A 55,223-nucleotide genomic window follows, 5' to 3' on the forward strand; every position below is an offset into this window, starting at 1 on the left:
CGCAGGCGATCCTGCCCACCACCAACTGGATGTACCCCGCCGTCATGCCCGAAGAGGGGCTGCCCGCGGCCTTCGACCAGGTGGTCGATCCCGAACACGCCCTGCTGATGACCCCGGAAGCTGCCGACAGCGCCCGCCCCGGCGCGCTGGAGGAATGGCGCAACGCACTGGCACGCTGACATGGGTCGGGCCATTGGCGGCGTCGCCTCCGCGGCGCTCCTGACATTGCTGATGGCCCCGCTCGCCGCGATCTTCCTGCGGGCCGGGGGTGCAAGCCTGCCCGGTCCGGCGGACTGGGCCGCGCTGCGCTTCACGCTGCTGCAGGCGGCGCTTTCGGCGCTGTTTTCCGTCCTGCTGGCCCTGCCGGCGGCCCGCGCCCTGGCGCGCCGCCGCTTCCGGGGCCGCGCCGCGCTTGTCGCGCTGACCGGCGCGCCCTTCATCCTGCCGGTGGTGGTCGCCGTCGTCGGCCTGCTGGCGGTCTTCGGCACCCAGGGCCTGCTGAACCGCGCCGCCGCGCCGCTGGGCCTGGGTCCCTTCCGCATCTACGGGCTGCACGGCGTGGTCATCGCCCATGTCTTCTTCAACATGCCGCTGGCCACCCGGATGATCCTGCAGGGCTGGCAGGCCATCCCGGCCGAGCGCTTCCGCCTGGCCGCCCAGCTGGACCTGCCGCCGCAGATGACCTTCCGCCTGCTGGAATGGCCCATGCTGCGCCAGGTGATCCCCGGCACGCTGGCGGCGATCTTCGCCATTTGCCTGGCCAGTTTCGCCGTGGCGCTGATCCTGGGCGGCGGGCCGAAGGCCACCACGGTGGAGCTTGCCATCTACCAGGCCTTCCTGTTCGATTTCGACCTTGGCCGCGCGGCCATGCTGGCGCTGATGCAGACCACGCTGGTCGCCGGGGCGGCGGTGCTGGCGCTGGCGGTCACGCGGATGGACGGCAGCGGCGCCGGGCTGGACCGCGCCCTGCCGCGCTGGGACGCGCCGGGGGGCTGGCGCCGGGCCTGCGACGCGCTGGTCCTGGCGGCCACGGCGCTCTTCCTGCTGGCCCCGGTCGTCAGCGTGGCCCTGGCCGGGCTGACCGGGCTCAAGGACCTGCCTGCCACGATCTGGCCCGCCATGGGCAATTCGATCCTGGTCTCCCTTGCCTCTGCGCTGACCACCACGGCGCTGGCGCTGGGCCTTGCCGCGGGGATGAGCCGGGTGATCCAGGCCATCGGCCTGTTGCCGCTGGCGCTCTCGCCGCTGGTGCTGGGCACCGGCTACTTCCTGATCGTGAACCCCTTCCTCGTCCCCGGCACCCTGGCCATGCCGGTCACCGTGCTGGTCAACACGCTGATGGCGCTACCCTTCTGCCTGCGCATGCTCGCCCCCGCCTACGAGCGGGTGGAAAGCGACTACGGCCGGCTTGCCGATCAGCTGGGCCTGGCCGGGCTGGCCCGCCTGCGCTGGCTGACCCTGCCGCGCATGAAGGCGCCGCTCGGCTTCTGCGCCGGGCTGGCCGGGGCGCTCTCCATGGGGGACCTTGGCGTGATCACCCTGTTCGGCGCCCCGGGGCGCGAAACCCTGCCGCTGCTCATGTACCGTCTCATGGGCTCCTACCGGACCGAGGCCGCCTCTGCCGCCGGTCTGATCCTGCTTCTGCTCAGTTTCGGCATTTTCTGGGCCTTCGACCGTGGGGGACACCATGCTTGAGCTGACCGATGTGCTGATCGAACAGGGCGACTTCCGCCTTTCCGCCAACTGGCGCCTGCCCGCAGGCCGCCGCGCCGCGGTCATCGGCCCGTCCGGTGCGGGGAAATCCACGCTGCTCTCAGCCATCGCGGGCTTCTTCCCGCAGGCCTCCGGACAGGTGCTCTGGGATGGCCGCCCGCTGGATGGGCTGCGGCCCGGCAAGCGGCCTGTGGCCATGCTGTTCCAGGATGGCAACCTGCTGCCGCACCTCGATATCTTCCGCAACGTGGCGCTTGGCATCTCTCCGGCGCTGCGGCTTGGCGCAGAGGACCGCGCCCGCGTGGAGGCCGCGCTGGCGCGTGTCGGCCTTGGCGGGCTGGACCGCCGCCGCCCGGCAGAGCTTTCGGGCGGGCAGCAAAGCCGCGCCGCCCTGGCGCGGGTGCTGCTGCAGGATCGCCCGCTGCTGCTGCTGGATGAACCCTTTGCCGCCCTCGGCCCGGCCCTGCGCTTTGAAATGCTGGACCTGGTGCAGGCCCTGACCGAAGAGACCGGCGCGACGCTGCTGATGGTCAGCCATGACCCCGCCGATGCCCGCCGCATCGCCCAGGACCTGGTGCTGGTGGATGCCGGCACGGCCCATGCGCCGCAACCCGCGCGGGCCATGCTGGACAACCCGCCAGAGGCCCTGCGCCGCTACCTGGGCTAGGGCAGGGCCGCATCCCCCACGGATTAGGGCCAATCCAGGCCCTCGGCCCGCCTGTTTGCCCGACCAGACGCGCGCCCTTGTTGACCGCGACCTGCCGCTTGTCCTACTCAGGTGCCATGGACTGGCTGGGTTTGGAAATCGAAGGCGAGCGTTGCTGGGATGCCGATGGCCCCTGCGAGATGCGCACACTCCCCACGGACCGGCGTTTCGTCGTGGGGCACGAAGGCGTGCCGCCCGAACCGCTGCCCGGGCGGCTTCTGCCCGAACAGCTTCAGCGCAGCCGCACCGGGCTGCACCTGCCGGGGCTGGGCGGCGTGCCCTCTGGCGCGCGTCTGCGCCTGCTGGGCTTCCAGACGCTGAACCCCAACTGGGATGGGCTGGCCCTTGTGGTCTGCGATCAAACCACGCTTTGGGTGACCCTTTCCGCAGGAGAGGCCATTCACCTGCAAACCAGCCTGACCGGGCGCATCGCCGGGGCGCTTGGCTGCCTTGAGGCCGCGCCGGAAGGCACGGATGAATCCATGTCCAGCGCCGAACGCCTGCCCTTCCTTCTGGGAGAGGCCGAAACCCCCGGGCAGATGCTGGGCGCCATGCTGGGCGGAGAGATGGCCGCGGCCAAGAACCTCTGGCTGGGGCAACAGGCGGTGCTGCTGGGGCAGGGACACCTGGCGCAGGCCTACCTGAAGGCGCTTCAGGGGCTCTACGTGCCGGTCACGGAAACCCGCGATGACCTGCTGGCCCGCGAAGGCTTCAAGGCGCTGGCGAAAAGCTTCCTCGTCTCCGGCTGAGCGGAGGTCCGGCGCGGACCTGGGTCCTCGTTCTGTCTCTATGCCGGGCAGGGGGCATACGGCCCAAGGCCCTGCCGCAGCACCACTATTCACAAAGCCCGCCGGACTGACGCAACGGCCCCGCTTCCTGCCGCCGCTTGCGCGAGGGGGCCTGTCGTGGGAATGTCCGCGCAAGATGCCGTTGAGACAGGAGGCAGCCATGTTGCAAGACAAGACGACCGGGAGCGCCACGGAACTGGCCACCCTGCCGCCGGCAGAGCCGCGCAATCCGGGCATGGCGCTGGACCTGAGCTGGGTTTCGGCGGCGCGGGCCAACCGCTCTGCCATCGAACGTCGCGCGGCCACGCTGCCGGGCCGGCGCTCCGTGAAGAAGGATTTCCAGGCCGCCTGGCTGTGCCGCGCGATCTCCTGCATCGACCTGACCACGCTGGCGGGCGATGACACCGAAGGCCGTGTGCGCCGCCTTTGTGCCAAGGCGAAACAGCCCGTGCGCGCCGATATCCTGGATGCGCTGGGGATGCAGGGCCTGACCACCGGTGCGGTCTGCGTCTACCATGACATGGTGCCCGCCGCGCATGAGGCACTGGAAGGCACGGGGATCCCCGTTGCCGCGGTGTCCACCGGCTTTCCGGCGGGGCTTTCGCCCTTCCACCTGCGGCTGGCAGAGATCAGCGAAAGCGTTGAAGCCGGTGCCGAGGAGATCGACATCGTGATCTCCCGCCGCCACGTGCTGACTGGCAACTGGCAGGCGCTTTATGATGAGATGAAGGCGTTTCGCGCCGCCTGCGGCGACGCCCACGTGAAGGCGATCCTGGCCACGGGGGAGCTGGGCACGCTGCAGAACGTCGCCAAGGCCAGCCTGGTCTGCATGATGGCGGGGGCGGATTTCATCAAGACCTCCACCGGCAAGGAAAGCGTCAACGCCACGCTGCCCGTCAGCCTGGTGATGATCCGCGCGATCCGCGAATACCATGACCGCACGGGCTTCCGCGTGGGCTACAAGCCCGCCGGCGGGATCTCCAAGGCGAAGGATGCGCTGGTCTACCTGAGCCTGATCAAGGAAGAGCTGGGCGACCGCTGGCTGCGCCCCGACCTGTTCCGCTTCGGCGCCTCCTCCCTTCTGGGGGATATCGAGCGCCAGCTGGAACACCACGTGACCGGCGCCTATTCGGCAAGCTGGCGGCACGCGGCAAGCTGAGTGCTGGGATATGAAACTTTCGATCCAAACAAAGTGGAGGGTGCTATGGCGGTGAAGTCTGATCTGCAGGAATGGGTTTTTGATGCAGTGGAACAGCTCGGCGGTGAGGCATCGGTGGCTGAAGTTGCGAAAGTAATCTGGGAAAAGCATGAAGCGGATCTGAGAGGTTCTGGGGATCTTTTTTACACTTGGCAGTACGACATGCGTTGGGCGGCAGAGTGGCTGAGAAAACAAAACCGTTTGACATTGTCCGGTAGAAAATGGGCTTTGGCATGAGCATCAAGGACATTTTCGAGACCATGGACTATGGCCCCGCCCCGGAAGCGGCCGGCGAGGCGCTGGACTGGATCGCCCGTCACGAGGGCGGCTTCGGGCAGTTCATCAACGGCGATTTCACCGCGCCGGGCGCGCTGTTCGAGACGAAGAACCCCGCGACCGGCGAGGTGCTGGCCCAGGTCAGCCAGGCCTCGGACGCGGATATCGCGGCGGCGGTGAAGGCCGCGCGCACGGCGCAGGGCAAATGGGAGAAGGCGGGCGGCAAGGCGCGCGCCCGCGTACTCTATGCGCTGGCCCGCCTGGTGCAGAAACACGCGCGCCTCTTCGCGGTGCTGGAGACGCTCGATTCCGGCAAGCCGGTTCGTGAGGCGCGGGATATCGACGTGCCGCTGGTGGCGCGGCATTTCTACTATCACGCGGGCATGGCCCAGCTGATGGAGGCAGAGCTGCCCGAGCGCGCCGCGCTTGGCGTCTGCGCCCAGGTGATCCCCTGGAACTTCCCGCTGCTGATGCTGGCCTGGAAGGTCGCGCCGGCGCTGGCGATGGGCAACACGGTGGTGCTGAAACCGGCCGAGTACACGCCGCTGACCGCGCTGCTGCTTGCTGAGCTCTGCGTGCAGGCCGGCGTGCCCAAGGGCGTCCTGAACGTGCTGACCGGCGATGGCGCGGTCGGCGCGGCGCTGGTCGCGGACGAGGGTGTGGACAAGGTGGCCTTCACCGGCTCCACCGAGGTGGGGCGCCGGATCCGCGAAGCCACGGCGGGCCAGGGCAAGGCCCTGACGCTTGAGCTGGGCGGCAAGTCCCCCTTCCTGGTCTTCGAAGATGCCGATATCGACAGCGCCATCGAGGGGCTGGTGGATGCCATCTGGTTCAACGGCGGCCAGGTTTGCTGTGCCGGCTCCCGCCTGCTGGTCCAGGAAGGCATCGCCGACACCTTCCTGACCCGCCTGAAGACCCGCATGGAAAACCTGCGCATCGGGGATCCGCTGGACAAATGCATCGACATGGGCGCCATCGTCGACCCCGTCCAACTGGAGCGCATCCAGAGCCTCGTCGCCGGCACCAGCGCCGAGGTCTTCCAGCCCGGCCCCGCGCCCCAGGGCTGCTTCTATCCGCCCACGCTGATCACCGGCCTGTCCTCTTCCGATGCCTTGATGCAGGAAGAGATCTTCGGCCCGGTCCTGGTCGCCATGACCTTCCGCACCCCGGCAGAGGGCCTCGCCCTGGCCAATGACACGCGCTACGGTCTTGCCGCCTCGATCTGGTCGGAGAACATCAATACCGCGCTCGACCTCGCGCCGAAGCTGCAGGCGGGCGTGATCTGGGTCAACGGCACCAACATGTTCGACGCCGCCGCGGGCTTCGGCGGGCTGCGCGAAAGCGGCTTCGGGCGCGAAGGCGGCTGGGAAGGGCTGATGGCCTACACCCGGCCCGCCGCCACCCGGAAGGCGCTGAAACCGCAAGAGCCCTACAGCGGCAAGCCCGGCGCCGCCGATGGGCTGGACCGCACGGCGAAGCTCTATATCGGCGGCAAGCAGGCGCGCCCGGACGGCGGCTATACCCGCACGGTCTGGGGCAAGTCCGGCGCGGTGCTGGGCGAGGTGCCCGTCGCCAACCGCAAGGACCTGCGCAACGCCGTTGAAGCCGCCCATGCCGCCAAGGGCTGGAGCGCCACCACCGGCCACCTGCGCGCCCAGATCCTCTACTACCTTGCGGAAAACCTGGAAGCCCGCGCGCCCGAATTCGCGGCGAAGCTCGATGCGCTCCACGGTGACCGCCACGGCAAGACCGAGGTAGAGGCGGCCATCTCCCGCCTCTTCACCTATGCCGCCTGGGCGGACAAATACGCCGGAGACCTGCGCGCCGTCCCGATCCGGGGCATGGCCCTGGCCACCCGCCAACCCGTCGGCGTCATCGGCGCGCTCTGCCCGGACGAGGCGCCGCTGCTGGGGCTGATCTCCACCCTCGCGCCGGCCATCGCCATGGGCAACCGGGTGGTGCTGGCCGCCTCCCAGGTGGGCCCGCTGGTGGCCACCGATCTCTACCAGGTGCTCGACACCTCCGACGTGCCCAGCGGCGTGGTCAACATCCTCACCGGCAGTCACGCAGAGCTGGCCCCGGTCATGGCCGCCCACATGGATATCGATGCGGTCTGGAGCTTCTCTTCCACGGACCTCTCCGCGACCATCGAAAAGGCCAGCGCCGGCAACCTCAAGCGCACCTGGGTGAACAACGCCAAGGCGCGCGACTGGTTCGGCCCGGAAGGGGAGGGCCGCGAATTCCTCGACGCCGCGACAGAGGTCAAGACGATCTGGGTGCCCTACGGCGCCTGAGGCACCGGATCCCCTTCATCTGGCCATAAATACTCAAAGACAAAGGCGCGCCACCGGGCGCGCCTTTTCCGTTCCGGGCCCGGGCTTCGGGCATGTCGGCGGGGTCTCACATCTCGATCGGCACGATCGGGGTGACCTCGATCTCGCCCGACTCCAGCATCGGGTTGCCCTCTGCCAGCTTGCAGGCCTCTTCGATGCTTGCCGCCTCCAGGATGGAATAGCCCATCACCGGGGGCGTGTTGCCCCCAAGCTTGGCGCCATGGGCATTGACCGTCCAGCTGGTGCCGACCGGGTTGCCGGCATCGACGACATTGGGCCCGACCTTGTCCATCCAGGCGCCCCAGGCGGCCATCGCGGCCTGCTGCTCCTCCGGGGTGCTGGGGACCTGGCTCGTAGGAGCCTTGTAGATGAAAAGATACTGGGTCATGCGAATCCTCCCTTGGGTTGCCTCAGTTTGCCAGAACGCCCGGCGAGCACAGGAAATAATCCATCTTCCGGAGTGTGGAGAGCCAGCCGCGGGAGTGATCCTGCGCCGCCTCGAGGCTTGGCAGCCCGCGATGGCTCAGGCGCAGGCGCGCTCCGGTTTCGGTGGCCTCCACGGTGAAGATCACGTGGCTTTCCGGGCCGCGCTGGTCCTGCGGATCATGCCAGGCCCAGGTAAAGCCCACGTGGCCCCTCCCGTCGTCACCCTTATCGCCGTCACTCTTGCCGTGTTCTGGCGGGCTGACCGAGGTGACCACGCCGGAGAGCTTGAAGCGCTGCCCGCTTTCCTTGCCAACCATGGTACAGGACCAGGGGCCGATGGACTGGAAGGCCATGTCACAGGCCTGGATATACACCCCTTCGGGGCCGAACCATTGCACCACCTGCAGCGGCTCAGTCCCCGCGCGCCACAGGCGGTCCAGGGTGACGGGATAGTCGCGGACCAGCTCCAGGTCGTGGCTTTCACTGTCCTTCATGGATCCTCTCCTTCGGGATCAAGCGCCAGCAGGCTGTCGAGCCGCGCAAGGCTGCCCTCCCAGAAGGCGCGATGGCCCATGCACCAGCCACTGATCGCGGCCAGCGCCTCGGGGCGGGCGGTGTAATAGCGGTGCGTGCCCTCGACCCGCTGGGCGATCAGCCCGGCTTCGCGCAGAACCTTCAGGTGACGGGAGATCGCGGGCGCGGAAATTTCCGCCTCTCCGGCCAGCACCCCGGCGGGCAGTTCACCCCGGGCGATCAGCGTCTCCACCAGCGCCATGCGGGTGGGATCGGAGAGGGCGGCAAAGGCGCGGGTCAATTGGGTCATGGGAAAAGCCTGCGGCGATTCCCTGTTTCGAGCAAGCGTTAATTAACTTAGTGGTGAAATATAGAGGGTCGTGAAAGAGGAACGGGCGGAAACGGCCTTGGCCCCATCGAGGGGCCCGCGCCCGTCGTCGGCTGCGCCTCCCGTCCAGGCGGTGCCGGCAGCGGGCCTTTCGACTGCCGAAGCACGGTGCATCCACGCACATAACAGGGTCTTACCCCACCGTGCGCTGCGCACCGACGTGATACCGACGCGATACCGACATGAAACAGACGGGGCACCGACGCCGAAAAAGCGCCTGGAAGGCGCCCTGCATCACTGCACAACCAAAGGGGATCAGGGGGCGGCGAAATCGCCCTTCGCATAGCCCTGAAGATAGAGCAGCGCGGTCAGGTCGCCGAAGTTCACCCGCAGCTCGCATTCCGCCGCGACCGAGGGCTTGGCGTGCAGCGCCACCCCGGACCCGGCCCGCAGCAGCATCCCAAGGTCATTCGCCCCATCGCCCACGGCGATCACATCCCCCTCGGAAAGGGACAGCCTGGCGGTGATCTCCTCAAGCGCTGCGACCTTGGCATCGCGGCCCAGGATCGGTCGCGCGACCTTTCCGGACAGCTGCTCGCCCTCGGTCAGCAGGGTGTTGGCGCGGTTTTCATCAAAGCCCAGCTTTTCCGCTACCGCCTTGGTAAACATGGTGAAACCGCCAGAGACAAGGGCGCAATAGGCGCCATTGGCCTTCATCGTCGCCAGCAGTTCCGGCCCACCCGGCATCAGGGTGATCCGCTCTGCCAGGACCTTGTCGATGACGGAGACAGGCAGACCCTTCAGCAGGCCCACGCGCTCAGTCAGCGCGCCCTCGAAATCCAGCTCTCCGTTCATGGCGCGGGCGGTGATATCCTTGACCCGCGCGCCCACGCCGGCCTCATCGGCCAGCTCGTCGATGCATTCCTGCTGGATCATGGTCGAATCCATGTCCGCCAGCAGCATCTTCTTCTTCCGCCCGGCCACGGGCTGAATGCACAGGTCGATCCGCTGGCCCTGGAGCTGTGCCCAGACATCCCGGAAATTGTCAGGAATTTCAGGCAGTTCGAACTCTGCCGCCTCTTCGGCTGCCAGCCAGCGCGCGCTGGCCCCGCCCCAGGCATTGCTGAGCGAAGAGATCAGCGTGGCGTCCAGGATCTCTCCGGGCGCGGTGAGCAGCGTTGCGACATACATGGGCGGTCTCCTGTTGCTGGCGGCCATAAAGCACGGGCCGCCGCAAAGCTCCAGAGGGTCAGCCGATCGCCTGCAGCACCATGAAGCAGCAGGCCGACAGCACGGCGGCGGCAGGCACGGTGATGACCCAGGCGGCGACGATGGTCATGAAATGCGACCGCCGGACCAGCTTGCGCCGGGCGCGTTCCTGGCGGGGCATCGGCGCCCCTTCGGAGAAGCCGCGCCGCGACATGTACCATTCCCGGAAGAAGCCCACGCCGAAGACACCGCCCACCGCGATATGGGTCGAGCTGACCGGCAGCCCAAGCGCGGAGGCCGCGATCACGGTGACCGCCGCCGAAAGCGCCACGCAATAGGCCCGCATCGGGTTCAGCTTGGTGATCTGGTTGCCGACCATGCCGATCAGCTTGGGGCCGAACAGCATCAGCCCGACAGAGATCCCGACGGCGCCGATGACCATCACCCAGATCGGGATGGAGACCTCTCCGGCGACGCCGGCACTGTCATGGGCATAGACCACGGCCGCCAGCGGCCCCACCGCATTGGCCACGTCATTGGCCCCATGGGCAAAGGACAGCAGCGCGGCAGAGATGATAAGAGGCAGGCGGAACAGGACCTTGAGCGACCGGTTGCGGTTCTCAAGCCCCACGGACTGGCGACGGATCAGCGGCACGGAAATGAAGCCGAAGGCCACGCCTGCCACCGCGCCGATCAGCAGCGCCAGCGGCATGGTGATCTTCATGACATGCTTCAGGCCCTTGAGCGCCAGGTAGGCCCCGAAGGCCGCGCTCATCAGGCCGATCAGCACCGGCACCCACTTGCGCGCGGCGGCGATCTTGTCCTCGACGTAGATGATCTTCCACTTGATGAAGGCCAGCATGGCCGCCGCGATGATGCCCCCCAGCAACGGAGAGATCACCCAGCTGGCGGCGATGGCGCTCATGGAGCCCCAGTTGACCGCCGTCAGCCCCGCCGCGGCGATCCCCGCGCCCATGACGCCCCCGACCACCGCATGGGTGGTGGAGACCGGCGCGCCGATCCAGGTGGCCAGGTTGACCCATATGGCGGCAGACAGCAGCGCGGCCATCATTGCCCAGATGAAGACCCTGGCATCTATGAAACTTTCCGGGGCCACGATCCCCTTGGAGATGGTGGAAACCACGTCTCCGCCAGCCAGCAGTGCCCCGGCGCTTTCGCAGATCGCGGCAATGGCGATGGCCCCGACCATGGACAGCGCATTGGCCCCCACGGCGGGGCCCATGTTGTTGGCCACGTCATTGGCGCCGATGTTCAGCGCCATGTAGGCCCCGAAGGCGGCGGCGACGATCACCACCAGGCTTTGCGGCGTCCCGCCCGACAGCACGGCGGCGGCCAGGGCGGCCACGGTCACGAAGACCAGCGAAGCGCCAACGCCGATCAGCGGGCGCGACGCATACATGGAGGCCATCTCAAGGCGGGAAAGCCTGTTCAGGTCCCGGTCTAGCGTTTCCCAGGCGGGGGGCTGGTTGTTCTGGGGCAAGGTCTGTCCTTCGATCTGTCGGAGAGGGGCAGGCCTAGTGGCCCTGGCGTCCCTCGATCCTGGCCGCGATCAGCTCAGGGGCCGCGCGCAGCAGGTCCTTGAGATCCTCTTCAGCCACGAGTTTGGCGGCTTCCTCAGGCCGGACCCAGCGACGTTCGCGTTCGCCGGATTCGGGGTAATCGTCCAGCAGCCGGGCCACTTCCACGGCGTAGACATCCACGTCCGTCGGGGCGGGCAGGCCGCCGTCCAGCCGTTTGTCGTAATGGTAACGCCCGATCCAGATCGGCTTCATGGAGCGCTGCTTGATCCCTGCTTCTTCCCAGGCTTCCTCAAGCGCGGTGCCGGCGGCATCGGTGCCGGTCTTGGGCCAGCCCTTGGGCATGATCCAGCGCTTGGTCTCCCGCGAGGTGATCAGCAGGATCTCCATATCCGCGCCCCTGCCACGATAGCACAGCGCCGCCGCCTGGAACATCGGAGGACGTCCAAGAAGGGGCAGCAGGTAGCTATTCCAGAGTTTTGCGAACACGGGCGGCTCTCCAGGGTGGGCGTAAAGATCAGGCTGTGTACACCGCACAGGCGGTGCTTCTCAACCGGGACGTATTGAAAAAACGGTGACCCAGGGGCCAAAATCGGAGCATTTTCGCCCGAAACGCTGCGGAACGGGCAGGCGGCAGGGCTGCGAGAGAGCCGAAGCGGCCCGCGCAACCTTCCCGTGTGCAGGTTTCCGATAGGCTACAGGCCTCCGGGCGCGCGGTCCAAAAACGACGGGGCGGGGTCTTCCTGCGTCATCTCCTGTCTTGCGTGACCAGAGAATCGCCCCTATACGCAGCGGCGGGACACCCTTCCCCAACGAAGGGCGCTTATCTGTAAGGATACCAGAAATGGCAAACGACCATCCGGCAACGCGGCCGGCTAACCCGCGTTTTTCTTCCGGCCCCTGTGCCAAGATCCCCCATTATTCCCTCGACAAGCTTGCTGACGCCGCTCTGGGCCGCAGCCACCGTGCCGCTATCGGCAAGGACAAGCTGAAGGCCGCGATCGAAGAGACGCGCGAGATCCTGGGCGTGCCCGCCGATTACAAGATCGGCATCGTGCCCGCCTCCGACACCGGCGCTGTCGAGATGTGCCTCTGGTCCATGCTGGGCGCCCGCAAGGCAACCATGGTTGCCTGGGAAAGCTTCGGCGCCGGCTGGGTGACCGACGTGGTCAAGCAGCTGAAGATCGATGCAGAGGTCAAGACCGCCGACTACGGCCAGATCGTCGACTTTGCCGAAATCGATTTCAACACGGACGTCGTCTTCACCTGGAACGGCACCACATCTGGTGTGCGTGTGCCCAACGGTGACAAGATCCCGGCAGACCGCGAAGGTCTGACGATCTGTGACGCGACCTCTGCCGCCTTTGCCCAGGACCTGCCCTGGGACAAGCTGGATGTGACGACCTTCTCCTGGCAGAAGGTGATGGGCGGCGAAGCGGCCCACGGGATGCTGATCCTGTCCCCCCGCGCTGTCGAGCGCCTCGAAAACTACACCCCCGCCTGGCCGCTGCCGAAGATCTTCCGCCTGACCAAGGGCGGCAAGCTGATCGAGGGCATCTTCCGCGGCGAGACGATCAACACCCCCTCCATGCTGGCGGTCGAAGATTACCTGGTCGCGCTGGACTGGGGCCGTTCCGTGGGCGGGTTGAAAGGGCTGATGGCGCGGGCCGATACCAACGCCAAGGTGCTCTGGGACTTCTGCGACCGGCATGACTGGATCGCCAACCTGGCCGAAGACGACGCGACGCGCTCCAACACCTCGGTCTGCCTGAAGTTCACGGACGACCGGATCAAGGACGGTGCCGCCTTCGCCAAGGCCGTGGCCAAGAAGCTGGATACCTACAACGCCGCCTACGACATCGGTGCCTATCGCGACGCCCCCGCGGGCCTGCGCATCTGGTGCGGTGCCACCGTCGAAGCGGCCGACGTGGAAAAGCTGACGCTCTGGCTGAAGTGGGCCTTCGAAGCCTGCATCGAAGAGCAGTCCGAAGCAGCGTGATCCCGGCGGTGCGTGCAAGCACGCACCCTACCTGACGTGACCTGTAGGGTGCGTGGTCTCCACGCACCTCTTTCCCCAGACATACCCTTTGAAGGAGCGCCTGACATGGCCCCCAAAGTCCTGATTTCCGACAAGCTTTCCGCCGCCGCCGTCCAGATCTTCAAGGATCGCGGCATCGAGGTCGACTTCCAGCCCGACCTTGGCAAGGACAAGGAAAAACTGGCCGAGGTGATCGGCAACTACGATGGCCTGGCCATCCGGTCCGCCACCAAGGTGACCGACAAGATCCTGGCCAATGCGACCAACCTCAAGGTCATCGGCCGCGCTGGCATCGGCACCGACAACATCGACAAGGAAGCGGCCTCCAAGAAGGGCGTGATCGTGATGAACACGCCGTTCGGCAACATGATCACGACGGCGGAACACGCCATCGCCATGATGTTCGCCGTGGCCCGCCAGATCCCCGAGGCCTCTGCCTCCACCCATGCGGGCAAGTGGGAAAAGTCCAAGTTCATGGGTGTCGAGCTGACCGGCAAGACCCTGGGCGTCATCGGCGCGGGCAACATCGGTGGCATCGTCTGCAACCGTGCCCTGGGCCTGAAGATGAAGGTTGCCGCCTACGACCCCTTCCTGAGCCAGGAAAAGGCCGACAAGATGGGCGTCGAGAAAGTCGAGCTTGAAGACCTGCTCAAGCGCGCCGATTTCATCACCCTGCATGTGCCCTTCACCGAGCAGACCAAGAACATCCTGTCGGCGGAAAACCTGGCCAAGACCAAGAAGGGCGTGCGGATCATCAACTGCGCCCGCGGTGGCCTTGTGGACGAAGAGGCCCTGGCAGAGCTGCTGAAATCCGGCCATGTCGCCGGTGCCGCCTTCGACGTCTTCAAGGAAGAGCCGGCCAAGGAAAACCCGCTGTTCAACCTGCCCAACGTGGTCTGCACCCCGCACCTGGGCGCTGCCACCACCGAGGCACAGGAAAACGTGGCCCTGCAGGTTGCCGACCAGATGGCCAACTACCTGCTGGACGGCGCTGTCGAGAACGCGCTGAACATGCCTTCCATGACGGCCGAGGAAGCCAAGGTCATGGGGCCGTGGGTCGCGCTGGCCGGTCACCTGGGCTCCTTCATCGGGCAGCTGACGGACGAGCCGATCGAAGCGATCAACATCCTCTATGATGGTGTCGCCGCAGAGATGAACCTGCCCGCGCTGACCTGCGCCGTGACGGCGGGCATCATGAAGAAGGCCAACCCGGACGTGAACCTGGTCTCTGCCCCGGTCGTGGCCAAGGAGCGTGGCATCAAGATGTCCACCACCAGCCAGTCGAAAAGCGGCACCTTCGACGGCTACGTCAAGGTGACGATCAAGACCCCCTCGCTGGAGCGGTCCATCGCCGGCACCGTCTTCTCCGACGGAAAACCGCGCTTCATCCAGATCAAGGGCATCAACATCGACGCCGAAGTGGGCGAGCACATGCTCTACACCACCAACGAAGACGTTCCGGGCGTCATCGGCACGCTGGGCATGACGCTGGGCCAGAACGGTCAGAACATCGCGAACTTCACGCTTGGGCGGACCTCGACGGGGGCGCAGGCCATCGCGCTGCTCTACCTGGACGAAAAGGCCAAGCCGGATGCCATGAAGGCGCTGCGCGACACCGGCATGTTCCAGCAGATCCGCCCGCTGGAATTCACTGTCTGATCCCGTAGGGATTTCCAGAACAGGAAAGGGCCGCCCGGCTGGGGCGGCCCTTTTCATTTGGGCTCAAAGGCCCACTCTTGGGCAACCATCCCGCAGGCGGTGCGGTTCAGGCCCTGGCGCGGCCCCGGGTGGCCACGACGAATATGAAAATCAGCATCGACAGGATGGTCAGGACCGACCCCAGCTTCGCCGCGGTCTCTCCCCCGCCGGTCACGGCCAGGTAGATGCCCGGCAGCACCACCAGCGTGCCCAGCAGGGCAACGGCCAGGTGAATCTTGGGAAGCATACCGCTGCTGGCGCTCGGCACGATCTGGTAGAAGACCCCGAAAAGCGCCAGGGTGACCCAGCCGATCAGGTTGATATGCGCGTGGACCGGCGTCAGCGTATGGTCGTGAGAGGCAGACATCTGGATGCCCAGGGCCATGCCGAGAAAGGCGAAGATCGCCGCGAGCAGGAAGAATGCGTAGGAAATACCGTTCATGGACTTATGTCCCCCGTTGGCTCAGGTCACTCTGCGGTGCCGTGGCTTTGTGTGCGTAAAGGTATTCACGTACCGGTATACAAGCACGTTTCCCTGATTTCGCAAAGAAGTCTCAGGTACAGGGGTAGGGCGATTTCCGGCGCAGGGGGCGACGGGCGCGCCGGGTCTGGTCTTTTGCCGCGATCCATGGTCCCTTTCCGCTGCAACGCAGCGGAGCGGAAGAATGACGATCTATGCAATCGGCGATATCCACGGCCAGACGGGAATGCTGGAAGCAGCGCTGGAACGGATCGACCAGGACGGCGCGAACCTTGGGCCGGGCGGCGCGGATGAGCTGATCTTCCTTGGCGATCTCTGTGATCGGGGGCCGGACAGCCGGGGGGTGATCGAACGGATCTCTTCCGCCATGGCGCAGGGCCAGCGCTGGACCGCGATCCGGGGCAACCATGACACGATGTTCCGGCGTTTCCTGCATAATGGCGAAATCCACGACCCGGCGATCAAGAGCGGGATCCCCTGGACCCATTACCGCCTGGGCGGGCCTGAGACCCTGCGCAGCTACGGCGTGGATCCCGATGGCGACCTGCCCCGGATGATGGCAGAGGCCCAGGCGGCGGTCCCGCAAACCCACGTGGATTTCATCGATTCCATGCCGCTTTACCTCGAGCGCGGCCAATGGCTGTTCGTGCACGCGGGCATCCGGCCCGGCGTGGCGATGGCCGACCAGGCAGAGCAGGACCTGATCTGGATCCGCGACGGCTTCCTGGATCATCCCGCGCCGCTGCCCTGGACGGTGGTCCATGGTCATACGGTGATGGACCACGCCCATTGGGCCGGCAACCGGGTCTCGCTGGATACAGGCGCCGGCGCGCTGCCGCCCCGCCACCTGACCGCGGCGGCCATCGACGGGGAAGAGGTCTTCGTGCTTGCGGAAGAGGGCCGCGTGGCGCTGGCCAGGTCCGAACATCCGCAGGCCGTGACCTCGTAACGAAACGTCACCGCCCCGCTGGAGCGGCGGGTTTGCTAGAAAAGGGCGGAAAAGAGGGAGGCTTTCATGGAAGATATCGTCATTCTGGGCGGTGCACGCACGGCCATCGGCACCTTCGGGGGCAGCCTGGCAGGGGTGCCGCCGATCGACCTGGGTACGATTGTCGCAAAGGCCGCGCTTAAGCGCGCCGGGGTGGACGGCGAACAGGTAGGGCACGTGGTCTTTGGCCATGTCATCAACACCGAACCCCGGGACATGTACCTGTCCCGCGTGGCCGCCATGCAGGCGGGCATTCCCGAGACGACGCCGGCGATGAACGTGAACCGGCTCTGCGGATCAGGTGCGCAGGCGGTGGTTTCCGCGGTGCAGTCGCTTCTGCTGGGGGATGCGGATTTCGCTCTGGCGGGCGGCGCGGAAAGCATGAGCCGCGCGCCCTTCATCATCCCCGATCAGCGTTGGGGTGCGAAGATGGGGGATGTCCGGACCCAGGACATGATGCTGGGGGCGCTGAACTGTCCCTTCGGCACCGGCCACATGGGCGCGACGGCGGAAAACGTCGCCGATGAGACGAAGATCTCGCGCGAGGAGCAGGATGCCTTCGCCCTGGAAAGCCAGCAGCGTGCCGCCGCCGCCATGGAGGCGGGGTATTTCAAGGATCAGATCGTGCCGGTCGAGGTCAAGGTGAAGCGCCAGGTCGTGCCCTTCGACACTGACGAACACGTGAAGCCCGCCACCACGGCAGAGGCCCTGGCCAAGCTGCGCCCGGCCTTCCGCAGGGAGGGCAGCGTGACGGCGGGCAATGCCTCCGGCCTTAATGACGGGGCGGCGGCGCTGGTGCTGGCCCGCGCCTCGGTTGCCGAGGCCAGAGGCCTCACGCCCTTGGCGCGCGTCCTGGGCTACGCCCATGCCGGGGTGCGCCCGGATGTCATGGGATACGGCCCGATCCCCGCGGTGGAAAAGCTGCTTGAGAAAACCGGGCTGAGCGCCGCGGATTTCGACGTCATCGAATCCAACGAGGCCTTCGCGGCACAGGCCCTTGCGGTCACCAAGTCCCTCGGGCTGGACCCGGCAAAGGTGAACCCCAACGGCGGCGCCATCGCCCTTGGCCACCCGGTCGGGGCCACCGGCGCGATCCTCACGGTGAAGGCCCTTTACGAGCTCAAGCGCATCGGGGGCGGCAAGGCACTGGTGACCATGTGCATCGGTGGCGGCCAGGGCATCGCCATCGCGATCGAAAGCACCTGACCCGTTCTTCTTGCCAATAAACTCAAATGAAAAAAGGCGCGCCACCGGGTGCGCCTTTCCTGTTCCGGGCCAAAGGCCAGCCAGCCTCAGCCGACCTCTTCGGCGTGCTCTTCCGCGGTTTCCTGCGGCAGCAGCAGGTTCAGCACGATCGACAGCAGGGCCGCCGGCAGCAGGCCGGAGGTCGCCAGGATCTGCAGGGTGTGCGGCAGGTGCTGCAGCGCCGTCGGCTCAAGCTGCAGGCCGAAACCGACAGAAAGCGACACGGCCAGGATGATCATGTTGCGGCGGTTCCACTTCACGTCCGACAGCATGTTGATGCCAGAGGCCGCGACCATGCCGAACATGACGATCACGCCGCCGCCCAGCACGTTGATCGGCACCGTGTTGATCACCGCACCCACCTTGGGCACCAGCCCGCAGACGATCAGGAAGACCGCGCCGATGGTCACCACGTGGCGGCTCATCACGCCGGTCATGGCGATCAGCCCGACGTTCTGGGAGAACGAGGTATTGGGCAGCCCGCCAAAGACCCCCGCCAGCGCAGAGCCGAAGCCATCGGCAAAGGTCGCGCCCTCGATCTCCTTGTCGGTGGCTTCACGCCCCGCGCCGCCCTTGGTGATCCCGGAGGTATCGCCCACCGTTTCGATGGCAGAGATCACGGCCATGAAGCACATGCCCACGATGATCGCCGGATCGAAGCCGAAGCCCCATTTGAACGGCATGGGCAGATCGAAGAAGGACGCGCGGCCGACATTGGCAAAGCTGACCTGGCCCATGAGCGCGGCCACGATGTAGCCCGCCAGGATGCCGATCAGCACCGAGGCGACAGAGAGCAGCCCCGTGGTGGCAAAGCTCAGCGTAAGGGCGACCACGATGACCACCAGCGCGGGCAACCACATGGAAAGCGTGCCGAATTCGGGCTTGCCGACCAGGGGCACCCCGCCGGCGGCATACTGGATACCGGTCTTCAGTAGCGCCAGGCCGATCATCAGCACGATCAGGCCGGTCACCAGCGGGGGCAGGGCAAAGCGGATGCGCCCGATGAAGAAGCCGATGCAGAAGTGGAAGCAACCGCCGATCACCACGCCGGTCATCAGGCCCGGCATCCCGTCCACGCCCAGCCCGGCCACGGCCGGAATCATCACCGGCAGGAAGGCGAAGGAGGTGCCCTGCACCACCGGAAGCCGTGCTCCGACAGGCCCCAGGCCGATGGTCTGGAACAGCGTCGCGATCCCGGCAAAGAGCATCGCCATCTGGATCATGTAGGTCATGTCCGGGAAGCCGAGCGCCCCCTGGTCCGACCCGAAGCCAAAGCCCGCGGCCCCGGCGATGATGATCGACGGCGTCACGTTGGATGCAAACATCGCCAGCACGTGCTGGATCCCCAGCGGCACCGCGTCCGCCAGCGGTGGCATGTAGTTGGGATCCCGAAGCTGTTCCTTCGTCCCGAGTATTCTTCCTGCCATTTCATGTCCCCTGAAATTGCCAAATCTGTCTGGTGGCAGCGGCATCTTCCGGGGAAGGCGCTGCCTTATGACAATACCGTGAACGGCTCTTTTAGGAAGTGTTCTTCGAGGTTTGCGCTGTTTCCGATCCGATCTACCACCGCGAACAGGCCCGGTTCTGCCAAAGGCGTGAGCACTCCGTGCCAGGTGCCGCGGTGAAAGTTCACCCCCTGGCCGGGCTCGGGCAGAAAGGCCCGGGGGCCACCGGGCTGACCGTCCAGATCGGGGGCCACGATGACCATCCAGGGGGCCTCGGACATCGGCAGGAAGGCCTGGGAGCCCTCCGGATGGCGCTCTAGCAGGGCGCATTCATAGGGGAAGCTGCGCGGCACGGCCTTGAAAAGGCTGATGCCGGCCCGGCCATCCGGGCCGAAATCCAGCTGCGCGCGGTCATGGTACCGTTCGCAAAGCCCGGCATTGATCAGCTTGTCGTAATCGCCTGCAACCTCCAGCACATCGCCGAAGGGGGCAAAGGCCGCGGCCGTCAGCGGCTCTGCAGTGATCTGCAGGCTCACAGGGTCAGCTCCGCGTGGCGGTTCACGTCCTTGTAGAGCAGGTAGCGGAAGGGCTCATCGCCGATCTGTTCGCAGGCCTGCGGGCAGAAGGCGCGCAGCCACATGAAATCGCCCGGCCCGACCTCGACCCAGTCGGTGTTCAGCAGGTAGCGCGCGCGCCCCTGAAGCACGTAAAGCCCGTGTTCCATCACGTGGGTTTCCGCAAAGGGGATGCGGCCGCCGGGCTGGAAGGTGACGATGTTCACATGCATGTCGTGGCGCAGGTCCGTGGGATCCACGAAGCGGGTCGTGGCCCAGGCGCCGTTGGTGTCCGGCATGGCGATGGGCGCGAGATCGTCGTCATGGCTGAAGAACCCCTCCGGCGCGGGAATGCCGGGGGCGACTTGGTAGCGCTTGCGGACCCAATGGAAGCTGGTGGTGGCCTCTGTCCGGTTCGCCACGGACCAGGCGCTGCCCGCGGGCAGATAGGCATAGCCGCCGGGCGTCAGGGCGCGCGTCTCTCCGTCTAGCGTCACTTCGACCGTGCCATCGGTGACGAAGATCACGCCCTCCGCCTCGGCATCGGGTTCCGGCGTATCGGAGCCACCGCCGGGAGCAAGCTCCACGATCAGCTGAGAGAACGTCTCGGCAAAGCCCGACAGCGGGCGGGCGATCATCCAAGCCCGGCACCCCTCCCAGCCGGGCAGGAAAGAGGTGACGATATCGGTCATGCAGGTGGCCGGGATCACCGCGTAGGCGGTGGTGAACCGCGCCGGATCGTAGTGCTTTTCATCCTGGCCAGGCAGGCCGCCGCAGGGGGTGTAGTAGCTGCGAGAGGTCACGGCAGCAGGTCCTTCAATCTGTGGTAGGCAATGCGTTCGACCTGGCGGCAGGCTTCCGCGAACTCCGTCTCGCGGTCATGCGCGATGCGTTCGGGGAAGGCCTCCATGATCGTGGCCTTGGTATGATCTTTCACGCAGATGATGAAGGGGAAGCCGAATTTCGCGGTGTAATCCGCATTGGCCTTCTCGAAGAACGTCCGCTCTTCATCGGTCAGCGCATCCAGGCCCGCGCTGGCCTGTTCGCCACTGCTTTCCGCCGTCAGTCGCTTGGCCGCGGCCAGCTTTCCGGCCAGGTCCGGGTGGGCGGTCAGCACGCTCAGCCGTTCCTCTTCAGAGGCCGTGCGGAAGATCCGCGCCAGTGCGTTCCAAAGCCCGATGGCCCGGTCATGCACCGGCCCCAGCTCAAGCTCCCAGGCGCGCTCGGCGATCCAGGGGGAATGTTCGTAGATCGAGCCGAAGGCGGCGACGAAGGCGTCCTTTTCCATCTGCGAGGGCACCATGTCGGGGTGCACGGGCGGATGTTCCTTCGCCCAATGCTCTGCGATGTCGATGCGGCGGGGGCACCAGACGCCTTCGTGGCTCTGGATGTAGTCGATGAACTTCTTCAGCGCGGCCATGCGGCCCGGACGGCCCAGCAGGCGGCAGTGCATCCCGATGGAGAACATCTTCGGGCTGCCTGCCTCGCCCTCGGCATAGAGCACGTCGAAGGTGGCTTTGAGGTATTCGTAGAACTCCTCCTGCCCGCCGAAGGTGGCGGGGCCGGCAAAGCGCATGTCGTTGGTGTCCATCGTGTAGGGGATGACCAGGGTTTCGTGGTTATCGTAGCTTTCCCAGTGGGGCAGGTCGTCATCGATGGTGTCCGCGACCCATTTCATGCCCAGTTCAGCGGCCAGCTTCACCGTGTTCATGGAGCAACGGCCGGTGTACCAGCCCAGCGGAGGTTCCCCCACCACCTCCTTGTGCAGCGCGATGGCCTCTTCCATCACGGCGCGTTCCTCTGCCTCCGGCATGTCCTTGTGTTCGATCCACTTCTTGCCGTGGCTGGCGATTTCCCATCCGGCTTCCTGCATCGCCCAGACCTGTTCCGGGCTGCGGGCAAGCGCATCGGTCACGCCGTAGACTGTCAGCGGAATCCCCGCGTCGGTAAACAGCCGGTGCAGCCGCCAGAACCCGGCGCGCGCGCCGTATTCATAGACGGATTCCATGTTCCAGTGGCGTTTGCCTTCCCATGGCACCGCGCCGATCACCTCGGACAGGAAGGCCTCTGATGCGGGATCGCCGTGCAGGATGTTGTTCTCTCCGCCTTCCTCGTAATTCAGGACGAAAGAGATCGCGATCTTTGCACCGCCGGGCCATTTCGCATCCGGCGGGGTGGGGCCGTAACCGATCATGTTGCGCGGGTAGCGGTTCATGTGCTTGTCTCCGTCTCGAATTCGGGGGCGCCTTCTGGGCGTCGCCGCAGGCCGGAGCATTCCTTCACGGGTGCTTCGGGGTTTCAAGGGGAATTTCCGGGAAGGGGACAGGAATGGCCGACGGCTACCTGACAACGCATGTTCTTGATACGGCCAAGGGTCTTCCAGCCGCGGGGATGGAGATCGTCCTGTATCGCCTGACCGGCTGCAGCCGGGATGAGCTGGCGCGCATGGTGACGAACCAGGATGGCCGGACGGATGGTCCGATCCTGCCCGCCGCGCATTTCCTGCCCGGCAACTATGAGCTGGTGTTTCACGCCGGCGCCTACCTGGACGCCAGTGGCGTGCCGGCGGAAGAGCCGCGTTTCCTGGATGTGATCCCGATCCGCTTCGGCATTTCCGATCCGGAAAGCCACTACCACGTGCCGCTGCTGATCTCTCCCTTCGGGTATTCCACCTATCGGGGCAGCTAGGGCGCGCAGCGGTTCACAGCACCGTGCAGCGGGTCAGCTTGATCGAGGTCTGATGCTGGCCCATCTCTTCGCGCAGCTGCAGGCGGCGGGGATCGGCGCGGAAGCGTTCGAAATCCGCATCGCTGGGGAAGGTGACCAGGTGGCTTTCGCCAGAGCCGTCATGGTGCTTGAGCCGGAAAAGGTATTCCCCCCCGTACTCTGCCATGATGCTCAGGATCTGCCCTTCGATCTCTTCGAAGCGCTCGTAATCGGTGCCGTGCTGCACGAGGTGCGAAAGGAATGTGACCATGCACCCTTTTTCACCATGAGTGCATGTCAAATCAACTAAATCCGGTGGACATGGTGAACCGCAGGTTAACGCAGATTTGTCATGCCGCTGCCCTGAAAAGAAACGGCCCCGCCCGCCGGTTGGGCGGACGGGGCCTGAGCGATTGTCCCGTGCCCTATCAGGCGTTGGGCAGGATCACGATATCCACGCGGCGGTTCTGCTGACGGCCTTCGGGCGTCAGGTTGGACGCGCGCGGCTGGTCTTCGCCCCGGCCGATGGCCTGCAGACGGCCGGCAGAGACGCCGTAGCCGATCAGCGTATTGGCGACAGAGGCGGCCCGGCGCTGCGACAGGCCCAGGTTGTAGCTGGCAGAACCGGTGTTGTCCGTGTGGCCGATGACCTGCACCGTGGTGTTCGGATACTGGTTCAGCGATTGCGACAGGCTGCGCAGATCGGAGCTGAGCGTGCCGGTCAGCGTGGCGCTGTCGGTTGCGAACAGGATGTCCTGCGGCATGGTCACGATCAGGCGGTCACCGGTGTTGGTGATCTGGACGTTGTTGCCCATGGATTGCCGCAGCTCGGCTTCCTGCTTGTCCAGGTTGGACCCGATGGCCGCGCCGGCCATGCTGCCCACGATGGCGCCGATGGCTGCGCCCTTGCCCTGGTCGTCGCTGACGATCGCGCCAAGCGCGCCGCCCACCAGGGCGCCCGTGCCCGCGCCCGTGCGCGTGTTGCGGTAGCCGTCGTCGGGGTTTTCACATGCTGCCAGCAGCAGAAGGGCAGAGCCCGCCACAGCGATCGTCTTGGTTCTCAAAAGGGTCATTGCGCCTCATCCTTTCATGACCGCTCAGCGAAGCGGCCTCGTATGATCCTCAGATACCGCATCCTCCTCGCAGTCCCAAAGGGAAACGATCCGAACTTCGGCGTAATTCCGCTATCGTGTTCAATCGTGAGGTCCGGTGTCCGCGCGGGCGCTTTCCCAGGCAAGCATGGCGCGTTTCACGGGCAGGCCCCAGTGATAGCCGCCCAGGCCGCCGCTTTTGCGGATGGCGCGATGGCAGGGGATCAGGAAACTGACCGGGTTGCGGCCCACGGCGGTGCCCACGGCGCGCACCGCCCGGTCGGAGCCGATGCTGCGGGCGATGTCGGAATAGGTAGCCACATGGCCAGAGGGAATCTGCAGCAGCGCCTCCCAGACCTTGATCTGGAAAGGGGCGCCCAGCATGTGCAACCGGGTCTCACCCTTGCCGGCAAAGACCGGGCGGGCCAGGGGCAGCACGGTGTCCGGATCCTCAAGGTAGCGGGCGGCGGGCCAGCGCGATGTCATGTCCTGCCAGGCGGCCTCAAAGCCGGTTTCGGCGAGGAAGGCGATACCGCAGATCCCCTTCTCCGTCGCCATGACCAGCGCCTCGCCGAAGGGCGTCTGCAAGCGGCCCCAGCGGATATCCAGCCCCGCCCCGCCGGCGGCAAAATCACCGGGGCTCATGGCTTCCCACCGCAGGAAAAGGTCATGCAGCCGCCCGGTCCCGGACAGGCCGCTTTGCAGGGCGGTCTCCAGCGTGGTGTGGCGGTCGGCCAGCAGCCTGCGGGCGTGGTCCAGGGTCAGGTATTGCTGGTATCGCTTCGGAGAGACGCCGACCCAGGCAGAGAAGATGCGCTGGAAATGCGCCGGGCTCATGCCCATCCGCGTGGCAAGCTCATCCAGGCCCAGGGGCGCTTCCGCGGCATCGATCTCTGCGATGGCTCGGCGCATGAGCGCATAATGGTAGGCCTGTTCCGTTTGCGCCGGTTGGGCAGCAAGGGCGGTATCTTTAGCGGCGGCAGGTGTCAGGGCGGCATCAGTCATGGCGTGGGTCCCGGATGGTTCCCCGCAAGCGTATCAGGCTGGCCCGCTGTCCCGCGACCCGGATTTTGCGCAAAGGTGACTGCAGCGGTTCAGGAGGGTCTGGTTCAGGCCGTCAGCAGATCCAGAAGAGACACTTCCTGCGGACAGAGCTCCCTGAAGGCGCGGGCCTGGTCCGGGGTCAGGACGGGATAGGGGGTGTAGCCTTCTGGCGGGTGCTCGGCATCGGCGAAAAGCTTCGTTGCGCGCAGCACCGCAGGGGGCAGGTCCAGCCTGGCGGCCATCTCTGCATCCGTGCTTTCCACCCAGAGAGAGCCGGCATTGATCACCTCGTGATGCTCCATGATGATCAGGTGGTAGGTCAGGCCCCCCAGGGTGGGGTCCTTGCGGGCCCTGTTGCGGCGGGACATATCGCAGAAACGGGCAAGCGCCTGTTCCGTGCCGAACACCTCGTGCAGCTGGGGGTGGCGGATCAGCCCGCGATGGCCCGGCGCGACGCGCAGCTTCTCGGTCAACTCGCCCTGTGGACCGACCTCGCCCGGATGGAAGGTCATGGGGGCGGGGAGCGCCCCCCCTTCCGGGGTGCGGCGCAGGCGCGAGATATGCAGAATGGGCTTTGAGCCATGGTCCCGCGTGACCAGGCGGTCACCCGGCGCAAGCCATTCCACGGGCATCTCGCCTTCAAGGGTCAGGACCATCGTGCCGGGACCAAGCCCGGAGATGGGGGTTGGGGAATCGTTCATGTGCACCTCCGGAGCCAGAGTGTGACATTCCGGTTTCTGCGAAGTTAAACCGGCTTGTTGCCTTTGGAATTTCCGGGCAATGATCCGGCATGGCTCGTCAATTGCCCTACCCGACACTGAAAGAGATCTTCACCCGTTTCCAGGCCGTCAGCCCGGAGCCCGAGGGTGAGCTTGATCATACCAACGCCTATACGCTGCTGGTCGCCGTGGCCCTGTCTGCCCAGTCCACGGACGTGGGCGTCAACAGGGCGACGAAGGATCTCTTCCCGATCGCCGATACGCCGGAAAAGATGCTGGCCCTCGGAGAAGAGGGTCTCATTCAGCATATCAAAACCATTGGCCTGTATCGCAACAAGGCGAAGAACGTCATCAAGATGGCGCGCATTCTGGTCGATCAATATGGCGGAGAGGTGCCCAATTCCCGCGCCGCGCTGGAGGGGCTGCCCGGTGTCGGGCGCAAGACGGCAAACGTGGTGCTGAACATGTGGTGGCGGTTTCCGGCCCAGGCCGTGGACACACATATCTTCCGCCTTGGCAACCGCTCCGGCATCGCGCCGGGCAAGGATGTCGTCGCGGTGGAGCGCGCAATCGAAGACAATATTCCCGTGGATTTCCAGCTCCACGCCCATCACTGGATGATCCTGCATGGGCGTTACACCTGCACCGCGCGCAAGCCGAAGTGCGGAACCTGCCTGATCCGCGATCTCTGCGAATTCGAGGAAAAAGTTCTATGACCCAATATGACGTGATCGGCATCGGCAATGCCGTGATGGACGTGATCTCTCAAAGCGATGATGCCTTCCTGTCCCGGATGGGGATCGAGAAGGGGATCATGCAGCTGATCGAACAGGACCGTGCGGAGCAGCTGTACGACGGGATGGAGAACCGGCGCCAGATCCCCGGTGGATCGGTGGCCAATACCATCTCCGGCGTGGCGAATCTGGGACTGAAGACCGCCTTCGTCGGCAAGGTCCGGGATGATGCGGTGGGCGTCGAATACGCGACCGAGACCCAGGCGGCGGGGACCGATTTCCCCAATGCGCCGGTGGCCGGTGGGGATCTGCCCAGCTCGCGCTCGATGATCTTCGTTTCGCCCGATGGCGAGCGGTCGATGAACACCTTCCTCGGGATCTCCTCAGAGGTGGGGCCGGATGATGTGCCGGACGATGTCTGCGGCAATGCGCGGATCCTGTTCCTTGAGGGATATCTTTACGACAAGCCCAAGGGCAAGCAGGCCTTCGAAACCGCGGCACGGCTGACCCGTGCGGCCGGCGGCATGGCGGGTATCGCCCTGTCCGATCCCTTCTGCGTCGATCGTCACCGGGCGGATTTCCGGCGCCTCGTGACGGAGCTGGACTACGTGATCGGCAACGAGCACGAGTGGAAATCGCTCTATGAGACCGACGACCTGGGCCTGGCGCTGGAAACCGCGGCACGTGAGAGCGGGCTGATCGTCTGCACCCGCTCTTCCAGCGACGTGGTGCTGGTGCGCGGTGAGGAAGAGGCCGTGGTGCCGGTACATGCGATCACGCCGGTGGATGCGACGGGCGCCGGGGATCTTTTCGCGGCCGGTTTCCTTTACGGCCTGGCGACCGGGGCAGACCTGGTGACCTCCGGCAAGATGGGGGTCGTCGCCGCGGCGGAAGTCATCAGCCACTACGGGGCACGCCCCGAGGCGGACCTGAAGGCGCTCTTCGCGGCTGAAGGGCTGGTCTGACGGCCCCCGGACCTTCCGGAGGCGCGCCCGGCCACGGCTGTTGCGATGCCTCCGGCGGGAGTTTTTCGGCAAGAAGAAAAGGGCGCGGGAGGCGCCAAGCCGACAACGGCCGAAGGCCCCTCGATGGGGGCTTCGGGCGTCCGCTAGCCGGGCAATATGCGGTCCAGGGCGGCGGTCAGCGCCTGGTCTTCGGCGATTTCCAGGCGCACGGGCAGTGTCAGCACCTTCTGGCGATAGTCCTGTGGCAGGCGCACCGCGTCCTTTTCGGTGGTCACCAGCTGGGCGCCAAGGGCAGCGGCGTCGCGCTCCAGCCGGCTCATGAGCGCCGGGGTCAGGGGCTGGTGATCCGACAGCGCCTCTCCGTGCAGGACCTCTGCGCCCTGGGCGCGCAGGGTGGCAAAGAACTTTTCCGGGTGGCCGATGCCGGCAAAGGCCAGCACCCTGAGCCCGTTCCAGTCCATGCCCATTTTCAGCGGCGCGAGCCGTCCTGACAGGTGCGGCAGGGAAATCTGCGCGCCCCAGCGGGCCTGGAAGTCTGACTGGGCCTCGGCCGCGCCGATTGAAAGCAGCAGGTCCGCGCGGGCAAGGCCTGTCTGTACCGGTTCGCGCAGAGGGCCGGCGGGCAGGCAGCGGCCATTGCCGAAACCTTTTTCCGCGTCGACCACGATGATTGAAAGCGCCTTGCGCAGGGCGGGATCCTGGAAACCGTCGTCCATGACGATCACGTCTGCCCCGGCCTGGGCGGCTGCACGGGCGCCGGCGCTGCGATCCGTGGTGATCCAGCCGGGCGCAAAGGCAGAGAGCAGCAGGGGTTCGTCGCCGGTCTGGCTGGCGTCGTGGCGGCGGGTGTCGACCTGGACCGGGCCTTCCAGGGTGCCCCCATAGCCGCGCGACAGGAAATGCGGGGTCAATCCACGCGCGGTCAGGCGCATCAGCAGGTCGATTGCCGTGGGGGTCTTGCCGGTGCCGCCCGCGTTCAGGTTGCCGATGCAGATCACCGGTATCCCGGGATCCTCCGGCGATGCCTTGCTCAGCCGCCGTGCGGTTCCGGCGGCGTAAAACGCGCCGAGCGGCGCCAGCAGCCGGGCGGCCGTGCCCGGGCGCCTGGGGTCGCGAAACCAGAAATCGGGTGCGCGCATCTAGAACATCCCCCGTTCTTCGAATTCTCCGATCACCCAGTCCACCACCCGGTCCGTGGCTTCGGCCCCTTCGGTCGACACGGTCCAGGCGGCAGAGGCCATGCCGGCGGCCTGGTCGGGGGCCAGAAGCAGGCTGACCGCGGTTTGCAGCCCTTCGGAATCGCGCACGATGCGGGCGGCACCGGCCTGGGACAGGCGGGTGTAGGCGGGCAGGTGGCGGGCGACATAGGGGCCGTAGATGATGGCGGATCCATGGGCGGCGGGTTCGAAGGGGTCATGCCCCTTCATTCCGCGAAGAAGCGAGCCGGCCATGAAGGTCACCGGGCAGAGGCGGTACCACAGGCCCATCTCTCCGCGCGTATCGGCCAGCAGGACCTGGCAGTCTTCTCTTGGATAGTCGCCGTCGGACCAGCGCTGGTAGCGCCAGCCTTCGCGGTCCAGCTGACGGGCCATGGCATCGCTGTCCTCGGGGTTGTCCGGCACCACGACCAGCAGAAGCCGGTGGGCCATGCGGCTGGCACGGCGCTGCGCATCCAGCACATGGGCCAGTTCACCGGGATAGACCATCGCCGCCAGCCAGAGCGGGCGACCGGCCAGGTGGGCGGAAAGCTCATCCCGGTCGGCGTCATCGCAGGGCAGGGCGATCCCGCCTTCCTGCAGGGGGGCAGAGACCCGCATGCTTTCGCCGCTGGCGCCCAGTCGCTGAAGCCGCCGGGCGGCGGCCGCGGTGGCGGCGTGGATCGCGGTGAAGCCGCCCAGGGCGCGTCGGGCCTGCCCCGTGCGCAGGCTCCAGCGCGGTTCCGTGATCGCGCTTTCCTCGGCCCCGGCCAGCAGGACGGGCAGGTCCATGCGCCGCAGGGCGGAAAGCAGCATGTGCCGCAGGTGGCCGTTGAACCAGACCACGAGGTCGGGCTGCCAATGGGACAGGAAGGCGTCGATCTCCGCGTTTTCCTCGGCCGGGATGGGGGCGTATTGCAGGTTCGGGTCATCCGGCCCTGGCAGGGGGGATCCGCTGAGGCTGATCAGCACCGAAACCTCGCCGCCGTCGCCCGCGATGCGTTCGATCATCAGCTCTGCCAGCAGTTCCGCTGCCGGCTGGCGATCGGGATCGGGCACGACCAGCCAGACCAGCAGGCCCTCTGGCCTGTGGTCCGGTTTGCCACCGCCGCGGGGCTCACTGCCCCGGCGGCTCAGCGCCCTGGCAAGCCCGCCTCCTCTTGCCATGGTGTTCTTAGCTCAACTCCTCGGTCGAGGAGGCTTCGAGTTCCTCGTCCCGCAGCCGGTGGATATGGGCGATGAAGTAGCGCATGTGGGCGTTGTCCACGGTCTTCTGCGCGGCGGCTTTCCAGGCGTCATAGGCCGATGCGTAATCCGGGAACATGCCCACGACATCGATATCGTTCACATCGCGGAAGACGTTCTTGGAGGGATCGACAAGCTCTCCTCCGAAGACAAGATGCAGGCGTTGCGGCATGGAATTCTCCTTTGCGGATGCAGCGGCAGCTTGGGGCAAACTGCGCAGATTGGTGCCGGGGGTCAAGGCCGGGCTCTGGTGTGCTGCCGCCCGGGAGCGGGCGGCGGGCGGTGCCTTGCCGGTCTAGGCCGGCGCAGGTTACCGAAGTCTTTCCAACAGCCTCTGAGCCGCGATCATTCGAAGGGCGGCGGCTGGTCCGGATCGGGCCGCTCGACCGGCCGCGAAGGGCGCAGCGCGGCCAGGATACCGGCATGCAACTTGGGTCCGGCCGCTACCACGCCATTGAGCAAGGCGGTGGGGGAGTTGAAGGTCAGCCGCTCTCCATCCCGGTTCGAAATGCGCGCGCCGGCTTCCTCTGCGATCAGACTGCCGGCGGCAATGTCCCATTCCCAGCTGGGCCTCAGGGTCATCATCGCATCAAAGCGCCCCTGGGCGACAAGCGACAGGCGATAGGCCAAGGCTGGGCGGTAGTGGCGGTCGAAACCGGGAACCGGGCCGTTCCACTGGGCGGGGGCGAAATTGGGCTTGGCGGCCAGGATCGTCGCGCCCTGCGTCTCTGCCTGCGGGGTGCAGGCGATGGGCGTGCCGTTCAGCGTGGCGCCCGCGCCGCGGGCGGCGGCGAACATCTGGTCCTTCACCGGCAGGAAGACGACCGCGGCAATGACCTGTCCGCGCTCTGCCACCGCAAGGGAATGCGCCCAGGCGCTTTCGCCGTTCATGAAGCCGCGGGTGCCGTCGATCGGGTCGATGATGAAGACCCGGTCCCGGGCCAGCCGGGCGGTGTCATCCGGGCTTTCCTCGGACAGCCAGCCATAGCCCGGGCGCCCCTCGGTCAGGCAGTTGCGCAGGGCCTCGTTCACGGCCAGGTCGGCTTCGGTCACCGGGCCCTGGTCATCGGGCTTTTCCCAGATGTCCAGCGTGCCGGTGGTATAGCTCATGGCGATTTCGCCGGCCGCGCGCGCGGCGGTCTTCAGCAGGTCAAGGTCTTCGGTCGGCGTGCTCTGCCGCCCGTCACGATCCGGCAATGGTCATTCCTTCGACCAGCAGCGACGGTACGACGGATCCACGCCAGAGGCGCGCGTCATTGGCCGGGATCAGCGACAGCAGCATGTCCCGCAGGTTGCCGGCGATGGTGCATTCGTTCACCGGGCGCACGGCCTCGCCGTTCTCGACCCAGAAGCCGGCCGCGCCGCGGGAATAATCGCCCGTATTGGGGTTGATCGTCTGCCCGATGAGAGAGGTGATGAGCAGCCCCGTGCCCATTTCCTTCATAAGCTCCTCGCGCGACTTGTCGCCCTGGGTCAGTTCCAGGTTCCAGTTGCTGGGCGACGGCGGAGAGGACAGCCCCCGCACCGCGTTGCCCGTCGGGGCCATGCCCAGCTTGCGGGCATTGGCCAGGTCCAGCGTCCAGCCGGTTAGAACGCCTGCATCGACGATCTTGCGGGGCTGCACGGTCAGGCCTTCGGCATCGAAGGGGCGGCTGGCCGGGCCGCGCGGGCGCAAGGGGTCTTCCGTCAGGCTCATGCCGGCGGGCAGCACGCCCTTGCCCAGGGCCTCCGCCAGGAAGGAAGAGCCGCGCGCGACGGCGGCCCCGTTCACCGCGCCGCACAGGTGGCCGATCAGGCTGGCCGCGACACGTTCGTCGAAGAGCACCGGGTAGGCGCCGGTCTTCGGCGCGACGGCCCCTGTGCGCTCTAGCGCGCGTTCGGCGGCTTTCGCGCCGATCTCTTCGGGGCTGCGCAGGTCAGACTGGAAAACGCGGCTGTCGCCGTCGTAGTCGCGCTCCATCTCGCTGCCGGTCCCGGCAATCGCCACGCAGGAGGTCGAGCGTGAGCTGCGCCGGTAACCCCCGGCGAACCCGTTTGTGGCGGCCACGTAGACCTCGCTTGCGCCATAGCCGGCAGAGGCCGACTGCACCTGTGAGATCCCATCGTAGCCAAGCGCCGTGGCCTCGGCGCGGCGGGCGTCTTCCTGAAGTTCCTCGGGCGAAGGTTCCGGCGCGGGATCATGCAGCTCAAGACCGTCCGCGCTGCGGCGGGCGGACAGCTGATCGGGATCGGCCAGCCCGATATAGGCGTCCTCCGGGGCTTCGCGCGCCATGGCAACGGCCCGTTCGGCCATCATGGCAAAGGTCTCTGCCCGGATGTCGGAGCCGGAGACGCAGGCCTGGCGCTGGCCCATGAAGACACGCAGCCCGGCCTCGACCCCTTCGGCGCGTTCGGCATGTTCCAGCACCCCGTCGCGCACGTCGATGGAAACCGAGCTTCCCTGGCGCAGGATCACATCCGCGCCGTCGGCCCCCGCAGCGCGGGCAGCATCCAGAAGGGTTTGGCTCAGCTCGGAAAGGGAATGGGACATGGGTGCCTTCGTCTTTTGGTCCTGACCTGCCTAGCCGCTGCGGCGCAGCGGATCAAGCCAGCCTGCACAAAGGGGCCGCTGTTGCGGGCTGGCGGGCGCGGTCGGACGGGTGGGGGATCAGGGGATAAGCGTGCGCCCGTTGACCTGAAGACTCTCGTTAGCCGTCAGGCGCAGGATGGTGGTCAGGATATCCGCATTGCCCTCCTGCTCGGCGAAGATCGACAGGTAGAGCGGCGCGGCCAGCACCAGGGCAGAGGGGATCACCCCGCTGTCGCCCAGCTTCTCCAGCAGGGCGATCAGCCCGTCACCGCGCAGGTCCAGCCGGCCTTCGGCCTTGGGGAAGGGGCCGAAACGGCTTGGCTGCGAGGGGTCGAGCGTGAACGACCCCTTGCCGCCGATCCTTGCGCCCGCGCCGGTCAGCGACAGGTCGTCGACATCAAGCCGGACGACGCGCCCCGCCCCGGTCATCGGCAGATCCGCCAGGGCCACGCCTTCACCCACCTCTGCGGCCTGCTTCATTCCCGAAATGGAGGCGCTGAAGGAAAGCGGCGCGCGGGGAATGGCGCCCTTGGGGTCGATGAAGGGCCAGAACATGTCAGGCGGTGTGACATCCGTCAGCCGCAGGTCCAGCGAGAAGGGAGAGGGCGCGATATCGCTGGTCACCGGGCCCGCGGTCTTCAGGCCCAGGTCTCCGATCTTTCCGCTCAGCGGGAGGGACAACGCGTCGCCCTCAATTGCGAAGGCCATGTTGCGGTTGTGGGCAGAGACCTCCATCCGGCTGCCATCGCTCATCGCGGTCAGCGTGCCGCCCCCGCTGGCGGTGGACAGGGCGAAGGTGGTCTCTTCGTCCAGAAGCTCGGCCTGCATCTGGCCGCTCGCGTAAGTCAGGTGGCTTTCCCGCGACACGCCCGGCCCGGCAGCGGCGATGGCCGGGGGATCGGTGCGCCCCGCGGCCTCAAGCCCTTCCATCCGGCCAGAGACCCGGACCCGGTCGCGCTGATCGGCGGCGGGCAGGTCGATATCGTAAAGCACGCTGCGCATCTCTGTCCGGCGTGCCAACCCGTCGCCAATGCGGATGCTGCCCGACAGATCCTCGGCGATGACCCGGACCGCATCCTCATGGGCAACGCCGTCGGTGACCAGCTCATCCAGGCTCAGGTTCAGCGCCCCGGCGGTGAAGTCATGCACCAGCTCGTCTTCCGCTTCATGGACCCGCATGACGAACTTGTCCTGCAACAGCCGGCCCTGGCCACGCCAGACATCCGTGCCGCGCGCGGTATCGACGGAAAAGGGCAGGGCGGCGGGCAGTTCGACCTGCACCAGCCCGGCAGCCAGTTGGCGCAGCTGAAGCCCGCGCAGTTCCAGCGCGAAGCCGCGCGGCGCATCCGGTTCAGGTCCCCGGGGCAGGGTCAGCGCCAGCCGGTCCAGGATCAGCAGGTCGTCTTCATGCAAGATGCGGGCGGTGATGGTGAACCCGGCCTCTTCCAGCTGGTCCTGCCAGGCTTGCCAAAGCTCATCTGGGCTCAGCGCGGCGGCGGGGGCGACCAGCCCCAGGCTCAGCGCGCCGGCCGCGCCGAAGGCACGCAGGGCAGGCAGAAGGCGGCGGGGGTGAAACATGCTGGGTGACCTTGGGTTTTCCCTCATTGATGTGGCGCAGCCTGCCCGCCCGTCAAGCAGCGCGCGCCCCGGTCGGCTTCTCGGCGCCGCTTGACGGCAAGGGGACGCCGGGCAGGCTGTGCCTGTCCGTTGTCGCCGCATGCGCCGCTCTGGACCCGGCGCGGTGGTTTCGCTAGCTCTTGAACAGATGTTTTGACGGGAACAGACCTCCCGGAAAGGAAGATTTCATGACGGATCTGACAGGCAAGACCGTGGTCATCACCGGGGCCAGCCGGGGCATCGGCGCCGCCGCGGCCCGTACATTCGCGCAGGCGGGGGCCAATGTCGCCCTGCTGGCGCGCAGCGAAGCCCCGATCGCGGAGCTGGCAGGCGAAATCGGCCCCCAGGCCGTGGCGATCCCCTGCGACGTGTCGCGCTTCTGGGAAGTGGCCGGCGCGCTGGAAAAGGTGATGAGCGCCTTCGGCCGCATCGACGTGCTGATCAACAACGCCGGCGTGCTCAAACCCATCGCCGGCCTGGCAGAGGCCGATCCCGAGGAATGGGGCCATGTCATCGACATCAACATCAAGGGCGTCTTCAACGGGATGCGCGCGGCGATCCCGGTGATGGAGGCCGCAGGCGGCGGCACCATCCTGACCGTCAGCTCCGGGGCGGCGCATAACGCTCTGGAAGGTTGGTCGGCCTATTGCGCCTCAAAGGCCGGGGCGGCGATGCTGACGCGCTCGGCTCACCTGGAATACGCGGACAAGGGACTGCGGGTCATGGGCATGTCCCCCGGCACCGTGGCCACCCAGATGCAGCGCGACATCAAGGCCAGCGGCGTCAACGCGGTCTCCGAACTGGAATGGGAGGATCACATTCCCCCCGAGTGGCCCGCGAAGCTTCTGCTGTGGATGTGCGGCCCGCAAGCCGATGCGCACCTGGGCGAGGAACTGAGCCTGCGCAGCGAAGAGCTGCGGCGCACCATCGGCGTGATCGCATGATCGGGCGGTCTTCTCCGGTCGATGGGCTCACCGTCCTGACCCTTGAGCGGCCGGAGAAGGCCAATGCGCTGACCGGCCCCATGCTGGAAGCGCTGCGCGATGCGATCCGGGCGGAAAGCGCGGCCCGCTGCCTAGTGCTGACCGGCGCCGGGCGGGTCTTTTCGGCCGGTGCGGATCTTGAGGCGGCCCGTGCCGGGCTGGCGACCTCTCCGCTCTGGGAAGAGGTCTCTGCCGCGGTGGCGGATCATCCGGGGCTCACGATTGCCGCGCTCAACGGCACGGCGGCGGGCGGTGCGCTGGGCATGGTGCTGGCCTGCGACCTGCGGCTGGCTGTGCCGGGGGCCAAGGTCTTCTACCCCGTGGCCCGCCTGGGGTTCCTGCCGCAGCCCTCCGATCCGCAGCGGATGCGGGCCCTGATCGGTCCCGCGCGCACCCGGCTGATCCTGCTGGGCGGGGCCAGGATCACCGCGCAGGAGGCGCTTGCCTTCGGCCTGGTCGACCGGATCACAGAGGATCCCCTGGCCGCCGCGCAGGAGATCGCGGCAGATGCCCTTGCCGCGGATCCGGCCCATATGGCGGCGATCAAGGCGATGTGCGACTGACCCTACCCCCCGCGCTCTGCTCGTAGGCGCTGTCCACAGGGCACGCCACCATCGACGCGCGCGGCTACTCCTGCCAGCGGACCGGTCGGCCAGATAGCGGCTGGGATGGATATGCCCGATACGTTATGGCAGGTCTGGCCCGGCCCGGATTTTCAGGCAGGCGGAGTTTTCAGGCTGGCAGGAATTCAGGCAGGCAAGCGGAACGGCAATGGCAACGGCACTGGTCATAGGGGGCGGCCCTGCGGGTCTGATGGCGGCAGAGGCGCTCTCTGCGGCGGGGCTCTCCGTCACCCTGGCGGAAAAGATGCCCACCATGGGGCGCAAGTTCCTGATGGCCGGGAAATCCGGGCTGAACCTGACGAAGGACGAAGGCTTCGAGGCCTTCCTTGCCGCCTATGAAGAGGCGGCGCCGCTGCTGGCCCCCGCGCTGGCCGATTTCGGGCCGGAGCAGGTCCGCGCCTGGGCCGAGGGGCTGGGGCAAAGCCTCTTCACCGGCTCCACGGGGCGCGTCTTTCCGACCGGCATGAAGGCCTCTCCCCTGCTGCGGGCCTGGCTGGCGCGACTTTCGGCGCAGGGTGTCGTGCTGCGGACCCGATGGGACTGGCAGGGGTTCACGGACGGGGGCTGCCGTTTCGCAACGCCGGATGGCGAGCAGGTGGTGCAGGCCGATGTCACCGTGCTGGCCATGGGCGGGGCCAGCTGGCCACGCCTCGGCTCTGACGGAAGCTGGGCCGCGCAGCTAGCCCCGGTGATCGGCCCGGTGACTCCCTTCGCGCCCTCCAACTGCGGGTTCCGCCGCAGCTGGTCACCCCATATGCAGCCCCATTTCGGCGCCCCGCTCAAGGCCGTGGCCCTCAGCGCCGGCGGCAAGGAAACCCGCGGCGAATGGGTGCTTTCCGCCAGCGGCGTGGAGGGCGGCGCGATCTATGCCCTCTCCAGGCCCCTGCGCGACGGGGCGATGTTGCAAATCGACCTCGCACCGGACCTTACCAGGGAAGAGATCGCCGGCCGGCTGGCGCGGGGGCGGGCGTCGGAAAGCCTGTCGAACCGGCTGCGCAAGGCCCTGAAGCTCGATCCCGTGAAGCGCGCCTTGGTGAATGAACTGGCCCGCCCGCTGCCCGCCGATCCCCAGGCCCTCGCGTCGCTGGTCAAGGCCCTGCCGCTGCCGCTTGAGGGCCCGCAGGAGATCGCGCGCGCCATCTCCACCGCCGGGGGGCTGCCCTTTGACCGCCTGACGCCGGCGCTGATGCTGCGCGATCGCCCCGGCACCTTTGCCGCCGGAGAGATGCTGGACTGGGATGCGCCGACGGGCGGCTACCTGCTGACCGCCTGCCTGGCCACGGGGCTCTGGGCGGGGCGCGCGGCGGCGGCCTGGGCTCAGACCGCCTGAAGCTGCGCCTCGGCGGCCTTGTCGGCCGCGACCGCCCGCTGATAGCCCGGGCGCTGGCGCAGCATCTCGGCGTAATCGCCCAAGGCCTCCGGCAGCGGGACCTTGGCAATGACGGCCCAGTTGATGCAATGCAGCGCGATGAAATCGGGCACGGACATGGACTCTCCCATCAGGTAGGGCCCCTTCAGGCGTCGCGCCAGCATCTCGAATCGCTGTTCCAGTTCCCAGCGGGCCACCTCGCGCACCTGCGGGATGCGGCGCTCCTCGGGCAGGATGAACGCGTGCCGCGCGATCAGCCAAAGCCCGGCCTCCAGCTCATCCAGCACCTGGTGGGTGATCCCGTCCTGCGCCGCGCGGGCCAGGGTGCCGGGCAGGGCGGTGAAACGCCCGTGGCGATCGGCCAGGAAGGTCAGGATCGCCGTGCTGTCCGTCAGCGGGACATCGTCCACCAGCAGGACCGGCAACTTGCCCAGAACGGAGTGCTGCCGCACGACTGCCTCCTGCGGATGGCAGGCCGTCCGCTCATAGCGCTCACCCAGCTCCTCCAGCATCCAGATGACCCGAAAGGTCCGGTTCTGCGCACCGCCAATGACATGATACATAAGGTCTCCTCCTTCGCTGACCCTGCGTCGGGAGGTCGGCTCGATCCAGCGAAACGTGACGGCACGCAGGATCCTTCATCTGGCCGGAAATACTTCCGCCGGAGGCATGAAACCTCAGCGCGCGCGCCCCATCATGGCCAGGCGGATCAGCATCCGCTCCACCAGCGCCATGTCCGGCGCGGCCTGCCCGGCAGAGCGCAGGGACAGGTCCGTTTCGGTCACCACGCCAAGCGCCATTTCCAGCTTGGCCGCCCCCCAGCCCTGGGCCTGGCGCAGGACCTTGTCGCGGCGCGGCCCGAAGACCGGCGGGCGCAACCGCCCGATACCCGCCCCCGCGCCATCGGGATGGGCGGCCACGGCATAGAGCGTCTTGAAATGGCGCAGCGTGGCAATGCAAAGCGCCACGGGCTGCACGCCCTGCGCCTTCAGCCGCCGCATCATCGGCCCGATCTGGTCAGAGCGCGCATCGGCCACGTGATCCAGGATCTCGTCCAGCCCCGCCTCGGTCGAGGCCGGGGCGCAAAGCGCGATCTCGGCCTCTGTCAGGGGCGTGTCGTCGCCGTATTTGTACAGCGCCAGCTTCTCCACCGTCTGGCGGAAATCGCCGGGATCCAGCACCATGGCCAGCGCGGTTAGGGACCGCAGCGTATCCGGCGGCAGCTTGACCAGCCCGGCCTTGGACAGCGTCGCCTCCACCTCTTCTCGAGAGGGCGGATCGTCGTAGATCCCGCAGGCATAGGCCTTCGGATGGGCCTCGAAGGCCTTGCGGATCTTTGAGGTCGCCTTGAGCTGGCCGGCGGCCACCACCAGCTGGGCATCGCCCGGCTGCCATTCGGCCAGCGCGGGCAGGATGTAATTCACCTGCTGCTCGGTCACGCCTTCCACGAAGACGACACGGGGCCCGGGAAAGAAGCTTTGGGCCCGGATGGCCACGCTCAGCACTTCGGGGTCGCGGCGCAGGTCCGTGGCCTGGAAACGGGAGACGCGCATCTCTGCCTCGCCCTCCGGGCCGACAAGGTTCGCCACGATCTCCTGGCGGCGCAGCGCGATGCGCATCGCGTCGGGGCCGTAAAGCAGGATCCCGGCGCGGTCGGGTTCCGGCCGGGCGGCGTAGCGGCCGATTTCCTTGGTCGCAAGTTTCATTGGCCGGCAGGTCCGGAAGCAGTCCCGGAGCGCGCCAAATCCGCCGTCAGCCGGGCCACCAGCATGTCCGACAGGATCACCATTAGCCGCTCATGGGCATCGCCCTGCGAGGCCAGAGTCGCCACGGTCGACCCGGTCGCGGAATAGCCGGTAAAGGAATTCACCTTGCCGGAGCCGATGATGGTCCCGCTGGCCGTTTCCGTCAGGCTGTAATCAAGGTTGCCCACCACGTTGAACCGCGTGGTGGTGTTGTCGCTGGTCACGGCCAGGCTTTGCTCGAACACGTTGAGCTTGAGCGCCAGATCGTACTGCGGCGCGCTTACCCGGCCCAGGCGCTGCTCCAGCTCGCGCACCAGCACGTAGCTGTCGCCCGAATCCGGTGCGGGGATTCGCACCCGGTTGACCAGCGGATAGCCCCCTCCCCCCGGCCCATAGGTCGGGGTAAAGCCGCAGGCCCCAAGGGCGCCTGCGCTCAGCAAAGCAAGGAATTTGCGTCGGTCAGATGACCACATTCACGATCCGTCCGGGAACGACGATGACTTTCTTCGGCTGGGCCCCGTCCAGCGTCCGTTTCACATTCTCGACTTCAAGCGCCAGCTTTTCAACCTCTGCCTTGTCCATGTCTTTCGGGACGCTGATTTCCCCGCGCCGCTTGCCGTTCACCTGGATCGGCAGCGTGACGGTATCCTCGACCAGCAGGGCGGGATCCGCGACCGGCCAGTCGGCATGGGCGATCAGGCCCTCGCCGCCCAGCAGCGTCCAGATTTCCTCTGCCAGGTGCGGGGTCATGGGCGACATCAGCTGCGCCAGCACCTTCAGCGCCTCGGCCTTGGCGGCAGAGCCGGCCTTGGACTTGGCAATGGTATTGGTGAAGGCATAGAGCTTGGCGATGGCGGCGTTGAAGCCGAAGCTCTCGATCCCGCCGGTCACGTCATGGATGGCCTTGTGGGTCTCACGCAGCAGCGCACCGTCCTCGGCCTCGTTCGCGGGGGCATCCGCCAGTTCCGCGGCCAGGCGATAGACCCGCGCCAGGTGCTTGGAGGCCGCTTCCGCGCCCGCTGCCGTCCATTCCACGTCCCGCTCCGGCGGGCTGTCGGACAGCACGAACCAGCGCGCGGTATCGGCGCCGTACTGGTCGATGATCGCCACCGGGTCGACGACGTTGTTCTTGGACTTGGACATCTTGGCCGAAGGAACGATCTCCACCTCGCGGCCATCCTTGAGGAAGCCCTTGCCTTCGCGCAGCTCGACCTCTTCCGGGTAGTGATAGACCGGGCGGCCCCCCTTGCCCTCGGTCTGGTAGATCGCGTGGGTCACCATGCCTTGAGTGAAGAGCGCATCGAAGGGCTCGCGCGATTTTTGCGGCAGGTGGCCGGTCTCGTTCATCGCACGGGCGAAGAAGCGGGAATAAAGCAGGTGCAGGATCGCGTGCTCGATGCCGCCGATATATTGATCGACGTTCATCCAGTACTCGGCCTCGGCCATGTCGATGGGTGTCTCTGCACGCGGAGAGGTGAAGCGCGCGAAGTACCAGGAGCTGTCCACGAAGGTGTCCATCGTGTCCGTCTCGCGCTGTGCCGGGGCACCGCAGGCCGGGCAGGCGCAGTCACGCCAGGTCGGGTGCCGGTCCAGCGGGTTGCCGGGCACGGAGAAGTCGATCGGCTTGCCGCCCTCGTCATAGGGCAGCTGGACGGGCAGGTTTTCCTTCTTCTCGGGCACCACGCCGCACTCAGGGCAATGGACGACCGGAATCGGGCAGCCCCAGTAGCGCTGGCGGCTCAGGCCCCAGTCGCGCAGGCGGAACTTGGTCACGCCTTCCCCGATGCCCTTGCCTTCGCAGAACTCGACGGCGGCATCGATGGCCTCGTTGCCGGTCATGACCTCTGCGCCGGCGACGGGCCGGGTGAAGCGCACGCGGTCGGGCTTGGGCGGCACGAAGGCCCCCTTGGCGGGGTAATCGCCCTCGACCGGCTCGAAGACCGGGGTGATGGGCAGGCCGTATTTCGTGGCGAACTCGTTGTCGCGCTCGTCATGGGCGGGCACGCCGAAGATGGCGCCGGTGCCGTAATCCATCAGGATGAAGTTGGCGATCCAGACCGGCAGCTTCCAGTCCGGGTCCAGCGGGTGGGACACGGTCAGCCCGGTGTCATAGCCCAGCTTTTCCGCCGTCTCGATGGCTTCTTCGGTGGTGCCGCCCTTGCGCGCCTCAAGGCAGAACTCGGCCACCTTGGGATCCTTGGCTTCCAGCGCCTTGGCCAGCGGGTGATCGGGAGAGATCCCGACGAAGCTGGCGCCCATCAGGGTATCGGGCCGGGTCGTATAGACCTCGATCTGCTCAAAGCCTTCATGTGCCTCGGTCAGATCCCAGCTGAATTGCAGGCCGCGGCTCTTGCCGATCCAGTTGGCCTGCATGGTCTTCACCTTGGCCGGCCAGTTGTCCAGCCCGTCCAGCGCGCTCAGCAGATCATCGGAGAAGTCGGAGATCTTGAAGAACCACTGGGTGAGCTCCTTGCGCTCCACCACGGCACCGGAGCGCCAGCCGCGCCCGTTTTCTACCTGCTCGTTCGCCAGGACGGTCATGTCGACCGGATCCCAGTTCACCACCGCGTTCTTTCGGTAGACCAGGCCTTTTTCAAGGAAATCGAGGAACAGCGCCTGCTGCTGGCCGTAGTATTCCGGATCACAGGTGGCGAACATGCGCGACCAGTCCAGCCCGAAGCCCAGCGGCTTCATCTGGCTGACCATCGTGTCGATGTTGGAATAGGTCCAGTCCTTGGGGTGGCCGCCGTTCGCCATGGCGGCGTTTTCGGCCGGCATCCCGAAGGCGTCAAAGCCCATGGGGTGCAGCACGTTGTGCCCGGTGGACAGCTTGTAGCGCGCGATGACATCGCCCATCGTGTAGTTGCGCACATGCCCGATATGGATGCGCCCCGAGGGATAGGGGAACATCTCCAGCACGTAGTACTTCGGCTTTCCGCCTTCCCGCGTTGCGGTGAAGACGCCGGCTTCTTCCCAGGCCTTTTGCCATTTGGGTTCGATTTCGGCGGCGGTATAGCGCGACATGGACGCTCCCTTTCGTGATGGGCTTCTCGGGGCGGGTTGATAGGGCGGCAAAGGGGAAGGGTCCAGCGATTTAAAGACCGCCTTGGGTGAATGGGCGGCTTTTTCGCCAGTGGGGAAGAGGTTAGGCTGACCGCAAACAGGGAGCGCAGGCGTGAACATCCTCTTCATCCACCAGAATTTCCCCGGCCAGTTCAAGCATCTCTCCGTGGCGCTGGCCCGGCAGGGGCACAGGGTGACGGCCCTGACGCTGCGGGTGAAGAAGCCGGTGGAATGGAACGGCGTGCAGATCCTGCCCTACCGGATCGACCGGCGGGACGAACAGCAGGTGCACCCCTGGATCCTGGACATGGACAGCAAGGTGACCCGCGCCGAGGCCTGCCTGCGCGCCGCCCTGCGCCTGAAACAATCCGGCTACCAGCCCGATATCATCATCGCCCACCCCGGCTGGGGCGAGTCGATGTTCCTGCGCGATGCCTGGCCGGAGGCGCGCCTGGGCATCTATTGCGAGCTTTACCACCGCATCGACTATCCCCACTCCGGCTTCGATCCGGAGTTTCCCGCGCCCGTGAACCTTCCCGAAGCGCCGCGCATCCGGATGAAAAACCTTCACAACCAGGTCAGCTTCGACGCCGCGCAGGCCGGTCTCAGCCCGACCGCCTTCCAGGCCGATACCTTTCCGGAGCGGTTCCGCGACCAGATCACCGTGGTGCATGACGGGATCGACACCGATGAGGTCCGCCCGGACCCCTCCGCCAGTTTCACCCTGCCCGATGGCCGCGTGCTGACCCGCGCGGATGAGGTCGTGACCTTCGTGAACCGCAACCTGGAACCTTATCGCGGCTACCATGTCTTCATGCGCGCCCTGCCGCGCCTGCTGCGCGAACGGCCCGATGCCCAGGTGCTGATCACTGGCGGCGACGGGCTGTCCTACGGATCGTCCCCCCCGAAGGGTAAGAGCTGGAAACAGGTCTACATCGAAGAGGTCCGCGGCCAGATCCCGGATGCGGATTGGGCGCGGGTCCATTTCCTGGGCCGGATTCCCTACGAGGATTTCCTCTCCATGCTTCAGGTCGCGCGGGTCCATGTCTACCTGACCTATCCCTTCGTGCTCAGCTGGTCCCTGATGGAGGCCATGGCCGCCAGTGCCGCCATCGTCGCCTCAGACACCGCGCCCGTGCGCGAGGTGCTCAGCCATGACCGGACCGGGCGGCTGGTCGATTTCTTCGACGGCGATGCGCTGGTGGACCAGGTCTGCGACCTGCTGGAGGATCCAGAGGCGCGGGCCCGCCTGGGAGCAGCGGCGCGCGACCTGATCCGGGACAGCTATGACCTGAAGACCAAGTGCCTGCCCCGCCAGCTGGAATGGGTCCAGGCGCTTGCACAGATGCCCGCGCCGCCACCCCCGCCGGTCTGAACCCCGGCGGCCCGAACTCAGACGATCCGGGCAAAACCCGCTGTCAGCACATGAAAAAAGCCGCCCCGGGGGCGGCTTTCTCTATCTGGTGGCGGGCAGGATGCTGCGGCTCACATGCCGCGATCTTGCACCCGCATCTGGCGCGCACGGGTCAGGATCGCATCTTCAACCGCGCGTTGCGTGCCGGCATCGACCGCGCGGCCACCGCTGGTCTGCAGCGCCACGTTCAGCGAACGCGCTTCCAGCGCCGGGTCGGAGATGTAGATCGTGGCGCGGTAGGACCGGCCACCGCCAGGCGGCGTGCCGTAGCCCGTGGTGATCACGCCGGAGAAGGGATCGACCTCCTGCACCGGCAGGAAGTCCAGCACATCCAGCGAGGCGTTCCAAAGGTAGCGGTTCACGCTGATCTTGGTCCCGTCATCCCGTTGGCTGAACAGGTCCCAGATCGTGCTGTCGGGCCGCGCTTCCTCGGGGTTGTTCAGGGTCGGACCCAGAGTCTGGCTGCTTTCGCTTGCAGCGCCATACCCGGCAGGGGTGGTCGTGCCGCAGGCGGCCAGCGCGAAAAGGGCGGTCACGGCTGCCAGGCCGAAAGCGCGAGAAGACGTCATGCCATGCCTCATTTCCATCGGCACATCGTGCCAGCTATCCACCCTGATCTAACGAAGCGGGGAAGGGGGAGCAAGGATCATTCCCCGGACGGCCCGCGGCAGGGGCTGCTGCCGCTCATCGCGCCGCCTGCCTTTGCCTGCCTCGGCACCTTTCCGTGCACCGCCCCGGCAGGACATCCGCCTCCCGCTCCCAGGGTGCCGGGGGCGAGTCCCGGGGCCGAATCCCGAACCTGCGGCCCGGCCCGGCGGCGGTGACCCGAAGCGGGGAACATGCGGCCTTCCCCTGCGGGAGCGCCGGAAAATGCCCCGCCCCGGCCCCGGAAAGCCGCTTCCGGCGCGGGTCTGCGGGATCGAAACCCGCGCGCGCAGCACTGGCGAGTCTTGCGGCGATCCCGGTGTCACGCCTGCCTGCGAAAAGACACGAACCCCTTCCGGCGCCATGATTTCCCGCCTGGAACGCTCCCGGATTCGCGCTGCGCTCCCGCGGGCGCGGAACCGCTCTTGCATGGCTCTTAGGGCTTCATTTCGCAGATACGGGCCCCCTGTGGCCCCAGACTGTGGCAGAGTTGCACCATTCCCCGGCCCCTGTGCACCTGCCGGGCGCGGTGCGCTTGCAATGAAAAGGCAAAAAGAGCGAAAGACCCTTCATACCCAAATCGGATTCCCCGTTTTGGGGCTGATTGAGAAACCGAGGGAAACACGATGAAAAAAATTCTCTTCGCATCGACCGCGCTGGTTTTCGGCGCCGGCGCTGCGTCCGCAGATCTGGCCTTCTCCGGCCTGGGCCGCTTCGGTGTCACCTACGTCGAAGAGCGTGATGTCTACACGGGCGACGCTGCACGTGAAGATTGGGAACTGCACAGCCGCTTCCAATTCGACATCGCTGGCACCACCGAAGCCGACAACGGCATCCAGTTCGGCGCCAAAGTCCGCATGCGGATCACCTCCAACGGTGAGACCATGAACGGCAACGGCGCCAACGGCGGCTACGGCTTCAACGACCCGCAATTCTGGGTGAGCTCCGAAGGCCTGACCTTCGAAATGGGCAACGTCGACTACGCACTCGACAACATGCCCGGCCTGTCCTACCCGGCACCGGGTCTCGTTGGCCTCGAGTTCATCTCCCCCGCCTCCGACAACATCCCCGGCTACGGCTCCAACACCGTTGGCGGCGACCAGGCTGTTGCAGCCCTGTACGAGATGGACGGCTTCGCAGCACACATCTCCTACATCCCGGCATCCGAGAACACCGACATGTATGTCGCGTACACCTTCTCGGGCTACACCTTCGCTCTGGGTTACCAGGACGGCGACGCCTACGAAACCGAATGGGCAGCAGCTGTCTCCGGTTCGCTGGCTGGCGTTGACTGGAACATCTCCTACGCCGACAACGGCCCGGATGGTGATGCATACGGCCTCGGCGGCTCCTACGACGTGAGCTCCGCCCTGTCGATCTCCGGCTTCTACGGCAACGTTCCGGGCATCTCCAACATCGACCCCAACGATGACGACAACTACGGCCTGGGCGCACAATACGACCTCGGCGGCGGCGCATCCTTGCGCGGCGCAATCGGCCACGTCAAAGGTGCAGACGCAGCTGACTTCGGTGTTGTCTTCAACTTCTGATCCCAGAAGCTGAACACCATCATGGGGGCAGATCTTCGGATCTGCCCCTTTTCGATTCGGACCGGTCAGGCGATCGGGCCGGGTCGGTAGGGGCACCTTCCCTCGGGGGTGCCCCTTTTCCTTTGCGGCGGTTTGATGTTCCCTTGTCGCGCCGCTAAACAGCGCGCGAGCAGAGAGGTTGCCCATGTCGCTTCAAGAGATCCGTTCCCGCATCGAAAAGGCCTGTACAGAGGCCGGGCGTGACCCTGCCGGGGTGACGCTGATCGCCGTGTCCAAGATGCAGCCCGAAGAGCGCGTGCGCGCGGTCCTGGAGGAGGGCCAGCGGGTCTTCGGCGAAAACCGGGTGCAGGAGGCCGCCGGCAAATGGCCCGCCTACCGGGAGGCCTTTTCGGGGGTGGAGCTGCACATCATCGGCCCGCTGCAATCCAACAAGGTCCGCCAGGCGATGGAGCTTGCAGAGTACATCCATTCCGTGGACCGGCCCAAGATCGCCTCTGCCATCGCGCGGATCGCCGATGAGACCGGCAGCTGCCCGGGCCTGTTCCTGCAGATCAACACCGGGGCAGAGCCGCAGAAGGCCGGGGTGCTGCCGCAAGAGGCCGATGCCTTCGTCGCTGAATGCCGCGCCCTGTCCCTGCCCGTGAAGGGGCTGATGTGCATTCCGCCCGCGCAGGAGGAAGCCAGCCTGCATTTCGCCCTGCTGGCCAAGATCGCGGCCCGCAACGGGCTCGAGGGGCTGTCGATGGGCATGTCCGGCGATTTCGAGAAGGCGATCTCCTTTGGCGCGACCCATGTCCGCGTCGGCTCTGCCATTTTCGGGGCGCGGGACTAGCGGCGCGCCGGGGGGCTTTGCCCCCCACGGCCCGTGGCCCCCTCCGCGGGGTCCCCGGGCCGTTCCCCCCAGAGTGATCCGGCAAGAAGAAAAGCGATCAGCGCGCGCGGATCTCGACCGTGTCGCCCAGGGTCAGGCAGGGGGCGAGGGCGTGCAGGTGATCGCGGCGCAGGGCGAGGCAGCCCTCTGTCGGGAAATGCGGGCGGCGCCACTGGTGCAGGAAGATGGCCGAGCCCGCGCCGGGCGTGGCCTCGGGCCAGTTCCAGTCCAGCACCACGACAAGATCATAGAGCGGATCGGCGCGGCGCAGGCGTTCATGGCTGGCAGCGAAGGGCGCGCGGACGTGGTGGTTGTATTCCGCATGATCGGGCGCGTCGCACCACAAGTCCACGGGGGCGATGGTGCGGGCCCAGGCGGTGGGGCGCGCGATCCGGTCCGGGCGGTACCACATCTGCACGATGCTGAGACGCCCCGTCGGCGTGGCGCCGTCCCCTTCGCGCTTGTCCGCGCGGATGCCGCCCCGCCCGATGCTGCAGGGATAAAGCCTCTTGCCCGCGCGCAGGCCCATGGGCGTCAGCGCCAGTTTCACAGAAGATGGCCCGATTTCCGGGCCTTGGTGGCCAGGTAGCCCTTGTTGAAGGCGTTTTCACCGACCTTCAGGGGCACGCGTTCCACCACGTGGACGCCTTCCTTTTCCATCATGGCGATCTTCGCGGGGTTGTTGGTCAGCAGCCGCACCTGGGAAAAGCCCATGCGTTGCAGCAGCTCGGCGCCCAGGCGGAAGTCGCGCTCGTCGTCTTCGAAGCCGAGGCGGTGGTTGGCCTCCACCGTGTCGAAGCCCTGGTCCTGCAGCGAATAGGCGCGCATCTTGTTGGCCAGCCCGATGCCGCGCCCTTCCTGGTTGAGGTAGAGCAGCACGCCGGCGCCTTCCGCGCCCATCTGGGTCAGTGCCCCCTGCAGCTGGGGGCCGCAATCGCATTTTAGGCTGCCCAGCACGTCGCCGGTGAAACAGGCCGAATGCAGCCGCGCCAGCACCGGCTTGTCCCGTGCCGGGCGGCCGATTTCCACCGCGTAGTGTTCCTCTCCGCCGTCTTCGGGGCGGAAGACATGCAGGCGCCCGGCCTCGGAGACGGCCAGGGGCAGGCGGGCGGAGACCACCGGGTACATCGCGCTGGCCTGGTCCAGCTGGGCCGCCGTGGGGCCCGCGGGCAGCAGGGTCAGGCTATGGGCGGCGGCGAAGCCCATCGGATCGGCGATCTCAAGCACCAGGGCCGCGGGCAGGATGCGGGCCGATTTCGTTAGCTTGATCGCGATGCGGTGCATGTCCGCCGACCCCTCACGCAGGGCCACCAGCGGTCCCTTCATCGGGTGGCGCAGGTCATCCTTGGGATCGGCCAGGGCGCGGATCCAGCCCGGCTCTGCCTCTTCCGGCAGGGGCAGGCGCGCCAGGTCCCCGTCATAGGCGCGCGCCTTCAGGGTTTCCGCCCGCCGTGCCGTCAGCGCCAGGACCGCCGTACCCGGCAGGGCCAGCAGATCGTCCAGCCGCTCCTGCGACAGGGTCTCTGCCGCCATGACCAGCGCCCCTTGCCCGGCATCGGCAAGCACCACCGGAACCCCCATGCGCAGGTCCGCGCGGGCTCTTGCGATCAATTCGGCGACCGAGGGGAGAAGACTCATGCGATATTCCCGTTCCAGAGCCCTTTCCATAGCCCCGGGCGCAGGGATTTGAAACATTTCCCCGTCAGGCAACACGAGAGCGTGAGACAATTGCAGCATATCTTGCCGCAAGCCCCGGGCAGGCGCATCTGCCAGTCACGGCAATAGGAGGGCCCCGTGATGGCACAGCTGAAGAAGATCCTGCTGGTGGATGATGACGATGACCTGCGCGAAGCGCTGAGCGAGCAGCTGGTCATGACAGAGGACTTCGATGTCTTCGAGGCAAGCTCCGGTTCCGGGGCGATGCAGAAGGTCAAGGAAGGCCTATACGAACTGGTGATCCTGGACGTGGGTCTGCCCGATACCGACGGGCGCGAATTGTGCCGCCTGATGCGCAAGCAGGGGGTGAAAAGCCCGATCCTGATGCTGACGGGCCATGATTCGGATGCCGACACGATCCTGGGGCTGGATTCCGGGGCCAACGATTACGTGACCAAGCCGTTCAAGTTCCCGGTCCTGCTGGCCCGCATCCGCGCTCAGCTGCGCCAGCACGAGCAAAGCGAGGACGCGGTTTTCCAGCTTGGCCCCTACAGCTTCCGCCCGGCCATGAAGCTGCTGGTCACAGAGGATGAGCGCAAGATCCGCCTGACGGAGAAAGAGACGAACATCCTCAAGTTCCTCTATCGCTCCACCGATGGCGTGGTCGCCCGCGATGTCCTGCTGCACGAGGTCTGGGGCTACAATGCCGGGGTCACGACCCACACCCTTGAGACCCACATCTACCGCCTGCGGCAGAAGATCGAACCCGATCCCTCCAATGCGCGGCTGCTGGTCACGGAATCCGGAGGCTACCGCCTGGTCGCGTAGGGTATTCCCTACTTTCCGAAGTGCTCCGGAAAATGTATGTTGAGAGCATGTTCCTATGGAACTATCCCGCGCATATCCGGGTTTGATATGCACCTCCCTGTTGGACTGCCCGGGCTTTAAGCCCGGGTTTTTTTTATGCGGTCCAAGGATTTAAGGGGTTTCGGCCTGTTGTGCGCGCGTCGCGCGAAGGGGCAGGGCCCACAAGCCTGACGCGAATCAGCGTCGCCTCGCTCTCTTGCATCAAGGTCATGACGGCCCGTCGGGGCGTGTTTTCAAGCAGCGGAAACATGCCGGTGAGCGGGGTGGAGCGGACTTTTGGCGGCGAAAAGCGCGCTGAAAGCCATGGTTCGGGGCCATTTCGGGTGCGGCCCGTTGTCACGCGACAGGGGGAAAAAGCCGCGCATCTGCGGGGTTTGAATCCACGGCGGAATGCGACGGTAGTGGCGCTTCTGCCCTGGTCCCAACCTCATCCCTTTGCTGTGCCGATCCCGCCCTGAAGCAAACAGGACGGGCAGGGAGGGTGCATCAAATTCGCCCGCGCCGGATCAGAACTCGTCCCATTCCTCCGAAAGCGCCGGGGCCGGGGCATTCACCGCCATGCGCGGGGCGGCGGGGGCCGGGGATTGGACAGAGGACGGGGATCGGGCAGACGAAGGGGCAGGGGCCGCGAAGCTTGCCGGGGCCAGCCTGTCCCCGGTCTGGAAGCGGGTCATCAGCGCGCTCAGTTCTTCGGCCTCTCGGTTCAGGGCGGTTGAGGCGGCGTTGGTTTCCTCGAACATGGCGGCGTTCTGCTGGGTCACATGGTCCAGCTCCTTCATGGTCTGGTCGATCAGGGCCAGGGATCCCGACTGCTCATTGGCAGAGGCCGCGATCTGGGACACCAGCTCTGCCACGTTGCGCACGGCGGAAGAGATCTTCTGCAGCGCCTCGCCGGTCTCGTTCACCAGGCTGACCCCGTTCTTCACCTGCTCGTTGGAGGTGGCGATCAGCCCGGAAATCTCCCGCGCAGAGGTGGAGGACCGATGCGCCAGGGCGCGCACCTCTGTCGCCACCACGGCAAAACCGCGCCCGGCCTCGCCCGCGCGGGCGGCCTCCACCCCGGCGTTGAGCGCCAGAAGGTTGGTCTGGAAGGCGATATCCTCAATCACCAGGCTGATATTGGAGATCTCCGAAGAAGAGGTCTCGATCTCTGCCATGGCGTGCACCGTGCGCTGCACCACGTCGTCCGAGGCCTGGGACTGCCCGCGCGCCGCATCCGCGGCCTGGCTGGCACTGCGCGCGGCCTCCGCAGTGGCGCGGACGTTGGTGTTGATCTCCTGGATGGCGTTGGTCGTGTCCTGCAGCGAGGCCGCCTGGCGCTCTGTCCGCTGGGCCAGGTTGTTGGAGGCCGCGGCGATCGCATCCGCATCGGTCGACACCGCCTGGGCGTTGCGGATCACCTGCTGCACAGTCTCGCGCAGCTCCTTCACCGCGCGGTTGAAATCCTGGCGCAGGGAGTCGTGGGTCTCATCGAAGGTGGTGTCGATCACCGCGCTGAGATCTCTGTGGGCCAGCCGGTTCAGCGCCCTGCCGAGCCCGTCCACGACGACCTGCTGGGCCTGGGCGGCGCGGGCGCTGATCTCCCGTTCGCGGCGCATGGCCGCGCGCGAGGATTGGTCCGCCTCTGCCGCGCGGGCGTCCAGCGCGATCCGGTTGCGGACGGAGGTGAACAGCACCGCGGCCTCCATCACCAAGATGACCCCGTGCAGCGCCGTGCGTTCCAGGTTGGTCAGCAGGTCCGCGTTCGTCGGATAGATCAGGATCGGCATGGCCAGGGCCAGCACCAGGTGGTGCAGCGCGATCAGCCCGGCGCAGGCCACGATCACCCGGGGATCGGCCATGGTCATGGTGACGGCCAGCAGGGCAAAGAAAAGCATGTGGCTGTCGATCTGCCAGCCGGTGCCCGCAAGTGCTGCGGTAAAGCCCATGGCCTGGCCCATCAGCGCCAGCCCGACGATCATGCGCCCCGCCGCGCCCGGCGTGGCGCGCCCGTACCCCGCGCCGCCCGCCATGATCAGCGCGAAGACCAGCACCGGGAGCACCGGGTTGCCGGCCATCAGGGCCGCGACCGGCGCCAGCACGACCAGCCCGATGGCCAGCAGGCCCACGTTTCCGGTGGCGATGCGCCGGGCCCGGTCGAAGTCGCTTTCACTGCTCATCCGTCTACTCCGCAAAACTGGGCGATGGCCGTGCCATCCACCACCATGAAGGGGCCGGCCGCCCGCAGCCGGTCGCCGAAATCCGAAGCCTCTGCCTGCACCAGGGTGGCCAGCGGGGTCTGCAACGGGCCCACGCCATGGCCGCCGGCCCGGTCGATCTGCGCCCCGCGATCCACCCAGGGCGGCGACAGAACCAGCACCAGCCCGCTCTGCGCCGGGGGCAGCGACAGCAGCCCCAGAACGGGGCCTGACAGCGCAAGGCTGAGGAACAGCAGGATCGGGGCAATGTTCGGCACGGGCTCACTCTCTTGAAGACAGGCGATACGCCCATTGCCTTGCCACCCGGTTAAAGCGCGAAAGCCGGGTTTTCCTGCCCCGCCTCGGATGCTACCGAAAGGCGCACAACCCGGAGAACGCCATGACCTTCACCCTCGCCACCTGGAACATCAATTCCGTCCGCCTGCGCGAGGCGCTGGTCTGCAAGCTGCTGGAGCAGGACGCGCCCGACGTGCTTTGCCTGCAGGAATGCAAATCCCCGGTGGACAAGATCCCGCTCGAGGCCTTCCACGCGCTTGGCTACACCCAGATGGTCGCCCGCGGGCAAAAGGGCTACAACGGCGTGGCCATCCTGTCCAAGCTGCCGCTCGAGGACATGGGCGACAAGGATTTCGCCGGGCTCGGCCATGCCCGCCACGTGGGCGCGCGCCTGCCCAATGGCGTCACCATCCACAATTTCTACGTCCCCGCCGGTGGCGACAAGCCGGACCGGGAGATCAACGTGAAATTCGGCCAGAAGCTGGATTACCTGACGGAGATGCGCGACTGGTTCCGCGCCGAGGCGCCGGAAAAGGCGATCCTGGTCGGGGATCTCAACATCGCGCCGCGCGAAGATGACGTCTGGGACCACAAGAAGCTGCTCAAGGTCGTCTCCCACACCCCGGTCGAGGTCGCCCAGCTGGCAGAGACGCAGGAGGCCGGCAACTGGGTCGATATCACCCGGCAGGACATCCCCGAAGGGCGGCTTTATTCCTGGTGGTCCTACCGCAGCCCGGACTGGGACGCGGCGGACAAGGGCCGGCGGCTGGATCACATCTGGGCCACGCCGGATATCTCGAATGCCGCGCATTCCTCGCGGATCCTGCGCGACGTGCGTGGCTGGGAACAGCCCTCTGACCACGCGCCGGTCTTCGCGACCTTCGATCTCTGACCCAAGGGGTCAGGCCTTCCCCTGAGGGCTGACAAGGAACCGACAAGGGGCGCGCATCGGCGGCGCCCCTTTTTCGTGCCGGCTCGGGCTATCCCCGCTCAGGCGATGATCAGCACCAGCGCGGACATCAGCGCGCCCACGCTCAGCGCGAAGACGCCATTCCAGCGGAAGCTCACATCGGCGGGCGTGACATCGCCCAGCCGGGCGATCAGCATGACCGATGCGGTGAAGGGCGATGTCACGGCGGCAATCGCCCAGCCCCCCGTCAGGGCCAGCACCATGGCGGCCGGGGCAATGCCGATGGCGGCCGGATCGGGCAGCAGGGGCCCGAAGAGCGACACGAAGAGGATCGGGTTCATGCCGAACTGGCCGCCGATGGGGATCAGCCAGATCGGAATCAGCAGCAGCAGCCAGGGGGGCAGAAGCTCCATGTGCAGGCCGCTTTCGGCCAGGGCCGGGGCCAGCATGGCCCCCGCGCCGCTGCCCAGGAAGCCCGCCATGGCCAGCAGGATGATCTCTCCGCCGTAGCCGGGCAGCTCGCGGAACAGGAAATCCCCGCCGTGGTAGCGGATCTGGGGCAGGCGCTTGCCGGGCCCGGCCTCGGCCATCAGCCAGAGCGCGGCAATGACCGGCACCACCGCCAGCACCGACAGGGCGGCAGAGGTGCCGAAGGCGGAATGGATGATGAAGACGGGCGTGGCGACCAGCACCAGCAGAAGCAGGACGGGAAGCAGCGCGGTGGCAGAGCCTGTCTTGACGTAGGGTGGAATGCGCGATGCCGGGACGCGCGTCTTCACCAGCCGGTCCAGCAGCCAGCCGACCCCGGTCTGCAACCCGGCAGAGACCAGCGCAAGCGGCAGCACGCTGGCCCAGCTGGCCCCGGCAACCACGGTGGTCGAAATCACCATGGCGAAGCTCAGCGGGGACCAGACAAGGCTGGCGGCAAAGCCGCGATGCACGGCCAGCAGCATCCGCCGGGTGCGCACCTGGCGGATCAGCGGATCCTTTTCCCGCGCCGCGGACCCGCGCGCCATGGTGCCCAGCAGAGAGATGGAGCCGTAATTGAGCACCAGCGCAAAGACCTGTGCCCCCAGCACCAGCGCCGTGTAGCGCCGCCCCGGCGGTTGCTGGGCCAGGTAGATGGCGGCCCGGGTGATCGGGCCTGAGATCTCGGCGGTGTGGCGCAGCGTGGCCAGGGCGCAGAAGAAGGCGGTGATGAAGCTGGCCTGGCTCAGGGCCGGGCCGATGATCGCCCCGGGATCCTCGGCCACGGCAAAGATGTAGGCGGCCAGGGCCAGGCCGATCAGGACGAAGGTGCGCCGCCCCCAGGTCGCGCTCAGCGACAGCAGCGCCACGGCCAGCAGGGTGCCACCCTTGGCCATCAGGTCGGGCCAGGCCCAATCGGTGAAACTGCGCAGCACCACGCCCAGGACCACCAGCGCCAGCACAAGGCCGACAGACCGCCCGATTGGCCCCGGTGGGCTTGCAGGGGCCGCGCCGGGTTGTGCGGCGCTGGCCTCAAGAGGGGCGTCCTGCGGGATCTCTGGGCTGGCGGCGTCTGTCGCTGGCGTCTGGGGCATTGCACGGTCTTTCCGGGCCCGTCTCGATCCGGATCAGCGATCCGGGTCGATTGGGGGCGTTTTCGGGGCCGATACCTCGGCCATCTCCGGCCGCTCCGCCCCCCACGTCAGGCCATTGAGGCCAGATAGCCGCCTCTTGGCGCCAAAGGCAAGCGATGCGCGTGTGAGGGCCGATGTGCGGATTTGCAACGCCGGACGCCCCGCGACCCCATCGAGGGGTCTTGCGCCGTTGTCGGCTGCGCCTCCCGCGCGGCGGCGGGGCCTGCGCGCTCCGGGCCCGCGGCACGCGCGCTGCGCCCGGGGCAGCGCACGGCCCGTTAACCTCTGCCCGGCACCGACACGGATACCGACGTGATACCGACGTAAAACCGACGCGATACAGACGTGGCAAAACGGGCATTAACCCCCGTAAACAAGCGCTCAACCCCCGCCCGGGGCCGATTCCCCCCGACCTCTTACCGCGCGGGGCGGTAACGACTTGGAAAACAGGCGGCGAGGGTCCATATAGTTCTGCGAACCAGACCCAAGGGAGCGCCCCATGATCGAGCTCGGAACCGGACCCCAGACCACCCCCGCAGGCGGCTACGTCAAGGATGTCACCGAAGCGGACTTCATGCAGGAGGTTGTCGAAGCCTCCCAGGAAGTGCCGGTCATCGTCGATTTCTGGGCGCCCTGGTGCGGCCCCTGCAAGCAGCTTGGCCCGGCCCTGGAAGAGGCGGTGAATGCCCAGGGTGGCAAGGTCCGCATGGCCAAGGTCAACGTGGATGAAAACCAGATGATCGCGGGCCAGATGCGGGTCCAGTCGATCCCCACGGTCTATGCCTTCTTCCAGGGGCAGCCGGTCGATGGATTCCAGGGCGCGCTGCCCGGCTCCGAGGTCAAGGCCTTTGTCGAGAAACTGGCCGGCATGGCCGGGGACGGCGATGACGGCGGACTGGCAGAAGCCGTTGCCGCTGCTGAAGAAATGCTGACCGAAGGTGCGGCGGAAGATGCCGCCCAGACCTTTGCCGCGATCCTCCAGGAAGAGCCCGCGAACGCCCCGGCCTATGGCGGCCTGGTGCGCGCCCATATCGCCATGGGCGACCTGGAGCAGGCAGAGGCGATCCTGAACGGCGCCCCGGCAGAGATCTCCTCGGCGCCGGAACTGGAAGCGGCCCATGCCAAGCTGGAGCTGGCCAAGCAGGCCGCCGATGCCGGCCCCGTCGCCGACCTGCGCGCCAAGGTGGAGGCCGACCCGGACGACCACCAGTCGCGCTTCGACCTGGCGCTTGCGCTGCATGCCACGGGCGATGTGCAGGGCGCTGTCGATGAGCTTCTGGAGCTGTTCCGCCGGGATCGCGAATGGAACGAAGCTGCTGCGAAACAACAGCTTTTCACCATCTTCGATGCGCTGACCGCGCAGGATCCGATCGCGCTGAACGGCCGCCGGAAACTCTCTTCCATGATTTTCGCCTGAGGGGGTTTCCCGAAGTCGCTTCCGGGTTAGATTTCCCTCATGATGAAGCCTGCAGACCTGCCCGACGTGATCCCGGTCTTTCCGCTTCCCGGAGCCCTTCTGCTCCCCCGGGCGCGGTTGCCGCTCCACCTGTTCGAGCCGCGCTACCTGGCGATGTTCGAGGATTGCCTGAAGACGCCGCACCGCCTGATCGGCATGATCCAGCCCTGTGAAACCCCGGAAGGGGCAGAGGACCGGCTGCATCATATCGGCTGCGCGGGCCGGCTGACGCAGTTCTCCGAAATGGAAGACGGCCGCTACATGATCACCCTCACGGGGATCTCGCGCTATCGCCTGGGCGATGAATGCAGCGGCTTCGCCCCCTATCGCCGCTTCGAGGTCGACTGGGGCGGTTTCGACAAGGACCTGGGCAACAGCGAAGAGGATCCCGACTTTGGCCGGGCCGGGTTCATGGACCTGCTGAACCGCTTCTTCGTCAACCAGGGCCTGTCCACGGATTGGGAAACCCTGACCGATGCGGATGATGAGCTGCTGATCAACTCCTTGTCCATGCTGCTGAATTTCGAACCGGAAGAGAAACAGGCCCTGCTGGAGGCGCCCTCTCTGACGACCCGCCGCGAAACGCTTGTGACGCTGATGGAATATGCCCTGCGCGGCGGCAGTGGCCAGGAG

General features: G+C 66.7%; 54 protein-coding genes (1 of these 54 running past the window's edge). 23 read left to right on the forward strand and 31 right to left on the reverse strand.

From position 1 onward, the window contains the following. Nucleotides 1-180: 180 nt before the first annotated feature. The 6 genes from HCZ97_RS13855 to HCZ97_RS13880 all read left to right on the forward strand — a co-directional run bounded on the left by HCZ97_RS13855 (nt 181) and on the right by HCZ97_RS13880 (nt 6,975). Nucleotides 181-1,695, forward strand: coding sequence for a thiamine/thiamine pyrophosphate ABC transporter permease ThiP (locus HCZ97_RS13855; RefSeq protein WP_167689309.1), 1,515 nt, complete (start codon nt 181-183; stop codon nt 1,693-1,695). Continuing rightward, nucleotides 1,688-2,380, forward strand: coding sequence for an ATP-binding cassette domain-containing protein (locus tag HCZ97_RS13860; protein WP_167689310.1), 693 nt, complete (start codon nt 1,688-1,690; stop codon nt 2,378-2,380). Before HCZ97_RS13855 ends, HCZ97_RS13860 begins: the two co-directional genes overlap by 8 nt. Before the next feature lie 116 nt (nt 2,381-2,496). Beyond that, the gene (locus tag HCZ97_RS13865) at nt 2,497-3,168 is read left to right on the forward strand and encodes a 2-dehydro-3-deoxygalactonokinase (RefSeq protein ID WP_217701789.1); all 672 of its coding nucleotides are present in this window, start codon (nt 2,497-2,499) and stop codon (nt 3,166-3,168) included. A gap of 199 nt (nt 3,169-3,367) precedes the next feature. Further along, nucleotides 3,368-4,366, forward strand: coding sequence for a deoxyribose-phosphate aldolase (gene deoC, locus HCZ97_RS13870; RefSeq protein ID WP_167689312.1), 999 nt, complete (start codon nt 3,368-3,370; stop codon nt 4,364-4,366). Beyond that, complete coding sequence (locus HCZ97_RS13875) at nt 4,367-4,642, forward strand: hypothetical protein (protein ID WP_368484378.1); 276 nt, start codon at nt 4,367-4,369, stop codon at nt 4,640-4,642. Then, on the forward strand, nt 4,639-6,975 hold the full coding sequence (locus tag HCZ97_RS13880) for an aldehyde dehydrogenase family protein (protein ID WP_167689313.1): 2,337 nt from the start codon (nt 4,639-4,641) through the stop codon (nt 6,973-6,975). Before HCZ97_RS13875 ends, HCZ97_RS13880 begins: the two co-directional genes overlap by 4 nt. A gap of 106 nt (nt 6,976-7,081) precedes the next feature. Here the strand turns inward: HCZ97_RS13880 and HCZ97_RS13885 are convergent, their stop codons facing one another. From HCZ97_RS13885 to HCZ97_RS13910, 6 genes are all read right to left on the reverse strand, one after another. Next, nucleotides 7,082-7,402, reverse strand: a complete 321-nt coding sequence (locus HCZ97_RS13885; protein ID WP_167689314.1) for a YciI family protein — start codon at nt 7,400-7,402, stop codon at nt 7,082-7,084. Between the two features lie 22 nt (nt 7,403-7,424). Next, complete coding sequence (locus tag HCZ97_RS13890; protein WP_167689315.1) at nt 7,425-7,934, reverse strand: SRPBCC domain-containing protein; 510 nt, start codon at nt 7,932-7,934, stop codon at nt 7,425-7,427. After that, nucleotides 7,931-8,263: a helix-turn-helix transcriptional regulator gene (locus tag HCZ97_RS13895; protein WP_167689316.1), complete on the reverse strand. Its 333-nt coding sequence runs from the start codon at nt 8,261-8,263 to the stop codon at nt 7,931-7,933. The genes HCZ97_RS13890 and HCZ97_RS13895 overlap by 4 nt, the downstream gene beginning before the upstream one ends. A gap of 333 nt (nt 8,264-8,596) precedes the next feature. Beyond that, the gene (gene serB, locus HCZ97_RS13900; RefSeq protein ID WP_167689317.1) at nt 8,597-9,472 is read right to left on the reverse strand and encodes a phosphoserine phosphatase SerB; all 876 of its coding nucleotides are present in this window, start codon (nt 9,470-9,472) and stop codon (nt 8,597-8,599) included. A gap of 58 nt (nt 9,473-9,530) precedes the next feature. Further along, a complete protein-coding gene (locus HCZ97_RS13905) occupies nt 9,531-10,991 on the reverse strand; it encodes an inorganic phosphate transporter (protein ID WP_254871536.1) in 1,461 nt (486 codons plus the stop codon). 34 nt (nt 10,992-11,025) lie between these two features. Continuing rightward, the gene (locus HCZ97_RS13910; protein ID WP_167689318.1) at nt 11,026-11,517 is read right to left on the reverse strand and encodes an NUDIX hydrolase; all 492 of its coding nucleotides are present in this window, start codon (nt 11,515-11,517) and stop codon (nt 11,026-11,028) included. A 355-nt stretch (nt 11,518-11,872) separates the two neighbouring features. On the opposite strand from HCZ97_RS13910, the gene HCZ97_RS13915 reads away from it, so the two are divergent. After that, nucleotides 11,873-13,027, forward strand: a complete 1,155-nt coding sequence (locus HCZ97_RS13915) for a phosphoserine transaminase (RefSeq protein ID WP_167689319.1) — start codon at nt 11,873-11,875, stop codon at nt 13,025-13,027. A gap of 105 nt (nt 13,028-13,132) precedes the next feature. Next, on the forward strand, nt 13,133-14,725 hold the full coding sequence (gene serA / locus HCZ97_RS13920) for a phosphoglycerate dehydrogenase (protein WP_167689320.1): 1,593 nt from the start codon (nt 13,133-13,135) through the stop codon (nt 14,723-14,725). Nucleotides 14,726-14,831: 106 nt separating this feature from the next. Here the strand turns inward: serA and HCZ97_RS13925 are convergent, their stop codons facing one another. Further along, a complete protein-coding gene (locus tag HCZ97_RS13925; RefSeq protein WP_167689321.1) occupies nt 14,832-15,206 on the reverse strand; it encodes a hypothetical protein in 375 nt (124 codons plus the stop codon). A gap of 223 nt (nt 15,207-15,429) precedes the next feature. Here HCZ97_RS13925 and HCZ97_RS13930 point away from each other — a divergent pair, with 223 nt between their 5' ends. Together HCZ97_RS13930 and HCZ97_RS13935 are read left to right on the forward strand one after the other, a co-directional pair. Continuing rightward, nucleotides 15,430-16,194 (forward strand): metallophosphoesterase family protein, encoded by a 765-nt coding sequence (locus tag HCZ97_RS13930; RefSeq protein WP_167689322.1) that lies wholly within the window; start codon nt 15,430-15,432, stop codon nt 16,192-16,194. 66 nt (nt 16,195-16,260) lie between these two features. Continuing rightward, nucleotides 16,261-17,439 carry an acetyl-CoA C-acyltransferase family protein gene (locus tag HCZ97_RS13935; protein WP_167689323.1) on the forward strand — a complete coding sequence of 393 codons (1,179 nt, stop codon included), beginning with the start codon at nt 16,261-16,263 and terminating at the stop codon, nt 17,437-17,439. An 86-nt stretch (nt 17,440-17,525) separates the two neighbouring features. On the opposite strand, the gene HCZ97_RS13940 is transcribed toward HCZ97_RS13935, so the two are convergent. The 4 genes from HCZ97_RS13940 to puuE all read right to left on the reverse strand — a co-directional run bounded on the left by HCZ97_RS13940 (nt 17,526) and on the right by puuE (nt 21,692). After that, nucleotides 17,526-18,905, reverse strand: a complete 1,380-nt coding sequence (locus tag HCZ97_RS13940) for a uracil-xanthine permease family protein (RefSeq protein WP_167689324.1) — start codon at nt 18,903-18,905, stop codon at nt 17,526-17,528. A 65-nt stretch (nt 18,906-18,970) separates the two neighbouring features. Next, nucleotides 18,971-19,459: an ureidoglycolate lyase gene (locus HCZ97_RS13945; RefSeq protein ID WP_167689325.1), complete on the reverse strand. Its 489-nt coding sequence runs from the start codon at nt 19,457-19,459 to the stop codon at nt 18,971-18,973. Continuing rightward, complete coding sequence (locus HCZ97_RS13950) at nt 19,456-20,280, reverse strand: bifunctional allantoicase/(S)-ureidoglycine aminohydrolase (protein WP_167689326.1); 825 nt, start codon at nt 20,278-20,280, stop codon at nt 19,456-19,458. The genes HCZ97_RS13945 and HCZ97_RS13950 overlap by 4 nt, the downstream gene beginning before the upstream one ends. Next, a complete protein-coding gene (gene puuE / locus HCZ97_RS13955) occupies nt 20,277-21,692 on the reverse strand; it encodes an allantoinase PuuE (protein WP_167689327.1) in 1,416 nt (471 codons plus the stop codon). Before puuE ends, HCZ97_RS13950 begins: the two co-directional genes overlap by 4 nt. 113 nt (nt 21,693-21,805) lie before the next feature. Between puuE and uraH the strand changes: the two genes are divergently transcribed. Next, nucleotides 21,806-22,165, forward strand: a complete 360-nt coding sequence (gene uraH / locus HCZ97_RS13960) for a hydroxyisourate hydrolase (RefSeq protein WP_167689328.1) — start codon at nt 21,806-21,808, stop codon at nt 22,163-22,165. A gap of 13 nt (nt 22,166-22,178) precedes the next feature. Here uraH and HCZ97_RS13965 read toward each other — a convergent pair whose 3' ends face one another. From HCZ97_RS13965 to HCZ97_RS13980, 4 genes are all read right to left on the reverse strand, one after another. Continuing rightward, nucleotides 22,179-22,454: a hypothetical protein gene (locus tag HCZ97_RS13965; protein ID WP_167689329.1), complete on the reverse strand. Its 276-nt coding sequence runs from the start codon at nt 22,452-22,454 to the stop codon at nt 22,179-22,181. A 157-nt stretch (nt 22,455-22,611) separates the two neighbouring features. Continuing rightward, the gene (locus tag HCZ97_RS13970) at nt 22,612-23,256 is read right to left on the reverse strand and encodes an OmpA family protein (protein ID WP_167689330.1); all 645 of its coding nucleotides are present in this window, start codon (nt 23,254-23,256) and stop codon (nt 22,612-22,614) included. 120 nt (nt 23,257-23,376) lie between these two features. Beyond that, nucleotides 23,377-24,186, reverse strand: coding sequence for a bifunctional helix-turn-helix domain-containing protein/methylated-DNA--[protein]-cysteine S-methyltransferase (locus tag HCZ97_RS13975; RefSeq protein ID WP_254871539.1), 810 nt, complete (start codon nt 24,184-24,186; stop codon nt 23,377-23,379). Between the two features lie 197 nt (nt 24,187-24,383). Beyond that, nucleotides 24,384-25,019 carry a Hint domain-containing protein gene (locus tag HCZ97_RS13980; protein ID WP_167689332.1) on the reverse strand — a complete coding sequence of 212 codons (636 nt, stop codon included), beginning with the start codon at nt 25,017-25,019 and terminating at the stop codon, nt 24,384-24,386. Nucleotides 25,020-25,108: 89 nt separating this feature from the next. Here HCZ97_RS13980 and nth point away from each other — a divergent pair, with 89 nt between their 5' ends. Both nth and HCZ97_RS13990 read left to right on the forward strand, forming a co-directional pair. Beyond that, entirely contained in the window at nt 25,109-25,753 is a 645-nt protein-coding gene (gene nth, locus HCZ97_RS13985; RefSeq protein ID WP_167689333.1) for an endonuclease III, read from the forward strand. Then, the gene (locus tag HCZ97_RS13990) at nt 25,750-26,736 is read left to right on the forward strand and encodes an adenosine kinase (protein WP_167689334.1); all 987 of its coding nucleotides are present in this window, start codon (nt 25,750-25,752) and stop codon (nt 26,734-26,736) included. Before nth ends, HCZ97_RS13990 begins: the two co-directional genes overlap by 4 nt. 143 nt (nt 26,737-26,879) lie before the next feature. Here HCZ97_RS13990 and lpxK read toward each other — a convergent pair whose 3' ends face one another. From lpxK to HCZ97_RS14020, 6 genes are all read right to left on the reverse strand, one after another. Then, nucleotides 26,880-27,875 (reverse strand): tetraacyldisaccharide 4'-kinase, encoded by a 996-nt coding sequence (gene lpxK / locus HCZ97_RS13995; RefSeq protein ID WP_167689335.1) that lies wholly within the window; start codon nt 27,873-27,875, stop codon nt 26,880-26,882. Next, a complete protein-coding gene (locus HCZ97_RS14000; RefSeq protein WP_167689336.1) occupies nt 27,876-29,099 on the reverse strand; it encodes a 3-deoxy-D-manno-octulosonic acid transferase in 1,224 nt (407 codons plus the stop codon). Between the two features lie 7 nt (nt 29,100-29,106). Continuing rightward, nucleotides 29,107-29,349: a DUF4170 domain-containing protein gene (locus tag HCZ97_RS14005; protein ID WP_167689337.1), complete on the reverse strand. Its 243-nt coding sequence runs from the start codon at nt 29,347-29,349 to the stop codon at nt 29,107-29,109. Between the two features lie 173 nt (nt 29,350-29,522). Further along, complete coding sequence (locus HCZ97_RS14010) at nt 29,523-30,374, reverse strand: 3'(2'),5'-bisphosphate nucleotidase CysQ (protein ID WP_303048720.1); 852 nt, start codon at nt 30,372-30,374, stop codon at nt 29,523-29,525. Continuing rightward, nucleotides 30,361-31,707 (reverse strand): TldD/PmbA family protein, encoded by a 1,347-nt coding sequence (locus tag HCZ97_RS14015; protein ID WP_167689338.1) that lies wholly within the window; start codon nt 31,705-31,707, stop codon nt 30,361-30,363. Before HCZ97_RS14015 ends, HCZ97_RS14010 begins: the two co-directional genes overlap by 14 nt. Nucleotides 31,708-31,824: 117 nt before the next feature. Beyond that, nucleotides 31,825-33,324, reverse strand: a complete 1,500-nt coding sequence (locus HCZ97_RS14020) for a hypothetical protein (RefSeq protein WP_167689339.1) — start codon at nt 33,322-33,324, stop codon at nt 31,825-31,827. Nucleotides 33,325-33,551: 227 nt separating this feature from the next. On the opposite strand from HCZ97_RS14020, the gene HCZ97_RS14025 reads away from it, so the two are divergent. From HCZ97_RS14025 to HCZ97_RS14035, 3 genes are all read left to right on the forward strand, one after another. Next, entirely contained in the window at nt 33,552-34,307 is a 756-nt protein-coding gene (locus HCZ97_RS14025) for an SDR family oxidoreductase (protein ID WP_167689340.1), read from the forward strand. Then, the gene (locus HCZ97_RS14030) at nt 34,304-34,909 is read left to right on the forward strand and encodes an enoyl-CoA hydratase/isomerase family protein (protein ID WP_167689341.1); all 606 of its coding nucleotides are present in this window, start codon (nt 34,304-34,306) and stop codon (nt 34,907-34,909) included. The genes HCZ97_RS14025 and HCZ97_RS14030 overlap by 4 nt, the downstream gene beginning before the upstream one ends. Nucleotides 34,910-35,117: 208 nt before the next feature. Further along, nucleotides 35,118-36,299, forward strand: a complete 1,182-nt coding sequence (locus tag HCZ97_RS14035; protein WP_167689342.1) for a TIGR03862 family flavoprotein — start codon at nt 35,118-35,120, stop codon at nt 36,297-36,299. Here the strand turns inward: HCZ97_RS14035 and HCZ97_RS14040 are convergent. The 4 genes from HCZ97_RS14040 to leuS form a co-directional block, all read right to left on the reverse strand. Continuing rightward, a complete protein-coding gene (locus tag HCZ97_RS14040; protein ID WP_167689343.1) occupies nt 36,287-36,901 on the reverse strand; it encodes a glutathione S-transferase family protein in 615 nt (204 codons plus the stop codon). The genes HCZ97_RS14035 and HCZ97_RS14040 overlap by 13 nt on opposite strands. A gap of 114 nt (nt 36,902-37,015) precedes the next feature. Next, nucleotides 37,016-38,044: a DNA polymerase III subunit delta gene (holA, locus tag HCZ97_RS14045; protein WP_167689344.1), complete on the reverse strand. Its 1,029-nt coding sequence runs from the start codon at nt 38,042-38,044 to the stop codon at nt 37,016-37,018. Then, on the reverse strand, nt 38,041-38,523 hold the full coding sequence (gene lptE, locus HCZ97_RS14050) for an LPS assembly lipoprotein LptE (protein ID WP_368484379.1): 483 nt from the start codon (nt 38,521-38,523) through the stop codon (nt 38,041-38,043). Before lptE ends, holA begins: the two co-directional genes overlap by 4 nt. 19 nt (nt 38,524-38,542) lie before the next feature. Further along, the gene (gene leuS / locus HCZ97_RS14055) at nt 38,543-41,107 is read right to left on the reverse strand and encodes a leucine--tRNA ligase (RefSeq protein ID WP_167689346.1); all 2,565 of its coding nucleotides are present in this window, start codon (nt 41,105-41,107) and stop codon (nt 38,543-38,545) included. Nucleotides 41,108-41,258: 151 nt separating this feature from the next. Between leuS and HCZ97_RS14060 the strand changes: the two genes are divergently transcribed. Next, complete coding sequence (locus HCZ97_RS14060; protein ID WP_167689347.1) at nt 41,259-42,521, forward strand: glycosyltransferase; 1,263 nt, start codon at nt 41,259-41,261, stop codon at nt 42,519-42,521. A 110-nt stretch (nt 42,522-42,631) separates the two neighbouring features. On the opposite strand, the gene HCZ97_RS14065 is transcribed toward HCZ97_RS14060, so the two are convergent. Further along, nucleotides 42,632-43,129, reverse strand: a complete 498-nt coding sequence (locus tag HCZ97_RS14065; protein ID WP_254871537.1) for a DUF3576 domain-containing protein — start codon at nt 43,127-43,129, stop codon at nt 42,632-42,634. Nucleotides 43,130-43,831: 702 nt separating this feature from the next. Here HCZ97_RS14065 and HCZ97_RS14070 point away from each other — a divergent pair. Both HCZ97_RS14070 and HCZ97_RS14075 read left to right on the forward strand, forming a co-directional pair. Beyond that, nucleotides 43,832-44,755, forward strand: coding sequence for a porin (locus HCZ97_RS14070; RefSeq protein WP_167689348.1), 924 nt, complete (start codon nt 43,832-43,834; stop codon nt 44,753-44,755). Nucleotides 44,756-44,939: 184 nt separating this feature from the next. Continuing rightward, complete coding sequence (locus HCZ97_RS14075) at nt 44,940-45,587, forward strand: YggS family pyridoxal phosphate-dependent enzyme (protein ID WP_167689349.1); 648 nt, start codon at nt 44,940-44,942, stop codon at nt 45,585-45,587. Nucleotides 45,588-45,684: 97 nt separating this feature from the next. On the opposite strand, the gene HCZ97_RS14080 is transcribed toward HCZ97_RS14075, so the two are convergent. Both HCZ97_RS14080 and ribA read right to left on the reverse strand, forming a co-directional pair. Continuing rightward, nucleotides 45,685-46,170: a L,D-transpeptidase gene (locus HCZ97_RS14080; protein WP_167689372.1), complete on the reverse strand. Its 486-nt coding sequence runs from the start codon at nt 46,168-46,170 to the stop codon at nt 45,685-45,687. A gap of 2 nt (nt 46,171-46,172) precedes the next feature. Further along, the gene (ribA, locus tag HCZ97_RS14085; RefSeq protein WP_167689350.1) at nt 46,173-47,264 is read right to left on the reverse strand and encodes a GTP cyclohydrolase II; all 1,092 of its coding nucleotides are present in this window, start codon (nt 47,262-47,264) and stop codon (nt 46,173-46,175) included. Nucleotides 47,265-47,423: 159 nt separating this feature from the next. Between ribA and HCZ97_RS14090 the strand changes: the two genes are divergently transcribed. After that, nucleotides 47,424-48,110, forward strand: a complete 687-nt coding sequence (locus HCZ97_RS14090; RefSeq protein ID WP_167689351.1) for a response regulator transcription factor — start codon at nt 47,424-47,426, stop codon at nt 48,108-48,110. A gap of 545 nt (nt 48,111-48,655) precedes the next feature. Here the strand turns inward: HCZ97_RS14090 and HCZ97_RS14095 are convergent. Both HCZ97_RS14095 and HCZ97_RS14100 read right to left on the reverse strand, forming a co-directional pair. Beyond that, the gene (locus HCZ97_RS14095; protein ID WP_167689352.1) at nt 48,656-50,308 is read right to left on the reverse strand and encodes a methyl-accepting chemotaxis protein; all 1,653 of its coding nucleotides are present in this window, start codon (nt 50,306-50,308) and stop codon (nt 48,656-48,658) included. Further along, on the reverse strand, nt 50,305-50,604 hold the full coding sequence (locus HCZ97_RS14100; RefSeq protein ID WP_167689353.1) for a hypothetical protein: 300 nt from the start codon (nt 50,602-50,604) through the stop codon (nt 50,305-50,307). The genes HCZ97_RS14095 and HCZ97_RS14100 overlap by 4 nt, the downstream gene beginning before the upstream one ends. Nucleotides 50,605-50,726: 122 nt before the next feature. On the opposite strand from HCZ97_RS14100, the gene HCZ97_RS14105 reads away from it, so the two are divergent. Beyond that, nucleotides 50,727-51,515, forward strand: a complete 789-nt coding sequence (locus HCZ97_RS14105) for an exodeoxyribonuclease III (protein WP_167689354.1) — start codon at nt 50,727-50,729, stop codon at nt 51,513-51,515. Between the two features lie 98 nt (nt 51,516-51,613). Here HCZ97_RS14105 and HCZ97_RS14110 read toward each other — a convergent pair whose 3' ends face one another. Continuing rightward, nucleotides 51,614-53,095, reverse strand: coding sequence for a hypothetical protein (locus HCZ97_RS14110; protein ID WP_167689355.1), 1,482 nt, complete (start codon nt 53,093-53,095; stop codon nt 51,614-51,616). Nucleotides 53,096-53,633: 538 nt separating this feature from the next. Here HCZ97_RS14110 and trxA point away from each other — a divergent pair. Both trxA and HCZ97_RS14120 read left to right on the forward strand, forming a co-directional pair. Further along, the gene (gene trxA / locus HCZ97_RS14115) at nt 53,634-54,551 is read left to right on the forward strand and encodes a thioredoxin (RefSeq protein WP_167689356.1); all 918 of its coding nucleotides are present in this window, start codon (nt 53,634-53,636) and stop codon (nt 54,549-54,551) included. 39 nt (nt 54,552-54,590) lie between these two features. After that, nucleotides 54,591-55,223: the 5' portion of an LON peptidase substrate-binding domain-containing protein gene (locus HCZ97_RS14120; RefSeq protein ID WP_167689357.1), read on the forward strand. It continues 12 nt past the right edge of the window; 633 of the gene's 645 nt are visible here — the first part of the coding sequence; it begins with the start codon at nt 54,591-54,593; its stop codon lies beyond the right edge, outside the window.

Source organism: Pseudooceanicola sp. HF7 (genome assembly GCF_011806405.1).
Classification (GTDB): domain Bacteria; phylum Pseudomonadota; class Alphaproteobacteria; order Rhodobacterales; family Rhodobacteraceae; genus Pseudooceanicola.

Bases quoted from the DNA above. Each gene is read 5' to 3' on its own strand.
- puuE (WP_167689327.1), bottom strand. From the start codon at position 21,692: ATGAACCGCTACCCGCGCAACATGATCGGTTACGGCCCCACCCCGCCG.
- HCZ97_RS14105 (WP_167689354.1), top strand. From the start codon at position 50,727: ATGACCTTCACCCTCGCCACCTGGAACATCAATTCCGTCCGCCTGCGC.
- HCZ97_RS13970 (WP_167689330.1), bottom strand. From the start codon at position 23,256: ATGACCCTTTTGAGAACCAAGACGATCGCTGTGGCGGGCTCTGCCCTT.
- ribA (WP_167689350.1), bottom strand. From the start codon at position 47,264: ATGAGTCTTCTCCCCTCGGTCGCCGAATTGATCGCAAGAGCCCGCGCG.
- HCZ97_RS14005 (WP_167689337.1), bottom strand. From the start codon at position 29,349: ATGCCGCAACGCCTGCATCTTGTCTTCGGAGGAGAGCTTGTCGATCCC.
- holA (WP_167689344.1), bottom strand. From the start codon at position 38,044: ATGAAACTTGCGACCAAGGAAATCGGCCGCTACGCCGCCCGGCCGGAA.
- HCZ97_RS14075 (WP_167689349.1), top strand. From the start codon at position 44,940: ATGTCGCTTCAAGAGATCCGTTCCCGCATCGAAAAGGCCTGTACAGAG.
- HCZ97_RS14015 (WP_167689338.1), bottom strand. From the start codon at position 31,707: ATGTCCCATTCCCTTTCCGAGCTGAGCCAAACCCTTCTGGATGCTGCC.
- HCZ97_RS14030 (WP_167689341.1), top strand. From the start codon at position 34,304: ATGATCGGGCGGTCTTCTCCGGTCGATGGGCTCACCGTCCTGACCCTT.
- HCZ97_RS14110 (WP_167689355.1), bottom strand. From the start codon at position 53,095: ATGCCCCAGACGCCAGCGACAGACGCCGCCAGCCCAGAGATCCCGCAG.
- deoC (WP_167689312.1), top strand. From the start codon at position 3,368: ATGTTGCAAGACAAGACGACCGGGAGCGCCACGGAACTGGCCACCCTG.
- HCZ97_RS13990 (WP_167689334.1), top strand. From the start codon at position 25,750: ATGACCCAATATGACGTGATCGGCATCGGCAATGCCGTGATGGACGTG.
- nth (WP_167689333.1), top strand. From the start codon at position 25,109: ATGGCTCGTCAATTGCCCTACCCGACACTGAAAGAGATCTTCACCCGT.
- HCZ97_RS14020 (WP_167689339.1), bottom strand. From the start codon at position 33,324: ATGTTTCACCCCCGCCGCCTTCTGCCTGCCCTGCGTGCCTTCGGCGCG.
- HCZ97_RS14090 (WP_167689351.1), top strand. From the start codon at position 47,424: ATGGCACAGCTGAAGAAGATCCTGCTGGTGGATGATGACGATGACCTG.
- serA (WP_167689320.1), top strand. From the start codon at position 13,133: ATGGCCCCCAAAGTCCTGATTTCCGACAAGCTTTCCGCCGCCGCCGTC.
- HCZ97_RS14070 (WP_167689348.1), top strand. From the start codon at position 43,832: ATGAAAAAAATTCTCTTCGCATCGACCGCGCTGGTTTTCGGCGCCGGC.
- HCZ97_RS13885 (WP_167689314.1), bottom strand. From the start codon at position 7,402: ATGACCCAGTATCTTTTCATCTACAAGGCTCCTACGAGCCAGGTCCCC.
- HCZ97_RS14025 (WP_167689340.1), top strand. From the start codon at position 33,552: ATGACGGATCTGACAGGCAAGACCGTGGTCATCACCGGGGCCAGCCGG.
- trxA (WP_167689356.1), top strand. From the start codon at position 53,634: ATGATCGAGCTCGGAACCGGACCCCAGACCACCCCCGCAGGCGGCTAC.
- HCZ97_RS13940 (WP_167689324.1), bottom strand. From the start codon at position 18,905: ATGGCAGGAAGAATACTCGGGACGAAGGAACAGCTTCGGGATCCCAAC.
- leuS (WP_167689346.1), bottom strand. From the start codon at position 41,107: ATGTCGCGCTATACCGCCGCCGAAATCGAACCCAAATGGCAAAAGGCC.
- HCZ97_RS13860 (WP_167689310.1), top strand. From the start codon at position 1,688: ATGCTTGAGCTGACCGATGTGCTGATCGAACAGGGCGACTTCCGCCTT.
- HCZ97_RS14095 (WP_167689352.1), bottom strand. From the start codon at position 50,308: ATGAGCAGTGAAAGCGACTTCGACCGGGCCCGGCGCATCGCCACCGGA.
- HCZ97_RS13975 (WP_254871539.1), bottom strand. From the start codon at position 24,186: ATGCGCCGAGCCATCGCAGAGATCGATGCCGCGGAAGCGCCCCTGGGC.
- HCZ97_RS14065 (WP_254871537.1), bottom strand. From the start codon at position 43,129: ATGACGTCTTCTCGCGCTTTCGGCCTGGCAGCCGTGACCGCCCTTTTC.
- HCZ97_RS13980 (WP_167689332.1), bottom strand. From the start codon at position 25,019: ATGAACGATTCCCCAACCCCCATCTCCGGGCTTGGTCCCGGCACGATG.
- HCZ97_RS13965 (WP_167689329.1), bottom strand. From the start codon at position 22,454: ATGGTCACATTCCTTTCGCACCTCGTGCAGCACGGCACCGATTACGAG.
- HCZ97_RS13880 (WP_167689313.1), top strand. From the start codon at position 4,639: ATGAGCATCAAGGACATTTTCGAGACCATGGACTATGGCCCCGCCCCG.
- HCZ97_RS14035 (WP_167689342.1), top strand. From the start codon at position 35,118: ATGGCAACGGCACTGGTCATAGGGGGCGGCCCTGCGGGTCTGATGGCG.
- serB (WP_167689317.1), bottom strand. From the start codon at position 9,472: ATGTATGTCGCAACGCTGCTCACCGCGCCCGGAGAGATCCTGGACGCC.
- HCZ97_RS13930 (WP_167689322.1), top strand. From the start codon at position 15,430: ATGACGATCTATGCAATCGGCGATATCCACGGCCAGACGGGAATGCTG.
- HCZ97_RS13855 (WP_167689309.1), top strand. From the start codon at position 181: ATGGGTCGGGCCATTGGCGGCGTCGCCTCCGCGGCGCTCCTGACATTG.
- HCZ97_RS14000 (WP_167689336.1), bottom strand. From the start codon at position 29,099: ATGGCAAGAGGAGGCGGGCTTGCCAGGGCGCTGAGCCGCCGGGGCAGT.
- uraH (WP_167689328.1), top strand. From the start codon at position 21,806: ATGGCCGACGGCTACCTGACAACGCATGTTCTTGATACGGCCAAGGGT.
- HCZ97_RS13865 (WP_217701789.1), top strand. From the start codon at position 2,497: ATGGACTGGCTGGGTTTGGAAATCGAAGGCGAGCGTTGCTGGGATGCC.
- HCZ97_RS13925 (WP_167689321.1), bottom strand. From the start codon at position 15,206: ATGAACGGTATTTCCTACGCATTCTTCCTGCTCGCGGCGATCTTCGCC.
- HCZ97_RS13890 (WP_167689315.1), bottom strand. From the start codon at position 7,934: ATGAAGGACAGTGAAAGCCACGACCTGGAGCTGGTCCGCGACTATCCC.
- lpxK (WP_167689335.1), bottom strand. From the start codon at position 27,875: ATGCGCGCACCCGATTTCTGGTTTCGCGACCCCAGGCGCCCGGGCACG.
- HCZ97_RS13935 (WP_167689323.1), top strand. From the start codon at position 16,261: ATGGAAGATATCGTCATTCTGGGCGGTGCACGCACGGCCATCGGCACC.
- HCZ97_RS13895 (WP_167689316.1), bottom strand. From the start codon at position 8,263: ATGACCCAATTGACCCGCGCCTTTGCCGCCCTCTCCGATCCCACCCGC.
- HCZ97_RS14040 (WP_167689343.1), bottom strand. From the start codon at position 36,901: ATGTATCATGTCATTGGCGGTGCGCAGAACCGGACCTTTCGGGTCATC.
- HCZ97_RS13915 (WP_167689319.1), top strand. From the start codon at position 11,873: ATGGCAAACGACCATCCGGCAACGCGGCCGGCTAACCCGCGTTTTTCT.